Genomic DNA, 48964 nt, shown 5'->3' on the forward strand with positions numbered 1-48964 from the left:
CAGTGTGGCTTTTCGCGCATTCTTTGCGCTGCACAATTCCCTTGAACGTTTCAAAAACAGAAACGGTCTTCATACAAATGCAATCTATGCATTCAATACGATGTTTGAAAATGTTATGCAAAAAGAGCAACCGACGCATGTTCTGGTTGCGTTCGATGCAGGAAAAACGACCTTTCGGACAGAAATGTATGCGGAGTACAAAGGCGGAAGATCTAAAACACCAGGCGAATTCAAAGAACAAATGCCCTATATCCGTGATTTGTTGACGGGATTAGGTGTACAGTATTACGAATTGCCCAATTATGAAGCGGATGATATTATCGGTACTTTGGCAGAAAAAGTAGACAAAGATCAATTTGATGTCGTCGTACTTTCCGGTGATCGGGATTTGACTCAATTAGCTAGTAAAGAAGTAAAAGTGGATATCACTGTAAAAGGTGTCAGCGATATCGAAAGTTATACACCAGAACATGTGGCGGAAAAATATGATGGATTGACACCAAAACAGATTGTTGACATGAAGGGACTAGCCGGAGATGCCTCTGACAATATCCCAGGTGTGACTAAAATCGGTGAAAAAACAGCTATCAAGCTATTGAAACAATATGGCTCAGTCGAAGGAATCTATGAGCATATTGATGAAATGAAGCAAAGCAAAATGAAAGAAAATCTGATAAATGACAAAGAGCAAGCTTTCTTATCGAAGAAATTGGCGACCATCAATACTTCAGCCCCTGTGGAGGTCTCTATCGACTCATTGAAGTATGAAGGGAAAAATCTCGATAAACTCGTTCCATTTTATAAAGAAATGGATTTCAATCAGTTCCTTTCTAAACTGAATATCGTTGAAGAAGAAGTAAAAATGGATGATATTTTATTTGAAGTCGTGCATGAATTTAAAGAGGAAATGTTTCCTACGGATATGGCACTGTACGTGGAAATGATGGGCGACAATTACCATACAGAGGAAATCGTCGGAGTAGCGTGGGGGACAGAAAAGAAAATCTATGTCACGAATGATCTGTCTGTATTCGAAAACCAAGCGTTCCATTCTTGGATCACTGATCCGACCCGATTGAAAAAAGTATATGATGCGAAACGAACTTATGTTGCTTTAAATCGCTATACTGGAAAAACAAAAGGAATCGATTTTGATGTCTTGCTAGGTGCATACCTTCTCGATACGAATGAAAAAAGCACAGATATCGAAGGAATAGCTGCACATTACGGATACAACGATATCCAGTCAGATGAAACTGTATACGGCAAAGGGGCGAAAAAAGGTTTACCAGAAGAAGAACTCTTTTTTGCTCATTTAGCGCGAAAAGTAGCTGCAATCAATGCGTTGACACCAAAATTGAGCCAAGAACTGGCAGATAAAAACCAAGAAGATCTTTTCCGGAAAATGGAATTGCCATTGTCTATCATTTTGGCAGAGATGGAAATAAGCGGGATCAAAGTAGATGCGACTCGCTTACAAGAAATGAAGGGCGAGTTTTCTGCTCGCTTAAGAGAGATCGAACAAAAAATCTACGAAGAAGCCGGCGAAGAATTCAATTTGAATTCACCAAAGCAATTAGGAGTGATCTTATTTGAAAAAATGGGATTACCCGTTATCAAAAAAACAAAAACTGGGTACTCCACAGCCGTAGATGTACTGGAACAGCTTCGTGAACAAGCACCAATCGTAGAGGATATCCTAACCTATCGTCAAATCGCAAAAATTCAATCTACCTATGTCGAGGGACTGCTGAAAGTGATCCAATCAGATGGAAAAGTGCATACCCGTTATGTCCAGACATTGACCCAAACAGGACGATTAAGCTCTGTTGATCCTAATTTGCAGAACATCCCGATTCGATTAGATGAAGGGAGAAAGATACGTCAGGCATTTGTTCCTAGAGAAAAAGACTGGTTGATTTATTCTTCTGACTATTCACAAATCGAGTTACGCGTACTTGCGCATATCTCAAATGATGAACATTTGAAAGCTGCCTTCCTAGAAGGTCAAGATATCCATGCCAGCACAGCGATGCGCGTATTTGGAATCGAAAAAGCAGAGGATGTCACACCAAATATGCGTCGGCAGGCAAAAGCAGTGAATTTTGGTATCGTGTATGGCATCTCTGATTACGGACTTTCACAAAATTTAGGCATCAGCCGAAAAGCAGCACAGCAATACATCGATACGTACTTTGAAAAATACCCAGGTGTCAAAGAATATATGGAAAGAATCGTACGCGAAGCAAAAGACCAAGGCTACGTCGAAACGCTGTATCACCGCCGTCGATATTTGCCAGACATCAATTCAAGAAATTACAATATCCGTTCTTTTGCGGAACGAACAGCTATCAATACACCAATCCAAGGAAGTGCTGCTGATATTTTGAAAATCGCGATGATCGAATTGGATAAACGATTGAAAGAAACAGGTCTTCAAGCTACGATGCTGTTACAAGTTCATGATGAACTTGTCTTCGAGGTACCTGAAAAAGAACTTGAATCATTAGATAAATTGGTGAAGGAAGTTATGGAACAAGCTGTTTCTCTCCATGTACCACTGATCACTGACAGCAGTTGGGGAAAAACGTGGTACGAAGCAAAATAAACATTGTTTAAAACAGAGCAATATAATGAAGGTGAAAAGAAAAAATGCCAGAATTACCAGAAGTAGAAACCGTTCGTAAAGGATTGGAACGGTTAGTAGTAGGAAAAACGATTCAGAAAGTGCAAGTCTTGTGGCCCAAGATCATCGAGCAACCAGAGACACCCATCTTTGAGGCTTCTCTTGTTGGCGAAACCATCCAATCCATTGGACGTAGAGGGAAGTTTTTGATTTTTCATCTCGATCATTATGAACTGATCTCACACTTGCGAATGGAAGGAAAATATCAATTCACGAAAGAAAATACACCAATCGATAAACATACGCATGTACTTTTCTTTTTTGAGGACGGGAGCCAACTTCGCTACAACGATGTACGAAAATTTGGTCGTATGACAATCGTCGAAAAAGGAGCAAGTGCAACTTACCGAGGAATCATGAAATTAGGACCTGAGCCATTGCCTGACAGCTTTTTATTAGCAGATTTTGCAGCTGGATTGAAAAAATCGCACAAAGCAATCAAGCCTTTACTGCTAGATCAGCGTCTAGTAACGGGACTAGGTAATATTTATGTAGACGAAGCATTATGGGAAGCGAAGATTCATCCAGAACAACCGGCGAATACATTACATCCAAAAGAGATAGAACAATTACGTCTATCGATCATTGATGTTTTGAATCGTGCAATAGAAGCCGGAGGTACCACGATTCGCAGCTATTTGAATGCATTAGGAGAATCAGGCGGATTCCAAGTCGCACTGCATGTCTATCAGCAAACTGGCAAACCATGTATACGTTGTGGGACACCGATCGTGAAAACAAAAGTGGCACAAAGGGGGACTCACTATTGTCCGAATTGTCAAAGGCTGAAAATCGAAAAGTAGGCTTTGTTTTAGGTTTGACGGGCGGAATAGCTACTGGCAAAAGTACGGCAGCCAAAGTCTTTCAGTCTCATGGATTTCCTTTGATCGATGGCGACGTGATTGCCAGAGAAACTGTTGAGCCTGGAACGCTTGCTCTGAGGAAGGTTGTGTCCGTGTTTGGTCAAGAGATATTGCAGTCTGATGGTCAGCTAGATCGAGGGAAACTTGGGATGATTGTTTTTCCATCAAAGGAGAAACGGCAAAAACTTGATCAGCTATTAGATCCGTTTATCCGAAAAGCGATAAAAGATCAAATCGCCTCTCTAAGTTCCAATCATCCTTTAGTAATTGTAGATATCCCATTGCTCTACGAAGGTCATTATGACCACTATATGGATGCAGTAGCTGTCGTTTATACCACGCCAGATATTCAACTCAGACGCTTGATGAAACGTAATCAGCTAACACTAGAACAAGCGCAGCAGAGAATTAGCAGTCAACTTCCAATCGAAGAAAAAAAGCAGCGTGCGGATATTTTGTTTGACAACAACGGAACGAAAGAGGAACTTGTGGAACAAATCGAAAATTGGCTTTCAGCTAATCGCTTTCTTTGAGTATCTGTGTCAAGTTTGCTATCCTGAGTATATAGAAAGCGAGGGATAGCGATGGGATCATTTAAAAACCAAAAGGATAAAGTCGTAGGTAACGCAAAAGAAAAAATCGGCGAAATACTCAATAAAGAAAATCTAATCGATGAAGGTCGTACGCAATCAGAAACAGCAGAAGAGAAAGAAAAGCAGTACCAAGCAAGAATCGATGAAATAGAAGACCAGCAGGCAGAAAAAGAAGCGAAACAGCAAGATTTGACTCAAGAACGAAAAAATCCGGCCCCTGATCGTAGTAAGACACCGCTCCCAGAAAGTGAACACATTCCTGATGAACAAAAGATCGAGGAACAACGAATGAAACACTATACAGGAATCGAAGAGAAGTTATAAAATAGTAAGAAATAGAGACGTGACTTGAAGCAGATGATAAGATGTTCATCTGCTTCAAGTTTTTTGTGCTAGTCGACTAAATCAGCTTTTGGGCGAGTCATTTCTCAGCAATCAAGGTCATCAGTACTGGAAAATTGAAATTGGATTAGGACAGGGGACATAATTACGCATGAAAATAGAAAAAATTGTTCTTATATCCGTGTTTTTTTGGGTAGGACAGTCGCGTTTGTGATTTGTTTCGTGTTATAATACAACTAGTTGTAAAGAAAGACACATCCTTTATATAAAAATGCGATGCAAGAGGTGAGACAAAATGAGATGTCCCAGATGTCAACATAATAATTCACGAGTAATCGACAGCCGTCAAGCAGATGATGGACGTGCGATCCGTCGCCGTCGCGAATGTGAGAATTGTTCGTTCCGCTTCACTACTTTTGAACGAATTGAAGCTGCTCCGTTATTAGTCATCAAGAAAAACGGGGAACGCGAAGAATTCAATCGCGATAAAATTTTAAGAGGACTCATCCGCTCAGCAGAAAAAAGACCTGTAGCTATGGAGCAAATGGAACAAATCGTCAACCATGTCGAAAACCGCGTACGCAGTCTTGGGGAAAACGAAGTATCAACGAATCTGATTGGTGAATATGTGATGGAGGATTTAGTCGATTTAGATGAAATCGCGTATATCCGTTTTGCCAGTGTTTATCGCCAGTTCAAAGATATGTCTGTTTTCTTAAAAGAGCTGCAAGATATCGTGGATAAAGCAAAAGAAAATAATAAAGAGAATAATAAAGAAAACAATTAAGAAACAAAAAGGAGGCATTTCCTTGGAAAATGCTTGGAAAGAGCTTCAACCAAAAAATATTTACCAAGGAAGAAAAGCAGCTCCGCTGAGAGAAGACAGCAAGAACGCGTTGCTGTATCTTTATCAGCCACTGATCGGCGGAGAAGCCTTGAGTATCTATTTCACTCTGTTATCAGAGATCTCGCAAGAATCTGGCGAAGGTCCTGAAGGGATGCATGCAGATTTACTTAGTAGTCTAGGCTGCGGGATCCCTCAATTTTATGATGCAAGAAAAAAGCTGGAAGGAATCGGCTTACTGGATGTTTATTTTAAAGAAGATAGCGATCTGGGGCCGCGTTTTATTTATGAGTTGTTAGAGCCACTCGTTCCTAAAGCATTTTTCAAAGATTCTGTTCTGGCATTTCTTCTTTTGGAAAAAGTTGGTGAACGACGATTCCAGAAGCTTACCCAGTTGTTTGAACCTAAAAGGCATACAACAGAGGGATATCAAAAAATCACAAAAAAATTTTTAGATGTTTATCGCTTCAATGAAGCAGTATACGCTGCTAATCAAGAAAACATCGAATCACTGAATAAATCTTTTGAAGAATCTGAGCCAGTAGCATTACTTGAAACAGATTCGACATTCGATTGGCAATTTTTGAATGATTGGTTGGCAAAAAAACATATGACTGTTCTTGATGATTCAATCCTCAAACAAGTCGACATGTATCATCAGCTTTATGGATTCGATGAACTAACTCTTGGTGAACTCATCAGTCAATCTTATGATTTTAGCGAACAAAAAGTATCCATGAAGGAGCTGCAAAAAGCTGTTTTGGCAATGCAGAGACGACCAGTGAAGCAAATAAAGGAAACAGTCGCTGTTGCTGAAAACAGCAATGAATCTCCGACGAACGAACATTTGACAAATGCAGCGCTTCAGTTGATAAAAGAAGCACAGAGCATTCCGCCGATGAAATATCTGGAAGCAATCAAGTCAGAAAAAGGCGGATATGTTTCGAAACAAGAAACTTGGTTACTGCAAGACCTTGTTTCTCAATCAGGTCTTTCCAGCAGTGTGATCAATGTTTTGCTGAATTATGTATTGGTGATCAAAAATAATGCTAGCTTAAATGCTAGTTATGTGAATACAGTGGCAAATGAATGGGCACAAAAGAAAATCGCCACAGCAGAAGAAGCGATTCAGCATATTCGGCAAATAAGCAATCAAGCAAAACAATCAAAACAAAAAAAGCAAACAAATTATCCAAATGGCAAGCGAAATGTTCGGCGAGAAAAGCTTCCTGATTGGGTCAACCAGCCAAAAGATGAAAAACAGATCAGTAGTGAGAAAAAAGCAGAGATTGACCGCCGTTTTAAAGAATACCTGGCGAAAAAGGAGGGTGACATCTAATGGAAGACGTAGGCAAAGAATTGAAGAGGATCATCAGCAAACGTAATTATCAAGAAAAATATGCTGAAATGATTGCTGACGTCCTAAATGATACGGATGTTCAAGCTTTTCTAAGTGCACACCAAGAAGAACTGACACAAGCGGATATTGAAAAAAGCTACGCCAAATTGTATGAGTTCGTGCAGGAAAAGCGTAAATATCAAAAAAACGATCCAACGATGATCGCTCCAGGATACGAGCCGAAGTTGACGTTGAATTTTCATTATGTGGATGTCACTTATGTACCAACAGAAGCATTGTTAGCTCGGCAAAGACAAGAAGAAATCAGAAGCCGAGTAAAAGCAATGGATATGCCAAAAGATATTCAATCAGCATCTTTTGAAAACTTTGAGCGTACAGATGGACGAGGATATGCAAGCTTGGAAGCCCTAGATTTCGTAGAGAAATATACTGCAGATCCAAAAGGGTATCATAAAGGTCTTTATCTGGTAGGGAGTTTTGGTATTGGAAAAACATACTTATTAGGAGCAACAGCGAGAGAACTAGCGATTGCTGGATTTACCACGACATTAGTCCACTTTCCAACGTTTGCCGTTGAGATGAAACAGGCAATCGGAAAAGATCAAGTGGCAGAAAAGCTAGATGCAGTGAAGCGTTCCCCCATTTTAATGATTGATGATATCGGTGCAGACGCGATGAGCAGTTGGATACGGGATGAAGTATTTGGCGTCATCCTTCAATATCGGATGCAGGAACAGCTACCGACATTCTTCTCATCAAATTTCACAATGGATGAATTGGAACAGCATTTGTCCGTCACTCAACGTGGAGATGAAGAGCCGTTGAAAGCGAAACGCATAATGGAACGCATACGTTATTTGACAAAAGAAATCGAAATGACTGGTCGCAACCGCCGCAATGGTTGAACAGTTGATAAGTCCAACTGATATTTGACCAAGGAGTAAAAGCAGGTCAGCGAATCTTTACATGGACAGAAATGACCGGAGACAATCACCGCAACAAGTAATGCAAAAACTTAAACGGAGGATTTTTTATGAGGGCTATTTTTTCTAGTATATCTGTAGTTGGTCTATTTTTTATTTTAGCAGGATGCGGTAGTGCAGACAGCAACACAGGTTCTCTTGATTCGATTGATGCGGGTCAAACAATAAAAACAAGCAGTACAAAAACGGAGGGACAAAGCATATTTGTAGGAACGATTGAAAGCATCACTCAAGTAGAAGCGGAAGAAGAAACGATTCAGCTGAAACTCGTCGATGTCATGGCAAAAGAAGATCCAGCGAATATGGGGACATCATTCAGCAATGACGGAGTGATTTTGAATGCTACTGCTGAAAAAATAAGCGTGGACATAGATGAACTGAAAATCGGTGACAAAGTCCAATTTACATTAGTTGAGATGCCGATCATGACGATGTCTATCCCACCACAAGTGCCTGGAGATTCGATCATTGACGTTTCGTTGAACAAATAATCAACAACATTTTTTCAAAAATAAGAAAATGTTGTTTTATAGAACAAAAAGGTATATTTTTTAAGGAGATCTGGGAATTTTTTTATTCCTAGTCTCCTTATTTTATATGGAAAATGCTATAATTACCTAGAAGGAGTGAAGCTATGAACCATTTAGATTTATCTCAGCGCTTAGCGGCAGTTGGTGAATTTGTCCCTGAATCTGCTCGTTTAGCAGACATCGGATCAGATCACGCATACTTACCTGTTGCATTGATGCTAAAAGGAAAAATCGAATATGCAGTTGCAGGTGAAGTTGTTCAAGGTCCTTATGAATCAGCACGTAAGCAAGTCCAAAAAGATGGATTGGAAGACCGTATCACTGTACGTCTTGCAAATGGTCTAGATGCGATCCAACCGCAAGATGCTATAACGGCTGTCACGATCGCGGGTATGGGAGGTTCGCTGATCCGAGAGATCCTAGAAGCTGGCAAGTTGCATCAACGCCTAAGTGGACAAGAACGTTTGATCCTTCAGCCAAATATCGGAGAGCGTACGTTACGATCTTGGCTGCAAGAAAACCAATACAAAATCCAATCAGAAAAAATACTTGAAGAAAACAAAAAAATATATGAAATCATTGTAGCCGAAAAAGAACAAAAACCAGTTACTTACAATGAAATGGAGCTGATGTTCGGTCCATTTCTGCTTGAAGAGAAAAGTGAGATCTTCAAATCAAAATGGACAAGAGAGCTTCAACAAAGAAAAGCTATCCGTGAACAGCTCAAACAAGCAGCTAATCAAGAGGCACGTCAAAAACAAATCGAACAGGAAATCCAAATGATTGAGGAGGTTTTAGAGATATGACGATCAGCGGACATACCTTCATCCAAAAGTTTGAAAGCTATTGTCCTCAATGGCTAGCTGAAGAAGGAGACCCAGTCGGACTGCATATTGGAACATTAGATAAACCGATTCAACGGGTAATGATGACATTGGATGTTCGCCCAGAAGTGGTCGAAGAAGCAATCGAGAAAAAAATCGATCTGCTGATTGCGAAACATCCCCCAATCTTTCGTCCTGTCAAACGGCTGACTACTGATCAGCCGCAAGAAAAAATGTATGCAGATCTGTTGAAACATGATATTGCCGTTTATGCGGCACACACGAATATGGATATTATTTGGGACGGACTGAATGACTGGTTTTGCGAACTGCTTGGTATTGAAGTGGAGAGTTATTTAGTGAAGACTCATGAAATCCATTATAAAAAACTGGCGGTTTATGTACCTGTGGATCATGCACAAAAAATGCGTGAAGCATTAGCTGCAGCTGGTGCTGGTACGCAAGGCAATTATACCGGTACAAGTTTTACCTCGATTGGACACGGCCGATTTACTCCGAATATTGGTGCACAACCAGCGATTGGGAAAGTAGGGAAGACAGAACAAGTCCAAGAAGCAAAAGTCGAGGTTATTTTGCCCGAAACAATCGAAAAACAAGTGATTGATGCCATGCAATCAGTTCATCCTTATGAAGAACCTGCTTATGATCTTTTCGCAATTGATGCACCAGTCGAAAAGTTTGGGCTAGGCCGAATAGGTGAATTACCGCAAGAAATCCCCTTAGAAATATTTGTGGAACAAGTAAAAAAAGTTTTCCAATTAGAGGGACTGAGAATCGTTCAGCCTCAAAAAACAAAATCATCCATCAAGCGTATTGCGATTTGCGGCGGAAGCGGCGAAAAATTTTATCCGCAAGCAATCGCCCAAAGAGCAGACGTCTATATCACCGGAGACATTTATTATCATACGGCTCATGATATGCAAAGCGCCGGATTGATCGCAATTGATCCCGGACATTATATTGAATCGTTATGCAAGGAACGGTTCATCGAGAAGTTTGAGACTTGGAAACAAGAAGAAAATTGGGCTATTGACTTTTTCGTTTCTGAAACGAATACAAACCCATTTCAATTTAATTAAAGGAGAGAATACTATGTACGAAAATCTTTTGCCACGTTTTTTACGGTATGTCAAAACAGAAACACGCTCCGATGCAACAAGCAAAACGACCCCCTCGACTCAGACACAAGTTGCTTTTGCACAAGAATTGAAAAAAGAATTGGAAGAGTTAGGTTTATCAGATGTTTTCTATAATGAAGACAATGGATTCGTTATGGGAACATTACCAAGCAATGTCGATCATGAAGTGCGTTCTATTGGATTTATTTCCCACATGGATACAGCAGACTTTAATGCAGTAGGAGTCAATCCACAAATCATTGAAAACTATGATGGAGAGTCTACGATCGTACTAGATGGGGAAGAACGTTACACGTTGAATACAAAAGATTTTCCAAATTTGAAAAATTATGAAGGCCACACATTGATCACTACAGATGGCAGTACTTTACTGGGAGCGGATGACAAATCAGGGATTGCGGAAATCATGACTGCAATGGAGATCTTGATCAATAATCCTTCTATCCCTCATGGTACCATCAAAGTAGCTTTTGGCCCTGATGAAGAAATCGGTGTCGGAGCGGATAAATTCGATGTTGAGCAATTCAATGTGGATTTTGCTTATACAGTCGACGGCGGTCCTTTAGGTGAATTGCAGTATGAAACATTCAGCGCTGCTCAAGCAAATATCACGATCCAAGGGAAAAATGTACATCCGGGGACGGCAAAAGATACGATGATCAATGCTTTACAGCTAGCCATTGATTTTCATAATCAGCTTCCAGCCGATGAAGTTCCAGAAAAAACAGAAGGATACGAAGGTTTCTTCCATTTAATGGCATTGAATGGGAATCCTGAAGAAGCTTCTATGAGTTATATCATTCGCGATCATGATCGTGAAAAATTCGAAGCACGCAAAGCACAAATCACACATATCCAAGAAGAAATGAATCAACGATTTGATCAAGAACGAATCAAAGTAGATATGTATGATCAATATTACAACATGAAAGAAATCATCGAAAAAGATATGAGCATCGTGGAATTAGCGAAACAAGCAATGATCGAGCTTGGGATCTCTCCAGTGATCGAACCAGTTCGCGGAGGAACAGATGGTTCAAAAATCTCTTACATGGGGATTCCGACGCCAAATCTATTTGCCGGAGGAGAAAATATGCATGGTCGATTCGAATTCGTTTCTTTACAAGTAATGGAAAAAGCAACAGATGTGATTGTTAAAATTGCAGAATTGAACACAAAGAGTTAAAATCGAAAAAGAACAGCTTATGACAAGGCGTTCGTCCGATGATGGAATGTCATCTGTCTAAGGCTAAAGGGCAGGACAATGGAATGGATTGTCCCGCCCTCTTTTTTGAAGAGTAAATAGGAGGTAAAGAATGGAAAAGCTGCTAGTTTTTTATAACAAAAGTTCAGGGAAAGATGAGGGTGAGAAATTAGCACGCTGGTTTCAAGATTATGTAAAAGAAAAGCAACCAGAATTATTTGTAGATTTAGCTGAAACTGGCCCGTCGATTGACCATGCGGATTTAGTCAAGAAAGCAGAAGCTATAGGAGCCGATACGCTAGTGATCATAGGAGGGGACGGCACGATCCATCATATCGTTCAAGCGTTCCAGCAAACATTATCTCAGTATCATATCGGATTACTTCCAGGTGGAACAGTCAATAATCTCGCACGTGTTCTTGAAATTCCCTTGAAGAAAGAAGAGGCTGCTGATGTGATTCTAGAAGGAAATGTCCGAAAAATAGACTATGGTCAAGTCAATGATGCAGTCATTATCTCTACACTGACAATCGGTATCTTAGCGGATACAGCAGTTTGGATCAGTCAAGAAGAAAAACAGCGTTATGGCTCGTGGATTTTTATCAAGAAATTCTTTAAGTTATTGCTGAAGAAGAAAAAATATCATTTGGATTTAGAAACAGATGAGGAGCATTGGAAAGGAAAATCCCAGTTATTGACAGTCACGATGTCTAACTCCGTAGGCGGCTTTACAAATTTCGACGACTCAGCGACCCCAGATGATGGAAAATTCCATGTAACGATCGTACCTTCCTTAGATATTTTCCGATTTATTTTTTATTTGCCTAGAATCATGAGAGGAAAATTCTATACGATACCTGGCATCACTTATTTCACAGCCAAACGCATGAAAATCAAAGCACAGGAAAAATCTGTTGGCACTCGGACAGATGGAGACACGACAGATGATCTTCCAGTTGAATTATCTGTTGTATCAAAAGGATTAGCAGTTTATTCACCAAAAAAAGAAGAAAAAGATTAGAAATAGTAGTTAATAGAAAGTTGGAAGAATAATGGATGTATTGTTGCACAATCCTTTGTGGTTTTATCTATTCATTGTAAATTTTTATTTATTTTGTCTGATGGGATATGATAAACATCAGGCTCGAACTGGCGGCTGGCGTGTACCTGAAAATAATTTGATATTTGTCAGTCTATTAGGCGGTGGTTTGGGAGGATTGATTTCTCGGAAAGTTTTTCATCATAAAACAAGGAAAAAGAAGTTTACCGTAGGATTCACTGCGGGTGTGCTTGTTGATTTGATTCTCATTTATTTTTTCCATTAAGGAGCGGGAGATGTCATCTAAAGGAACGAAAATTAAAATCATTCTGAATCTGCTTTTGCTGATTGCGATTTTTGCTATTATTTATTATTTAATCAATCAATCATTTGCAGATATCTTTGCCGAATTACTGTCTACTAGTGTTGTCGTTTTAGCAGCCATTGTTATATTAGGGACGGTTTACCAAATCGCTGAAGGGCGCTCGATCAAAGAGATTGCTGAACCTTTCGCGCCGAATTTTACAACGAAAGACGGGTTCCTGACCTCTAGCTATATTGCATTTTATCGAATCGTTTCATTTGGTACAGGAACATTGATCTCGGAGATCTATTTTTATAATAAAAAAGGAATGAAACTGTCTCAGGGAGCAGGGGTGACAGCACTCCATATGATCATGTACAAACTTGCAGTGATTACCTATGCGTTAGCTGGCTTGCTCATCCAATTCTCTCTTTTTTATTCTAATGGTCCGTCAATGATCTGGTTTATTATTGCTGGAATTCTTTTGACAATCGTGATTGTTGCCTTTTTATTGGTAATGTCCATCAGTCTGAATGTCCAAATATTTTTTGTCAGCTTATCGAATAAGTTATTTAAGAGTGAGCGTTTGCGAAAATGGGTGGATACATGTAATCAGCAGATCTACTCTTTAAGGGAAACGGTCCAAACCATTATCCAAGACAGGACTGCGCTATTGCGGATCTATCTATGGAATATGTTGAAACTTGTATTTTGGTATGTACTTCCCTATTTGATTCTGATTGAAAACCATCCTAAAATAGATTTTCTACTGACCATTTCGTTTATCAGCTTTGCAGTAGTGCTTTCAGGAGTTATTCCTACGCCAGCTGGTATCGGATCCTTTGAATTTGTCTACTTGTTATTGTTTAGACCAGTTGTTGGAACAGTTGACGCAGTTTCTTCGCTTTTGTTGTATCGTTTCAGTTCCTTTATCTTGCCATTTCTCTATGGATTTGTGTATGTGATTACTGAACGGCGAAGAGTGATCAAAGAAGAAATAATAGAAGTAAAAAAAGAGAATAAAGAAAATCAAGGGTAGGTCTTTTATAAGATCTACCCTTTTTTTAATAAAAGAAAAACATTAGGAAGCTGCGTCACTTGAACATGTAAAACACATTTTTTCTTGAGGCAACTCTACCAATGCATTTATTCTAGACTGTCTCTTTTTAAAAGAACCATTAAGATACTTGATAGAACAACAAACAAAGCAGAAAAAAATACTCCCTGATAACCATCAATGGAAAAAGTACCTTTACTAAACAATTGGAATACGATACCAAAAAAAGTGATCATAAAGCTTTGACCTAGATTTCTGCAAAGGGTGATGAAACCAGATACCGTACTGATATTTTTATCTGTAGCTAAAGCTTGTGCAGACAAGACACTTGTAGTAACCGTTGTGCCAGTACCAAATCCTGAAAAAGAGGCTAAGATAAGAAGAACGAAATAAGGTGTCATTTGTGGTAGAAATCCTAAAATAAGAAAAACTAAACCATTCACCCCCATACAGAAGGTTAATAAACGTTTCGTTCCAAAATGTTTTCCTAATGGCACAGCAATCATCGATCCAGTAATAAAAAAGACAGAGGAAGGTAAAAGTGCTAAACCACCAAGACTAGGGGATAAAGAAAGTTGCGTCTGAATCCATAACGGAAGATATACTTGAAACCCCATCATTGCTCCATTTATGAGAAAAGTAACGAGGTTGAACAAAAGAAAGTTAGATGATCTCAATGTTTTGACAGGTAAGACTGGTTCCTTTACTTTATTTTCATAGGAAAGCAAAATGAAAGAAACAAGGATGCCAAAAAGGAACACGCCGCCACCAAGTATAAAATGATCTGGTATTATCTGGATACCAACTAGTAAAAGAAATAAACTTGTAACCAGAAAGAGATATTGTCCCAGTTCTTGATAAGAAAAAGAGACAGACGGACGTTTTTCTTCATCATAGAATAAAAGTAAGATCAGAATCGTTATTAAGCCAACAGGAATGTTTATAAAAAACACCCAGTGCCAACTAAAGTTTTCGACCAATAGCCCTCCTAAAAGAGGAGCAGCTAACGAAGCAATCCCCCATGCTGAATTATTCAATCCCATTATTCTTCCGCGAGATTCATAATCAAATAAATCACCAATCAGAGAGAAAGTAATGGGCATGATTCCTCCTGCACCTATTCCTTGAACCAGCCTAAAAAATACCAGAATAAAAAATGATTGGGAAATACCGCAAAGAAAAGTACCTGCCATAAACAAGAGCAATCCAATGATAAAAATCGGTTTCTTTCCATACTGATCCGCCAGACGGCTGAATACAGGTGTTGACAATGCACTGGAGAATAAGTAACTAGAAAACAGTAAGGCAATCGGGATTTCACGACCAAAACTATTAGCAATAGCATTAGCAGCTGTGATGACGATCGTGGATTCGACTGCAGTCATAAATGTAGCAAGATAGATTGCTAGTAAAATCCATCCTTTTTTCGTTTGACTCATCTTTTTTCCTCCTAAAAATCTTTTTAAGCATCCTACAAATTGACAAGTTCAATGATTTGTTTTAGAATATGCTTGCGCACGCAATTATATGCCTTGCGAGAATAGTTTGTCAACTAAAAGGAGGAGAAGAATGGAAAATAAAGGCGAAAGCAATTTGAAGTGGTTAGCCAAATTGACCCGAATTTATCAAAAAGAATTAGACCAAGCACTAGCTCCGCTCAAATTAAATTCAACGAATTATTACTTTATTGTGAAAATCCATGATTATCACCAATTGAAACAAGAAGAATTAATCAAATTGACCGGATTGGATGGAAGCAATGTCACCAGAACAATACAGAAGTTAACGAAGATGGGGTTAGTGACAAAAGAAAAAAATACACAAGATCGAAGAAGTTTTCTTTTAGAATTAACAGAAAAAGGACAAGAACTTCACGCTCAAGTAGTAGAATCTGTAGAAAATGCTCAGAAGAATTTTCTGTCAAAATTGACAGCTGATGAGCAAGGAACATTTGAGTATCTGTTAGGAAAGTTGGCACAAGAAGAGTAGAAGGGTGATCCTCATGGAAAATACATCCAATGTACTAAAGGGACTAGTAGAAATTCCTAATCATTACGAATTAGTCAATGAATTAATAGAACAAAGAAACAAAAAGAAAGTCAACATCATCCGTTATCAAAATCAAGGAATCTATCTTCATAATGGACCAAGAATCATTGAAGTCATAGAAGGAAAGCATTTAGTCAGTTTTAAGAATCTGACCGAAATACCTGAAGGAAAATTGTTATCAATCGAACGTGCCAAAGCTTTAGCTGAAAAGATATTTCATAAGTTCAATCCAACCTATGCGAAAGGGTTGACATTTATGCGCATAGAGCAACAAAAGCGTAGCTTTATAGATGAAAACAGCGTGGAACAAACATTTCCTGTTCAATGGATCAAATTTGCTCATCGAAATGGAAGCTACAACTGGGTTACATTAGGAGCCAACGGCAAACTCATTGAGATGGAAATCGACTCAAGATGGGATTATTTTCACGGACGCCGACAAACGGAAATGTGGGACAATGACGATTGGGTATTAGCTCGTGAAGGAAAAGGGCCTCAGCTTCCAAGTCCGAATGCATTAGCCTAACAAGGAGGGACAGAAATGAACACGAATGGACTATACGATGAATTTGATCTAGAACTTTTAGGAAATCTCAGAAATCGGCTCCAGAGACTAGAAGATACAGACTATATGACTGCCTACTATAAAGTATACAGTGCTAGTGGCATGACACTGGACGAAATAAAAGAAGAAATAGAAGAACTGTCTCACACGATTCGAGAATTAGAAGATCGTATGGAAGAAACGCAGTGGTGAAAAATATAGTTATTAAAAGCAAGTATTTAACGTAAATAATCAATGAAAAAAGAGCCAAGCAGCCAAAATATTATTCTTCTATTGAAAAAGAATGCTTGCCAAATAACCATAATAGGTAAGATGATTTTACGTTTGCTTGGCTCTTTTTTTGTATACATACAATCAAATTTGTTTTTTTAAGATTTATATAAGACGAGAAAAAAAGTCAAAAAACTATGTGTATATTTTGACCAAAATTGACCAAAGCGATATAATAGTTTTTGTAAAGATCAAAGAAATAATTGATCTTACCTTTAATTAGGAGGTATACCTGTATGAATATTGAGAAAATGACTACGACGCTTCAAGAAGCAATTGCTGAAGCTCAACAGATTGCGGTCACTCGAAAACACCAAGATATCGACATTGCCCATGTATGGAAAATCTTTTTACAACCTAATCATTTTGGCCGAAATTTCTATACGGATGCCGGATTGGATGTCGAATCTTTTGAACATGAAATCGATCGTCTACTGGATGAGTATCCAGTTGTTTCTGGTGGAAACGTCCAATATGGACAAAACCTCAGCCAGAACTTCTTTCGATTATTGAATGAAGCAGACCAAATACGCGAAAGCTTCGGCGACGAGTTTCTTTCAACGGAAGTCGTTATTTTAGCGTTGATGAAATTAAAAAATTATCCGTTAACTGTTTATTTGAATAAAAACGGATTATCTGAAAAAGAATTGCGTAAAAACATCGAAGAGATGAGAGGAGGAGAAAGGGTGACCTCGCAAAACCAAGAAGAACAATACAAAGCATTAGAAAAATACGGCGTTGATTTAGTACAGCAAGTCAAAAGTGGAAAAATGGATCCAATCATCGGTCGTGATGAAGAAATCCGTGATGTCATCCGTATTCTTTCACGAAAAACAAAAAATAATCCTGTTCTGATAGGAGAACCCGGTGTAGGGAAAACGGCGATCGTTGAAGGACTTGCTCAACGTATCGTACGCAAAGATGTTCCTGAAAATTTAAAAGATAAAACGATTTTTTCATTAGATATGGGAGCATTGATCGCTGGAGCAAAATTCCGCGGTGAATTTGAAGAAAGACTAAAAGCAGTCTTGAAAGAAGTCAAAAAAAGTGATGGACGTATCATCTTGTTCATCGATGAAATCCACAATATCGTAGGGGCAGGAAAAACAGAAGGAAGCATGGATGCCGGAAATCTGTTGAAACCAATGCTTGCTCGCGGTGAATTACATTTGATCGGTGCCACAACTTTAGATGAGTACCGTCAATATATGGAAAAAGACAAAGCGTTGGAACGTCGTTTTCAAAAGGTATTAGTCAAAGAGCCAACGGTGGAAGATACGATCAGTATTCTGCGTGGATTAAAAGAACGTTTTGAGATCCACCATGGTGTTAACATCCATGACAACGCATTAGTAGCAGCAGCTACTTTATCTGACCGTTATATTACTGATCGGTTCTTACCGGACAAAGCAATCGATTTGATCGATGAAGCCAGTGCAACGATTCGGGTAGAAATGAACTCTATGCCAACGGAATTAGATCAAGTGACCAGACGTTTGATGCAGTTGGAAATCGAAGAAGCTGCACTGAAAAAAGAATCAGATGATGCAAGTAAAAAACGACTGAAAAATTTGCAAGAAGAATTAGCTGAACTTCGTGAAGAAGCAAATGCAATGAAGATGCAGTGGGAAACAGAAAAAGAAGAGGTCAATTCTGTTTCAGCAAAACGTGCTGAAATCGATAAAGCAAAACACGAATTAGAAGATGCAGAAAATAACTATGATTTGGAACGCGCTGCTGTATTGCGTCATGGTACGATACCTCAATTAGAAAAAGAATTGAAGGAATTAGAAGCCAAAGCAAAAGACAGCGAGATTAAGATGGTTCAAGAGTCCGTTACAGAAAATGAGATTGCTCAAGTCGTTGGCAGATTAACGGGTATCCCCGTAACGAAACTTGTAGAAGGCGAACGAGAAAAACTGATTAAATTGAATGAAACACTTCATAAACGAGTGATTGGTCAAGATGAAGCAGTTGATGCGGTCAGTGACGCGGTGATTCGTTCACGTGCTGGATTGCAAGACCCAAATCGTCCTCTAGGTTCTTTCCTTTTCCTAGGACCAACTGGTGTCGGAAAAACCGAATTAGCGAAAGCTTTAGCTGAGAACTTGTTTGACTCAGAAGATCATATGGTACGGATCGATATGAGTGAATATATGGAAAAACATGCTGTGTCTCGTCTAGTCGGAGCTCCTCCAGGCTATGTAGGTTACGAAGAAGGCGGTCAATTAACGGAAGCTGTCAGACGAAATCCTTATACAATCGTCTTGTTGGATGAAATCGAAAAAGCGCATCCCGATGTCTTCAATATCTTGTTACAAGTCCTAGATGACGGACGCCTAACTGATTCAAAAGGGCGAGTCGTTGATTTCAAAAATACGGTTTTAATCATGACCAGCAATATCGGTTCACAGTTACTGTTGGAAGGTGTGACTGCTGATGGAACGATTCCAGAAGCAGTGGCTGAACAAGTCAACACGCTATTACGCGGAAACTTCAAACCAGAATTCTTGAACCGAATCGACGACACGATTTTATTTACACCATTGAGCCTAGACAACGTGAAAGGAATCGTTGATAAAATGGTGGCGCAATTGGCACAACGTCTGGAACATCAAGAAATCCTGTTGACGATCAGTGATGAAGCCAAAACGTGGATTGCTGAAAATGCTTATGAACCAGCATATGGTGCAAGACCATTGAAACGATTTATCACTAAGGAAGTAGAAACACCACTAGCTAAAGAAATCGTTGCAGGACATGTTATGCCTAAATCAAAAGTAACGATTACTTTACTTGATGGACAACTTCATTTCAAAACAGAAGAGCTAGAAGAAATCGTCTAATCTTCCATTGAGACTATAAAAGAAAAAAGGGGTCTGACACAACTAGTGTCAGACCTCCTTTTTTTCAAATAAACAGTGTTCCAGAAGTAGCTTCTTCGAAAAATAAGCCGAAATTTCTTGAAGCTGCCCGCTTCTGTCACAATCTCTTTTATTAGGTATTTTTCACTTTTTCTAATTTATAACTTTCAAAGTAACGCTCATCTTTTTTACTTTGAGACCATGCAAACAATCCCATCAAGGCAGCACCTATCGTATTTGTCAGCAAGTCGCCCATCGTATCCATCAATGCTGCTCGTCCGACAAACAGTGTGCCATCAGAAGCAGCAAAACGTTGAAGATTCATACCTAAGAATTGGTCGCATAAGAATTCCCAGAACTCCCAAAACACGCCGCAAAGTCCAGCAAACGCAAAGCCGAATAAGAGGAACAACCAAGGACTGGTTTTTGATATCTCAGCATCTTTCATCAAGTAACCAATCAATCCATAGCCAAGAGCTGTCAGGACCATCGGACTCACCGCATGTAAGATTTTGTCCCAAAAAGAGATGATACTGATCAAATGCATTCCTGTACCTAAAAAGACAGAGATGAATAAGAAAAACCAGTAAAACAAAACGATTGCTGCTGGAATTTTAAGTTTGAAAACTGTCAAAATGATTTGTGGCATGAAAATCAATGCAATCCCTAATAAAGATTCCACGATAAATGTGATTCCTTGAGAAGTCGAATACTTTTGGGTGATAAATTCATAAAAATTATAGCAGACAACGAATACACCAAAAGCAAGTAAAGCTATTTGAACCTTTTTGATTTCTTTAATCACTGAAAGTCCCTCCATCTAAAAATCTTTTTACTTCTGAAAGCAACTCAGTCTCTGAAGAAACCACTTTTCCGTTCAATTTGATCAGTCCTACTGTATATAAGTTCAGATAGTGAAATTGATTCTCAGCTGTTTCTTGTAGCGCAGCGATTTTTTTCGGGTGGGTTCCGCCTTGCTGCCGAGTATCAGTATACAAGCCAATCACTGGGATACCTTTCGCATAAGCCACACCGATTTCCGATGCTACGCCAGCATCAATCGTCAATCCATCTAATAAAGCAATCATCAAATCGCTTTCCAACACTTTTTCTGTATCGGCAAGAGCAATCATCCGACTGTCTGCATAAGCAGTTTTGTCATTGATTGCTTCATTTTCTTGAGGAAGATAAATTGAAAGTTCAGGAGAGAGCGCTCTGACTTCTTTAACTATCTGCTCGTTATATAACAAATCACTTTTAGCAAACATTGGTGCGGCAAAATAAATTTTCATCTAAACATCATCCTTTTTATTAAAAATAATCGCTAAAGTAAGCTTCCATGTTTGGAATGATACGCTCTAGTGACTTCAGTGTTTCTTCATCTGTTTCTAACCGTTCGATTCTTGCCAAATAAGAAGCACGTCGATAATTCATCATCAAGCAAGTCAATGTTTGGATATTCAATCGAACAGGGTTTCCTATAGGTTCATTCAAGACACGGACTTTTCCTTGTTCATCCCATGTTAAAGCAAAGACGCCATTATTCCAAGGAGCGACAGGATCTTCAATGATGAAATGAAAAGCATCAGCTGTTCCAACAAACGGAAACCGTTGAAGGAATTCTTTTACATCAACGATCCGAGCCATAAAATATGGTTCGATCTGCTCTTTGATCTGACTGTCTTCAATCAAAAAAGCTAAGGGCTCATTTTTGTAAATATCTCCATGTACCCAGTAAATCATGGAAAAATGAGCGGAAATAAAGTTCCATAAGCCATTTCGAGCTTCTTGATCAAGATAGAACATTTCTTTTACGTGAAATATTTCTTCAGCTACCCAGTAGAATAGAACACCTCTTGGTTCATGATTGCTATCGTAGTAGACAGCGGCTGTGCGCTCATCTTCATTTTCGAAACGCCAATATTCTTCCCAATGAAAATCACTGCGGAATAAAGCACCATGGTTTCGTTGGGCAAATTTGTCATAAACGGCAAATACGTCTGGATGATCAACTGATAATCGCTCAACCATACCACTTACTGGGACTTGTTTAGGTAGCTGTGTATCTCTGATTTTAAAGGAAAGTTTATCAGACATGATCTCCCATCCTTTGCGCCGATAATAGGGGATACTGTAAGGATACAAATAAGAGATCCATTGCTTGTTCTTGCGCATATTATCCAATGCAACGATGATTAGATCTTGCATCAATCCATGGTTCGCATATTCTGGATAAGTTCCAACTCCAGTCACGCCCCCCATTTTATAACGTGCACCGTGAATATTGACTTCACAAGGATAGATAGCGATTTGAGAGATCAGTTTGTTTTCATGGAACCACCCGAACACTTTCGATACTTCTAAAATCGGTCTTTTGGAACGGATAAAAGCTCGTTTGTTCTCAAACCCGCTTTCCTCGATATCTGCTTCAGTCACTTGGAACACATAGGAAAGTAATTCGTTGAACTGATCGATATGTTCTTGAGTGACTGGTTTTAATTCAAGATTTTCTCTAAAATCTTTTTGCTCCATTTTTTCATCTCCATTTATTAGCTTGATAACAGTATAGCAAAATTCTACCAAAAAAACTTCTAAAGCTGACTAATTAAAAAGTCTTTAAATTACTGCTTTTCGTTGGTATAATGGAAAGTGCTGATTATATGAAAAGAGGAGACGCTATGGATATAAAGAAAATGAAAGAACGCCAAGAGCAGATTCGTAATTTTTCGATCATTGCTCATATCGACCATGGAAAATCTACATTGGCCGATCGTATTTTAGAAATGACGCACACTGTGACGTCTCGTGAAATGCAAGATCAGCTGTTAGACTCGATGGATTTGGAACGTGAACGTGGAATCACGATTAAATTAAATGCTGTAGAACTCAATTACACAGCGAAAAACGGAGAAACATATATCTTTCACTTGATTGACACTCCAGGGCACGTCGACTTCACCTATGAAGTCTCTCGAAGCCTTGCTGCCTGTGAAGGCGCCGTTTTAGTGGTCGATGCAGCCCAAGGAATCGAAGCCCAAACATTGGCCAATGTTTATTTAGCGTTAGACAATGATTTGGAGATCCTGCCAGTCATCAATAAAATCGACCTACCTGCAGCAGATCCCGAACGTGTCCGTCAAGAAATCGAAGACGTAATCGGAATCGATGCTAGTGAAGCTGTATTAGCCAGTGCCAAATCAGGGATTGGGATCGAAGATATTCTCGAGCAGATCGTGGAATATGTGCCAGCACCAAGTGGAGACTTAGACGCACCGCTAAAAGCTTTGATCTTTGATTCTATTTATGATAGTTACCGCGGTGTTGTTCTAAATGTCCGGATCACGGACGGTATGGTCAAACCAGGAGATAAAATCAAACTGATGAGTAATGGCAAAACATTTGATGTTACAGAGGTTGGGGTCTTCTCGCCAAAAGCAGTTGCTAGAGACTTTTTGATGGTCGGTGATGTCGGTTATATCACAGCAAGTATCAAAACTGTCCAAGATACTCGAGTAGGGGATACAGTAACGTTAGCAGACAATCCTGCCGCTGAAGCTTTACCAGGTTACCGAAAAATGAATCCGATGGTTTATTGTGGTCTTTATCCAATTGATACTTCTCGTTACAACGATTTGCGGGAAGCTTTAGAAAAACTGCAATTGAATGATGCTGCTTTGCAATTCGAACCAGAAACCTCTCAAGCATTAGGATTTGGGTTCCGCTGCGGATTCTTAGGACTTCTTCATATGGATGTCGTCCAAGAACGTTTGGAACGAGAATTCAATCTAGAATTGATCACGACTGCACCATCCGTTATTTACCATGTTAATAAAACAGATGGTACGACTGCTACAGTTGATAACCCGGCAGATTTTCCTGAACCTGTAACGATCCAAGATGTAGAAGAACCATTTGTCAAAGCACAGATTATGGTGCCCAATGATTTTGTCGGTGCAGTCATGGAACTTTCTCAACGAAAACGTGGAGAATTCATTACGATGGATTACTTAGACGATTACCGAGTAAATGTCGTCTATAATATTCCGCTTTCTGAAATCGTCTTTGACTTTTTCGACAAATTGAAATCAAGCACAAAAGGCTATGCCTCATTGGATTATGAAATGTCTGGTTATCAAAAAAGCAAGTTAGTGAAGATGGACATCTTGCTGAATGGAGAAAAAGTCGATGCATTAAGCTTTATCGTTCACCGAGACTTTGCCTATGAACGTGGAAAAGCAATCGTTGAAAAACTGAAAAAACTAATCCCACGCCAACAATTTGAGGTGCCAATCCAAGCAGCTATTGGACAAAAAATCGTTGCCCGTTCAGACATCAAGGCCTTGCGTAAAAACGTCTTGGCTAAATGTTATGGTGGAGATGTTTCTCGTAAACGTAAACTCTTAGAGAAACAAAAAGAAGGGAAGAAGCGGATGAAACAAATCGGCTCCGTCGAAGTTCCGCAAGAAGCCTTCATGGCCGTTCTGAAAATGGATGAAGAAGAAAGTAAGAAGTAGCTTGTTTCAAATTGAAAAGCCTATTAAATCAATTTGATGCTGATGATGTATTTGATTCAGATTACAGCTCAATATATATGTCGAGAAATAGGAAGAAATCTTGGAATGAACAATCTTTTACAATTCAAGCTTCAGGAAGACAAGCACCCCAACACCCTGCCGGAGAGCCAATGATAAAAGTTGGTCCCGATCATTGGGAATTTAGTGGTGATTTTAACCGAAGATTATCTGTTCGTGATACTGCGCGTATTCAAACATTTCCAGACTGGTACGATTTTTCAGATGGTGAAGATGACAGGGTAAAGGTTGTTTCAAAAAATCATAGATTGAATGAACAATATAAACAAATTGGTAATGCCGTTCCAGTATATCTTGCTGAAAAAATAGGTCGTCCAATCATTAGTTTCTTATTGGTTCATCCAGAATTATTAGATTAATAAATGAGAATGTTTAATACAGGTGGTATAAATGTCTCTAAATCGTTCATCTCCATCCTTATGAGAAATGAGAAATCGTAGTCCGGAAGGCTCTGATTTCTCATTTCTTGTGTAATGTACTTCTTATAGACAAATCTTATGCTTGTTATTTAAGAAGAAAAAATGCCACTTAGGAAAAGTGACAGAAATTGTTCCTAAAACTATTTAAATATCAACGGCAGTATTTAAAGAAAGTTAACCATAAAAACTCAAACACTGCTGTTGATAAATAAATATTATTAACAAAAAAGTATTTATTTACTGAACCAATGATTTTCTTCTAATAAGTAATCCAATGACGTTCGAAATGAGGTTAAACAATAAAACTATCATTATTGTTCTTGGAACTATCCAATAGTTTGAGTAGATCGCTACAAAGCTAAGAATTGTTTCAATAATAATGACTTTGATTTTGTAAAATCTAAACAACTTAAATCCTGTATGATGTATTGGGTTGTTAGCATGATCCACTGAAGGTAATACAAGCTGTAAGATTGCAAGTATTATAATAAACATACCTAGAAAGCGGTGAGAATACATTTCTAACCAAGTTTGAAGTAACGAATAGATTACAATGGTTAAAATAGAAAATAAGAAGCAAGAAAGTTCTCCTTTTAAATGAAAACCTCCTGTCGTATTTCTTAATGGAATAAAAAAGATTACAAAAAAAGTAATTCCCAATAGATTATGATTCACAACTCCTAGAAAAGTACAAGCTAATAGGAATATTACATAACGGGTTAATTGACTTAAACCAAAAGTATAAATTTCTTTGTCTTCTGTAGAAATTAAATGAGCCTCAACTAAGCGCAAGACAATATGGTTGGAAAAGTTGTTAATCATATACCGTTACTAGAACTTTCTTAGTTTTTTTATTTTTGAGGGAAGTGTTGGTTGGCCATACATAAAATTACACATAGTATTTGCTTCATAAGTTGCCACTTTCAATGCTGCTTTCTTGATCGCTTTCAAAGCTGGATTTTTCAAATTTTTCATCATTTTCTTTTGTCTCTCCTTCATATATTTTCATCAGAACGACTAACGTATAATAAGTTTCACCCTCGATCCAATGTCTATATAATCCATTCTGTTCATCTACAATATTCTGAACGCTTTTTAATCCAATACCTCCTTTCATTCGCCATCTTCTTGTTTGAATTTCGTTACGATCAAAAGTATTGTCGATGTTTATAATGAGATTATTATTAGATAATTTTAGTGAAATGTTTATTTTCCTTTCGAAGCTTTTCTGTCTAATACATGCATTAAGTGCATTATCAATTAAATTTCCTAAAATCGAAGCGATAATTGAACTTTCTATATGGAAATCAGCTGGAATAAATGCTTTGATTTTCATTTGTATATTATTTTCTCTCGCTTGTTGTGTTTTTTGATTCAATAAATAGTTAAGAATAGGATTATTCGTATAAAATTTGGTTTGCGAATGATCCAGTTTTATGATGGATTTATTTATATAGTTTAAAGCTGTGTCATAATCTTTATCCTCAATATAGCCAGCTAAAATGAGATACTGATTTTTTAAATCATGACGCATCATTCGAATGTTTTTTTCTTTATTTTCCAAGTCAGTAAAATATTGAATTTCTTTTTTTACAACAACTTTACTAGTTTGTTTTTGAGACAACTCGATAATTCGTATTTGTATCAATTTGAACATGAACAGGTTAAATATAGTTATTGCCACAATTCCAAAATCTATTCCTAGAACTCCAATTACCGGTAAAGAAAAGCTACTATGCCACCATAATGTAATCGTACATAAAACAATTATTGACGATATAGGAATGATAGACAGCATCAATACCATTTTATCAGGAAGCTTTGGTATTTGTTCAAGTTGCTTATGAGACAACATCGAAAAGATTATACTAATCAATATTACTCTTAAAACACTTGAAATTAGAGATCCGCTAAAATATTGAGTAATTGATGTGGCAGAAGTAGGAAACCAATGTTGCGCAGAAAAACTTTGTTGAATAAGACCTGCAATGTTCTCAGAAACTAGGGCAATACTCATAAATACACAAGGCCAAAGTATAATACTGCTTTTTTCAACTTCCATTATAATTCCAACAAAAATATAAATAAGTAACGATGAAATTAAGTTAATGGGTTCTCTTAAGCCCAAATTTTCAAGTATAGATATAAATGCTGAGTATCTTAATATTAAGCAAATAAATACTAAAATTATCCATTTATTCGTAGGTTGTGTAAGACCAGATTTTTTATAGATATAAGCCATTAATATACAGTCAATGATAGTGAAAATAATATTAATAAAATAAATTGACATAAATTTTATACTCCTAACATAGCTAGGATTTGTTCTTTGCATTGTTCATTGAATTTTCCACTAATAGGTAATTCTTCAGAACCATTATAAGTTTGAACAACAACGGCTCTTTTTTTTACAGCTCGAATATAATATGAGTTGACGATATATGAAGTATGAATCTGCACAAAGTTGTCACCTAATTTCTCCATAAGTGTTTTTGTATCCATGTAAAAAGATTTCTCGCCAATTTTCCCATGCATAATTACTTTTCGTTTCTGTTTTTCAAAGAAAAAGATGTCATTTGTAGCAGTAATAAAATTAGTTTTTTCACTTAAATAGGAAAATTGATTTGGAAATTCATTCAGATGACGAATAGCTTTTGTCAAAGTTTCCCAAGTTTTCTCTCTATCTAAAGGTTTTAACAGATAATCGAATGGTCGAACTTTAAAAACGCTTTCCATATATTCTTTATGACTAGTAAAAAATATTAAGATGGCATAGTCATCCTTCTCTCTTATTTTTTCTGCTAAAGAAATACCATCTAAGTTAGGCATATCAATGTCTAAGAAGTAAATATCATATTTGTCTTTTTTCAGTTTTTTATACAATTGATTACTGTCTGTGTAAACATCCACGTCGAATTTTAAATTTGGATAACATATAATTTGGCGCTCGGCTTGTTCTAGAAATGAAGGTTCATCGTCGCAAATTGCTATATTTAACATGCGGTCATCTCCCATAACTATTTAGTTCTATTTTACACCAAAAACGTATAATTTTAGTAACTTGTAACGATTTTTCGTTTGAATGTAACTGTTGACAGTTTTATAGATTGGAATTTTATTAATGAAATAAATGTTTATTTTTCGTTACGTGTAAATTTGTTTTTGTTACACATTACGTTCAAACGATTTTTCTTTGATAAACTATTAATGTAATCAATACAACAGATAATTAAAAAATTATATATATGGAGGGGATCAAGTGGAAGGTAACTATTCAATGGGGGATTTACTTTTTTTCACAGATTCGAAATACGATACAGATAATTCTAAATCCTTTTCAGTACCGATCCCTAAAAATTGGGAGGAATTTCGTGAAAGTGAGTGGACATATATAATTCCTCTAAAAAACAATATGCAACGTCAAGGATGGAAAGTCCATATCAGTTCAACTCTTGAATGTACAGATGAGATACTAACGATTGTCTCTGAGTATTGCTATAAAAAAAACGTTGTTTTTAAGCATTTATCAACAGTTAAACGTTTTGTTAATCGCAACGGAAAACAAATGCCTCGAGAGCATGCTGGAAAGTTCATCACTTGTTATCCTGATGAGTCAATATTAGAAGAATTTCTGGACTATTTAGAAGACCAATTACATGATTATCCGGGACCTTATATTTTAAGTGATAAACGTTGGGCAAAAGGACCGATATATTTACGATATGGAATGTTCAAGAAAGGTTCGCCAAATAGTGAAGGAATCTTTAGTGATGAACTTGAAATAGATGGAAAAATGGTCACTGACAAAAGGGAAACTTTCTTTGTGAGGCCTGATGATAGTGTAACCCCTGAGTTTCTAAAGCAGTGGCTAAATGTGAAAGAAGATGCTTCATCAGACTCAATTCCTTTTGAAATAGAAAGACCGATTCGATTTTCAAACTGTGGCGGTATCTATGAAGGATACTATCCTAAATCGGGAAATGAATTAGTTTTTATAAAAGAGGCTCGCCCATACACAGGAATTGATGATACGAAACAAACAGCAGTTGATAAACTTATTACAGAAACAAAAGCATTAAGTCTGTTGCAAGATATTCCACAAGTTCCAAGATTATTGTGGGAGGGGAAAATTTGGGAACACTATTATCTTATCATGGAGAAAATTGAGGGAATAACATTAAACCGATGGATTGCTAAAAATTATCCGATTTATTTAGATGGTAAGCCTAATCTTGCAACGGATTATCTTAATCGAGCCCATAAAATTGTTAAAGAAATAGAAAAAATTTTTGAATCATTTCATGAAAAAAAAGTTTTCCATCAAGACGTTCATCCGAGAAATTTTATTATTGACTCTGATGATTTTCTTCATGTAATTGATTGGGAACAGGCTGTTTTTGATAGTTCTAACAAAAAATATCATACAGTGGCTGCTCCTGGTTTCAGACATTGGGGAGAAAAGACACCTACAGAAATAGATTGGTATGGTGTTTCGCAGATTGCTCACAGTCTTTTCTTTCCAGTCGTTATTCAAAGTGACCTTGTTTATGGTTATTCTGAACAACAAGAGAAATCTGGGAAAGACTTGTTTCTTAGACTTGGTGCAGATGAAAAGATATTGAAGGAACTCTTACTAATACTCCAAAGATTAAGGGAGAAATCAGGAACTGCCCATGTATTAACTGATCAGAAGAATCTACATCCGTATTTAGAATCCAATAATAAGAATAACGATTTTGAGAAACTAGAAAAAGAATTGATTCAAGGTTTTGATAAAACAATAAGAAGGTGGAAATATTCTTATAGAAATTTTCCTGTTCACTATTATGGACTAACTGTTCAACATGGTATATCATTCTCTGATTTGGGTATTTTATGGATCTATCATATTGCTAGTAAAAGAATAGGTGTAACCTTGTCTGATGATTTCAAACTATTGCAAAATAAAATAATTAATAACTTATTTACTGAAATAGATAATAATGAAGTTCTAAATTTTAGTTTTGGTGAGGGAATCTCTGGTACCTTATGGGTAATGTATAAATTAGGTCTATCTCAAAAGGTATCTGAAATTTTTCAAGAAAAATTTGAATATTGGTGGAAACACACTAAGAGTAAGAATATTTATGATGGTCAGGCAGGTATAATGTTGGTAGGATTAGAATTTGCAAGTGCGGGATTATTTAAAAAAGCTTTTGAAGAAAACTTTTTGAATTTAGCAATGAGTTTTGCTGAAGAATATTTATCGGTTCCAGATAATTATTCTCCTATCGGAAAAGGTAAATATGCATCTAATGATCCGCATAAAATTGGTGCTGGCTTACTTTATGGCCATGCTGGAATCGGATGGCTTTTTGCAGAGCTATATAGATATACTAAGAAAGATATTTTCCTTACAGGATTAGATTGTTCTATTAGTAATGAACTTCAAGGATATTATACAGACCAAAAAGGCATGATGCAGTATTCACAAGGGCACCGAGTCTTGCCGTATTTGTCGATGGGAAGTGCTGGGCTAGGTATTCTTATATCAACAAATGCTGATATTATTGCTGATCATCATTTAAAAATACTGGAATCATTGTATAGGGCTGTTGATGCAAATTTCTGTGTATCGCCAGGTTTATATAATGGCTATGCAGGATTAAAACTAGGTCAATATTTTATGAACAAGAACCTACAAAAAGTTTCATGTTTGGAAATAAATAAGTCTACTTGTTCCGGTCTTTCTCAACATTTGATAAAGTTTAGCGATGGGTTATGCTTTGCAGGCGACAATGGTATGCGTATAACTACAGATATTGCTTCAGGTTTTGCTGGTGTAATATTGGCTCTTGAGTCTATTACATCAGATGATTTTATATTGTTACCAAAGTTGATTAAAGAAAGAAGGTGATGAACGATGGCCACAGAAATTTTAAAGTTTCAAGTCCTTGAAATAGAAGATGATGTAATGGATAGAGAATTAGGAGAACGAGATAGTGCTGTTAGTGTTAGTTGGTGTGATAATTCTCCAAGTAATCTAAGTTTGGTTTTCTGTTAATCCAAACAATGGGATATGGATTATGTATACTAAAAAAGACAGAAAAAATTGAATGATTTTCCGTTTAGCACCATATGTAGCTAGAAGTCTATGTACTGTATAGATTTTTACTAACAATCTAATAAATAGAGAGGAATTGAAGAATAATGTCTACAGAAATTTTAAAATTTCAATCACTTGAAATTGATGATAATTTGATGGAAGAAGTTGAGGGTGAACGTGGTAGCACTGCAAGCTGGGGATGGTGTGATACAACACCTAGCCATATTAGTTTAGTAGGTTGCTGAATTACGCCATTTCTAAGGTGAACTAATGATTGATCTACTGCGCTAAGACTTTTGTAAATTTATATTATTAGTAATACTAAGAATTAAGAGTATCCTAATTAGCTTATATTTTTAATAGTATATTAAGTTGGCGTTGTCTTAATTACTGTAATGTAAACTAATTAGGATGATTTGTTTATGAATAAAGTGTTTTTGTAAGTATATCTAAAAATGCATTTCTCTCATCCATTTATTTTGTTATATGTAGTTAATTAGTACATATTCTTTTTTGTGATTAAATTTGTTATTTTCCATAATAATTAGACTTAAGAACGATGGCGATATTTTTCTATTATGGTATTGTGATAGTAATGATATAAAACGTTATAGGAGACAGACCGATGATTAAACTTATTACGAAACAATTCGTGCAATATTGGAAGATATGGTTATCTGTACTACCTGTTTTCTTTGCATCAGGGTTAGTTTTTAACACTTCTTTTACTATAATAAATGGAATGAGGGGAATAAATAGTGTTGATATTAATGATTATAGTGTTTTCATGCAAATGCCTATAATCACTGGCGCTGTTATATTACTTCTATTAACAACCAATACAATGAAACAGTGTATAGATTTTTTTGATGATACAAATGATATACTTCTTCTTTTAGGTGGTTCACCATTACAATTGAGTTTCCTAATGACAAGTCAAATGTTATTGATTGGTATTATTGGTACCTTTATCGGGAGTCTTTTTTCTATACCAGCAGCACAAGCATTTTTTAGTGTTTTACCTTCATTTTCTGCTAGGCAATCTTTTTCTCATTTAACTCTTCATTTGTCTTGGAGCGTCATGTTTATTACTCTTTTGCTTCAAATTTCGATCATTACTATTACCTGTATGCGTTATTGTCTTAAAAACTTCAAAAAAAGAAAAGGAATTCTTTCCTCGTACAGTGCGTCAATCAAAAGAAAATTTATTGGTAGTTTTTTTGGAATACTTGCTTTAATCATCAGTGTAGTGGGAACATTTTATTTATACTTAAAAAATGTTCCAGATCCATCGGTTTTGAAAGAATACACGCAAAGTATGAGTAACTCGATGAATGTATTACTTCTTTTGTGGCTTTCTTTACTTGTCGCTATGAATTTTTTAGTACGACCAATATTTCGAGCAATAGTAAATAGAATTGTTGATCTACCTAAAATATCAAAGTATCCAATGGTTCGTATTGCATTTTACAATATACAATACAATGTAGAAGGTTTGGTTAAATTAATTCGTCCAGTTAGTATCATCACTTTGTTGACGGGAAATTTTATTGCACTATTTCTTAATACAAGGCTATTGATTGATGGTGCTAATAGCGGCTCTTATATATCTGATTTAATACTCAGTCTTGAATTTTTGTTTGGCGCTCCAATAATTATTAGCTTAGCTAATATCTTTGCATCGATTTGTCTGTTTAGAATGAAAACAAGAATTGAATCAAAAAACTATTTTTACACGGGATGTACACCAAATTGGATTTTCAAAACACGAATTATTGAAATTAGTTCAATCTCAATAATTTCTATATTGACTACTTTAGTCGGAACCATCTTGTTTGCGGTTCCTCTTCTTAGAGTCACATACCTAGGAGGAGGCAATATTTTCAAAGCAAATTGGTCGGTTAATATCTTGTTAGCACTTGGGGCTTTTCTTTTGTTCAGTCTTTTCTTTATTTTGATTTATTGGTTTGAATATAAACTGTTAAAAAAATATGTTGAGTAAGCTTTGTAATAAATCTAAAGTGGTTAGATCATTTCAGGTAAATTTATCCATAATAAAAAGCAAGGAAGTAGGTGAACATCAATGATTTATAAAAAAAAAAATTTGCATCGACTATTCAATCTTGCTTACTTGATTATAAAAAAGTTTATAATCATAAGGTCCAAATCAATGATTACATTTACAGCTTTGAAAATTGGAAATTACCGCACTCTGGAAGCATTAGTGTACAACTGAATGATGCAAATAAAGAGCTAATTATAACAGAGTCCGAAAGAATTCATTTAAAAAAATCTAAGCTACTTTTCGATGTTCGCTTATATCCTAATAAACAGGTACTAAAAGTAATTCTTGATCCAGTGCACTTATTTCGAACGATGATTTCTATTTCTGGTAGTAATTATATAATTGAAGTAATGGAGTTGAATTCAGAAAAAGTAATGACTACAGTTCTAACCAGTCTTGATCATTTTCCTGTGTTTGAGTTACACACAGACCGTATTGTTTTTATAGGTCATACCGAAGACGGACGACCAAATAAAATTTTAGAAAAGAATTTCGAACAATTGAAAGAGAAAGTCTGCTATTGCGAAAGCAGGAGTACACATCAATTAAAACTAATTAAAACATCTTTATCAAATCGATCTTTGTTTAAAAATAACGTAGAATACTTACTTTTTTCATCTGAAGAAAAAAATCCTATCCAAGTTATTTGGCCCAAAAAAAGTGAGCGAATTGCTCATGTTATAGGATTTACAAAGTATTCAACAGACTACATATTATTTATATGCAGGAAAGAGAAATCGGTGAATCATAAATTAATTCTCTATAATTGCAATGATAAAAAATATCAAATTATTCCTACAAAAAAAAATATAAGTGTTCTTACTGTTGAAGCGAATCATACCTATATTTTCCTTCGTTACTTTAATGAAAATAAATTGAATTCTGGAATAATATCCATTGAAAATTTAGTAAACACTAAGGTTGATTTTATCGAAGATACTTTCAGCATTCCGTTACAAGGTGAAGTTCACCTTTGTCAAAATACTAATGATGAGAACTTGACATACCTATTTTGTGAAGACGATTGTGTATCTAATATGTTATATTCCTACAATCCTAACCTTTCCGAGAGATTAGCTTTGGTTAAAAGCAACCAAAATATACCCAATCTTAACGTAAAAAAGTTTCATAGCAAAATTTTTTATGTAAGATCTGTTGTTGATGGGATGAAAATACCGTTAACAATATATTGGAAGGGAGACTCAAAACAATTACCCAGAAAACAACCTGGTATCATTTATGTCTACGGATCATATGGTTCGAGAGAACAAAAAGGAAATCTAGATCCCATGATGATAGCGATGATAGAACTTGGTTTTGTTTATTGCATTGCTCATGTTAGAGGGGGCGGATATTTAGGCGAGAAATGGCATCATATGGGGAGAACTTTGAATAAATGGAACTCAATTTACGATTTTTTGGACTGTTGTCACTATTTAATTGACGAGGGAATAGTGGCTTCTGACAGATTGTCTTTAATTTCTTCTAGTGCTGGAGGAATAGTTGCTGGAGCTAGTCTGAATGAAGAACCGAATTTGTTTAAATCTATGTTACTAGCTTCGCCATTTGTTGATCCTTATAATACTATGCTATATAAACGTGATTATTTATCGCATATGGAAGTAGCAGAATGGGGAAATCCTTCTACTGATTTAAAAGTACGAAAATATATTCATTCGTATTCACCAATGCAAAATGTGAAAAAAGCCAAAGGATCAAAGACAAATTTATTTGTGGTTTGCGGAGAAAGTGATAAGCAAATTTCAAATGAGGATGTGAAAAGTTGGCTACAAAAACTTCAAGCGTTAGGGGTCTCTTCACATTTAGAAATTAACCCAAAAGCTAGTCATGGGGGATTACCTCAAGGAGACATTAAAACTTTGACAAAAATTCTAGTTGATTTTTTATATTCCGTTATCAGTTAGTAGGTTTAGTATTATTAAATTTTATGGAGGTTGATTTTGATGAGACAGATAGTTATTTCAATAACAGAATTAAAAAAAGAAATAGAGCTTGCTAAAGGAAATCTTTTACAAGTGCTTGCTGATATTTCTTTTGATGTAGAGCAACAAGAGTTTGTGTCAATTGTAGGACCTTCTGGTTCAGGGAAAACAACGTTGCTTTATTGTATTTCTAGCTTATTACCTCCTACAGATGGAGAGGTGTTAATCGATGGCAAATCACCTTATGGATGGAGTGCAGCGAAATTAGCAAAGTTTCGCCGCAAAAAAATTGGCTTTATTTTTCAAGATTTTCAACTGATTCCTTCATTGTCCGCTTATGATAATATGGTCCTTCCAGGAACTTTAAATGGTCACAAAATAAAAAAGGAAAATGTTTATTCTCTGGCGGAACGATTGGAATTAAAAGCGGATTTACACCAGCCTATTGATGCTCTTTCAGGTGGTGAACAACAAAAGGTTGCAATTGGTCGCACAATATTAGCGGATCCAGATATATTATTTTTAGATGAGCCTACTAGTGCATTGGATACTCACTCACGTGTCCTTATTATGGAAGTATTGAAAGAATTAGTAAGCAAAGGGAAGACAATTGTTATGGTAACTCATGATTTGGAATTAGCCAGTCAATCTTCAAGAGCAATTGTTTTAAAGGATGGACACATTCATAGTAATATAAGTTCACCTACCTTGGAAACATTGGTATTTTAAAAATTATTTCTCTGTTCGTTGTTTATGAATATGAATTATCACGTTCTATTCATAATAAAAAACATTGAAAAGAGGCACATGATGACTATCTTAAAATATGGTTCTAAATTACGTTTAGCAGTATTTCTGATCTCGACAAGTTTATCTAGTTTACAGTATATTTTCCAAGCGTTTATAATAGGAAATTTTATTACTGCAGCTACAAATGCAGACCTGAATTTTTTTGTGAAAAATGTTACTTTTGCTGTTATTGGTATACCTCTATTTGGAATCGTTATGCTGATTAATGTAAGTGCTCGAACAAATTATATTAAGTCTGTCAATATAGAAATAAAAGAACGTGCAATTGAACACTTAATCCAAAAAGATATATATGAAATTGATGTTTCAAGTGATTTGTCGTTTATTATGAATGATCTGAAATTATTAGAAACAAACGGCATAAATGCCGTGCTTTTAATTTCAACAAGTGCGATTACCTTTCTATTTGCTCTTTTTTCTTCACTGAAATACGATATTTGGACTACTGCTGCTTTTTTTATAGGATCGCTTATTCCACTGGTTATTTCGAATGTGACCAAGAAACAGATCCGAGGAAAATCAGAAAAATGGTCGGAAGAAACCTCTAGATTTCTTTCACGGTTAAAAGACTTTTTAACAGCTACACGCACAATAAGAACTTATCAAGTAGAAAAAGAAATGGCAGCACGGGTGTCACATTATGCAAGGGAATCAGAAAATGCTCTTAAAGATATGAATCAGACAGTGGGTTATACAAACGCGGTCGTGACTGTGTTAGCTACACTATGTGCCTTAACACTTCCGTTTGGAATCGGTATATTACGAATTATAAACAGTAGTCTAACATTAGGTGCATTTATTTCTGTAGTACAATTGTCAAATTATTTGAATAAACCACTCTTATCAGTACTTGAGATGCGAAATCAATTACAAACTACGCGAGACATTCAAAAACGTGTTGATCGAGTTTTAAAAGATAGCAAAACAAATCGTTTATTAGAACAGAGTGATTCTAAAAGAGCATCAATATCTATATCTCCATTTTCTAAATTAGAACTACGTGATGTAACTATTCAATTAGGCAATAAAAGAGTGATTAGTCGGCTTAATCTAACCATTAACGCTGGAGAAAAAATGCTAATAATGGCACCTTCGGGATTTGGAAAGTCAACGCTTCTTGGTGTCTTACAAGGGAATGTTCCGATATTAGAAGGAGAATATTTGTATAATGGAATTTCAACTTCAAATTATACTGTTTCTCAATTAAGTGAGCAGTTCTCATTGATTTTGCAAACACCATTTGTGTTTAATGATACGGTTCGTTTTAATGTAACTCTTGATCGTTCATTTTCTGAAGATAGCATTTTTACTGCACTTAATCATGCAGGGATGAAGCAATTTATCTCGGAAAAGGGATTAGACTACATAATAGCTGAAAATGGGCAGAATCTTTCAGGAGGAGAACTACAGCGTATAGAAATAGCAAGAGCTTTTTTGTACAATAGACCGATTATATTGGCGGATGAAGCAACTTCTTCTTTAGATAATATCACAGCAGCACATATCAGAAACACTTTTATCAATAGTCCTAATACGTTGATTGAGGTAGCTCATAAAGTCTCACAAGAAGAACAACTACTTTATGATAAAGTATTAAAACTAGAAGGAAATGAATGATTTAAAATAGTTATTTTCAATAATAAAATAATGTAAACGTTCTCGAATGGATAGGATTTGGTGTCACTAATTGAATAAATTTTACTGACCCCCAGTGTATAGGCAATTTAGTCTGTACACTATTTTCTTCGGAAAAATTTATAAACTTCGAAAAATGGACTCGTTCAGATTGTAGTAGTAGTGGAAAGAGGAAAGCCATATGTTGAAGTCTCTATTTGGTTTTTAAAGGAGGAAATTCAATGGTTCATTCGTTCGATTCACATATTTCTCATACTTTTGATAGCTTTTGTAAAGCAATAGTTCGAAATGAAGCAAGAAACATCAAGAAACAATATGCGCGATTGAGAGAACGTCAAATTTCATTAACTGAACTACCTCGAGAGCTAGAGTCAACATTCCAAGTGGTTGATGCATCTGCAGAAAATAGTGAAATTTTTATTGCTCTTGGAATGGAATTGCTCGTTACCAACCTCACTTTAGCGGAAGCAATTCATCAACTTAATGAAATAAAGCGGAAAATTGTTTTTTTGTACTATTTTGGTGGTTTTAATGATCGTGAAATAGGACAAGTAATCGGAATGAGTGGTGGGGGTGTCTGGTATCAACGAAAAAAAGCTCAATCCGAATTAAGAGATATCTTGGAGGAGAAGTATTATGTGTGAGCTTGACTATTCTGATGCTTTATTATCACCTGAAATAATCAGTGCTGCTTCTTCAGGTGAACCACACGCAATGAGTGAAGTTTTAAATCATTATCAAAACTATATTACTAGCCTTTGCCTAAGAAATAAGTATGAGAACGGTACTATATCCTCAGTTTATATTGATGATTTTCTGCGTAGAAGTCTTGAAAGTAAATTGATTGAAAAAGTCATGAAATTTGATGTAACCCGCTAGTAGCTACTTTCCTCTTTCTGTTTTTCATTCTATGTAAGTTTTATACACAGATCCGAAGTATAAAGTTTTCATAGGCTGAAAAGCTTATATGTTCATTGAAAAGTAAATATAACTCTATCAGTACATTAGTCTTTTGAATAAAAAACACATACTACGCCATGACAAGCATTGACTTGAACGAAAAATAGTTGGTTTTGATTTGAAAGCTAGATAATGATACTTCCGTAACCAAATAGGCCCGCCATTAATGGGGGGAGGTGAAATTCCTATGTGCTTTAGTAAAGCAGCTGATAGATAAAAACATTAAAGTATAGTCTAATTGTTATCTCATTTGAAAGCTTAAAAGAGTGCGACAAATATTAAAGAAGGCGGTATAATGAAGACAGTCACACGACAGGATATAGTCAACTTAGAATCTTCTCAGTACTACGCTGACAAAATTTTCAAGGAATGCAAAATTCTTCTTATAAAAAAGGGCTATTCTTTTTATCGAAATTCTAAGATAAAAAGAATACCTGTCTCAATACTTGAAGAAGTCTTGCATATTTCTTGGGAGGAATAGTACGATGAGAAGAATAGCAAATGTGTACAAAGATGAAAAACGAGGTACTTGGTATTTTTCATTGTCTCTAGGATATGATCGTTTTGGTAAGAGAATTCAGCCTACCAGAAGAGATTTTAAAACTCAGACAGAGGCCAGGCAAGCCATGGAGGAATTGAAAAAGAATTATTCTGATTCTCAAAATATCTATCTGCAAGGAATTACGTTTCGAGATTTTTATAAGAAATACTTCTTTCCTTGGTATAAGCTGGGGACAGTCGAAAAAACCTATGTAAAAACAGATAAGACTTTAAAACGTGCGTTAGCTTATTTTGGAAAATTGCAGATGGAAAAGATCAGACCAATTCATATTCAAGAATTGCAACAGTATCTAGTTGAGAAGTGTTCAGTTAAAAACAGAGATGGTTCAACACGCCCTCTATCAAACAATTACGTTAAACAGATTTTTAACAAGTTACGGATTATTTTTAAGCGTGCGGTAATTTTGGAAGTAATTGAAGAAAATCCAGTAGATACGATTGGAAAGATTCGAACGGAGCGTTCAGTAGTAGAGTTTTGGACAGTTGATGAATTTAAAAAAGTATACAATTGTTCTTATCTCTGCGATTTCCAGGAGACTTTCTACAAAAGGATGATGCGTTTTTTGTTTGTTACGGGTCTCAGGAGTGAAGAGCTTTTTGCTCTACAATGGCCGGATATTGATTTTAAAAAAGGGACTTGCAGCGTGAATAAATCCCTTTATATTCGGACAAGGACGGATTATGAATTTTCCGATACGAAAAACACTTCGAGTATCCGAACTATCACCCTAGATCAACAAACTATTGAAGACTTGAAAGAATGGCAAGAGATTCAAAAGTCAATTGGAGATGACTTAGGTTTTGTCTTTACTTTTGATGGCTTACCGCCTTCACCAAAAACATTTTTAAATCGTATCAAAAAATTGGCAGAAGAAGCAGGGGTAAAGCCTATTCATTTACATGGTCTTCGTCATTCTCATGTTGCTTTTTTAATTGAGCATAATAAAAATGTTTATGCTATTTCAAAACGTTTAGGACATTCATCAATTAAGACCACATTAGATAAATATGGTCATCTTTATCCAGAAACAAACCAAACCCTAGCAGATGAGTTTACTAAATTTTCTGTTTGATTTTTAACGATTTATTGCTGTCATTGGGTTGTCATGAACGATTTTTTCAACTTAGTTATTGATATACCGGTCATTAAAGGTTGGTTGTCGGAATCGAAAATGGATGAAGAAGAAAGTAAGAAGTAGACAGAGGTCTGGCGATTGGAATATACCATTTAATAGCTATCTTCCCACATTTTTTCCACATTAATCAATTGAAGTAATTTTTTAAAAGGCATTGTCGCGTAGCATCTGTTCAAAGATGTCGACAGTGTCTTTTTTCATTTTCTTCGTCACATGAGAATAGGTGTCCATCTAATCATGTTTTGGATGCCATGGAATCAGAGGATTAGTCGGAAACAACTTTGGATTAATCAAAAGAATCCATGTATAAACTGAGTGATGTCGTTTAAGTTAGCGCAAAATTCCTAGCTGTTTTAAAAAATAGTTTGTCTATAATCTCTCAAAAAGTGTATTTATTTAAGTAACTTTTAAAAAAAATAGACTAGAAACAAAAAAAGCCAGCCGTAAGAGATGGAAAACCTAATTTTTTGTATTCAGATAAATTAGTATGCAAATAAAAAATACTATCGAAAATACTAACCCAACTAAATAATTGGATAAAAAAAGGGGATCAACATCTGAATCATCCCAAATCTGAATCATGAAATAGATAAATGGGAGGGATGAGACGATCAGTAAACAATCTTTTTTACGCCATATTTTTAAACAGTGTAGAACAATAATTTTATATGCACAAGTAACCCAGAATAAAATTTTACTAATAAATAACAAAGTTATATCCCCTTTATTTTTTCTCTTTCGCAATATATTTATCTTATCATTATTTATTGATCATGAGAAATAAATGAGATTGAAGGGGGAAGTCGGTAATAAAAGACTTATACAAAAATGAAGGGTTGCTTAGATACGTAGATTACTACAGTATAATAAGAACGATTTCAAGCTATATGATCATTGATACATAAGTTCAGAAAATCGACTTAAAATGTTATTGATTGATGAGAATTGGAAAAACAGCAATGAATAAATCGAGTAAACAAGAATCGAACGTACTGAAGACAACATTTGAAAAAGAATACGGAGTTTCTACAGAAGAAGTATATAAAGCGGCAAGTCAGGGTGTTGCTATTGCAAGTGAGGTTATTCGTAAGCTTGGATTTCTATATAAGATGATGCTCGTCAATGGGAGGGAACGGAATGAAAATAAAAGACAGATGTTACGCTAGTAGTCATGGTATAGACGGTTTAATACTAGATATGCCGATAAAGTACCCTAATTAATTCGGATTGAAAGAATGATGAAATGCGATAGACAGCAACAGAAATAGTAAGAACAAGGAGGTGAATTTCAACTCTTCCTAATTGTTCTTACTATTTTCAACCGTTGCTGTCTATTAATTTATAAACATTGACGTTACGTTTATTTAAAATACATCAATTACTTATTGTCAAAGATAGATATAATACGCATCAGCTTCCGAAGTAGCAGAATTTACCTTATGGAGTCCTTCTAATTTGATGTGGAGTTCTTTGGCAACTTCTTGAATATATTTGTTAAATATACTATTTTCTAATTTTAAATAATTAGCAATCTCTATAGAAATAATTTTTTTACGTTCTTTTCCTATGAACTGAATATTAAACTGTCTTATTACACTGTTTCTATCACTTTCATTAGGAAAGCTACTTATCATCGATACATATTCTTTTATAGACATAAGAGTACTTTTTATCATTTGGAATTCATCCATAATTTCACCTTCTCTAATTATTTTAATTTTAATTTAATTATACATGATGCTTTTGTTTCTATCCATATTTTTGCTGAAGAGAAAATAAGGCAAGGAAAGTTTAGTGACTATCGCTAGGTGAAAAGATAAACAGCTTCTTTTTTATTTTTTAGTTACATAGACATTCAGAAAAAAAGACAATCAACTAGTGATCGTCTTTTAGAAAGTTACCAATCAATTTTATAATATTGCTAGAAAATAAGATAAGAGCAAGACCTAAAATATTTACAAAAAAATGGAAATCTAAAAAAATAGCATTAAGAATAACAAGTATCATTCCGATGTATAAAAATATATTAGTGTTAAGTTTGTTGATAGGTGTCATGTTTCTACCTCCAATCACTTTTAGAAAAGAGTATCTCTTATTCATTTTGTAGTCAATACCTTAATAAAAATGTTGGCAGAAATAAGAAGAATCAAGATGAAATAGATAGATGTCTATTAATAGTACTAGTATAAAGACAAAAACAACAAGTGAAAAAATTTGTAGTTATAAAAGTATAACAATTAATCATTCTTATAAAGATAACGTAAAACAACGATGAAAAGAATAAGGGATAAAAACAACCCAACTACGTAAAAAAATAATGCTGAAAGCGATTGATAAAATGTATATTTCACTATTTTTATGATAAAAATTGCTGTAGGAAGAAAAGAAAGCATTAATATAACTGTTTTTCTAGAACGTTTAGTGAAGTAAAAGAAAGAGCTGATACCAATACAGACTGGAATCCAAAATAAAAGCATGCTAAATGTGACCACCGTATCATCTCCCATATCGTCTTATGTCAATTAGGATAATAGCACTTTATCGACTAATAACCAAATATTAAGGATAATGGTTCCGAATGGACGACAAACATCCCAGAATGAAAAAGTCAGAAAACCAGAACTAACTGCAATAAAAGCAAAGTTTAAAAAATACGGTGTTCCTACAGAAGCAGCGTATAAAGTTGCGAGCAATTGTATTGCCGCTATAATTCTTTTGCCATCATTCGGGTTGAAAACTCAAGTAGTTAACGAAGAATCAACAGAAAGTAGATAGATATGAGATTATTAATCAGAGTTCTCGCTCGTTCATTAACCAATTGTTGTGATTTTCCTGAAATTTTACATCTTTAAACCTTATATCGAGTGATTATCCTTGTGTTAGTATTATATCCGTGTTACAGTAAATAAGTAATCTAATTTGAAACGTAATCTGAGCGATATATTCACACTATAAAAACTCCTTTTACCAAGTAATATTAATTGCAATAAAACACGTATTATATACGTATCAGGAGGAAATATATATGAATAACGGTACAGTAAAATGGTTTAACTCAGATAAAGGTTTTGGTTTCATCACTGGTGAAGATGGAAATGACGTATTCGCTCATTTTTCAGCGATCCAAGGAGAAGGCTTTAAGTCTTTAGATGAAGGCCAAGCAGTTACTTATGATATTGAAGAAGGTCAACGTGGTCTTCAAGCAATAAATATCGTAAAATAATGTTGAACGTTAACCGCCTCATATGAGGTGGTTTTTTTGTTTATGTTGGTAGAAAAAATCCTTCACTGTAGTATTAGGTGAGGGATTTTTTCGTTCATTGATTAAGTTTAACACTATTGTTTGCTTTAGTTTGTTTATTTTCTGTTACTCAGTTTTTACTTGCTTTGATAGTTTTTTCTGAAACCGTCAAATCATAAAGAAGATACTTTTCTGAGCAAAGGAATTTACATATTTTACAAAATACGGTTTAATGGTTTAAACATATAAACCAAAGAGGTGAGCTACAATGATTAGACATGACCGTTTAAAAGCAGAACTAGAATCATTGAGTGGTTTTTTAGCAGCGTTAGGTGACACAAAAAGACAATTGATCTTGATTAGACTATTAAATGAAAAAAGCTGTCATGGTTTGCAAGTAGGAGAACTAACTGACGATACAGGTTTATCAAGACCAGCAGTATCGCACCACTTGAAAATTTTAAAAGACGCCGATTTATTAGAGGTCAGAGAAGAAGGAACTAAAAATTTTTACTATCTAAAACACGAAAATAAAAATATATACAAATTAAGAGATTTTTTGAATGATGTAATAACTGAAATAGAGGAGCTAAAAGACAGTGAAGAAAATTCTGATCGTTGAAACAAACGTCAATCAATATAAAGGAACAAATAAAGCTACTGGGCTTTGGCTAGGAGAAACAGTAGAATTTTTAGCAGAAATCTATAAATATCAGTTTGAAGCTGATTTTGTTAGTCCGTTAGGTGGCTATGTGCCGATTGATCCTAGAAGTATGAAAAATCTAGATCCTGATGTTATGGACATTTATTCTAATGAAATATTTATTGAAAAAGGTTTGAGGAATACGTTGTCTCCTGCAAACGTAAAGAGTGGAGATTATATTGCTATTTACTTTACCGGAGGACATGGTGTGATGTGGGATTTTCCAGAAAATAACGCATTACAAAAAATAGCGAGTGATATTTATGAATCAAATGGCTATGTATTATCTGTGTGCCACGGTATAGCAGGTTTATTGAATATCAGACTTGCTAATAATGACTATTTAATAGCAAATAAAAAATTGACTGGTTTTACTAAAACGGAGGAACGATTAGCGATGAAAAGCAAAGTAGTTCCTTTTGATAATGAAGAGATGACTGTAAGGAGAAAAGGACATTTTATCAAGAAGCGTTTCTTTAAGAGTCATGTGGTAAAGGATGGACATCTGATTACTGGACAAAACCCGTATTCAACAAGAGAACTAGCACGAACATTCATCAAGGAGGTTATCTAAATGCAAACAGTTATTGGCAGTAATGGCCAAATTGGATACGAATTAGCAAAAGAACTCAATCAAACGTACGGGAAACAGCTGCGCTTAGTTAGTCGAAATCCGAAATCAATCAACGATACAGACGAACTAATCTCAGCGGATATTTTAGATCGTGAGGCAACTATTCGTGCTGTAGCAGGAAGTGAGATTGTTTATTTTGCTGCAGGATTACCAATGGACTCCGAACAGTGGAAAACAAAATTTGAAATCATGTTAGAAAATGTCATACAGGCTTGTAAAGAAACAAAGGCGAAATTAGTTTTTTTCGATAACACTTATATGTACGAAAAAAATGACACGGAACAATTTGAGGATAGCAAATTTATTTATGATGGTATCAAATCCACTGTTCGAGCTAAAATGGCAGATCGGCTAGTGACTGAAATGGAGAATCCTGACATCGATGTGATGATTTGTCGCGCTCCTGAATTTTATGGACCTAATAAGACGCAAAGTATTACAAACAGTTTATTGTTTAACCGAGTGAAAGACGATAAGACTGCTTTGGTACCAATTTCTGATCAAACTTTAAGGACCTTGATTTGGACACCTGATGCTAGTAAAGCCATGGCACTTTTAGCAAATCATCCTGACACTTATAACCAAACTTGGCATCTACCTTGTGATGTAAGTCGAACATATGAAGAGATGATAAAGTTGATGGAAGAAAAGTTGTGCAAACCGGTAAAATATAAAGTGATCAAACAATGGATGTTTGATCTTGGTTCTATATTCAATAAAAATATGCAAGAGCTAAAAGAGTTACTACCTAGATATCATTATGATAACAAGTTTAATTCTGATAAATTTAAAAAGAAATTTCCAGATTTTGAAATAACAACATTCTCCAATGCATTAGACGAATTATTCAAATTAGAAAAGTAATGCTACTCGAGAGAAAAAGCGATAGTTGCCATCCACTAAATATGGAAAGTCAACTATCGCTTTTTCGTTTTATCTCATTACTAGAATAACAGTTGCCAAGTAAAGCCAAACTTGTCAGTCACCCAGCAAACTTCCGTATACTTCTCGTAATTTTTTCATGCATCATTACGGTTCCGCTATCTTTTAATGTATGAAATGCCTGATCAAATTCTTCCTGATTATCTACTTCAATCAAAATGGTAGATGCCCAGGTGGAGACAGGTGCAGGGAAATCTTTTGACATATCCAAAAATCCAATTACTTGATTGCCTAATTTAAGTTCGCCTTCAAGGATAAGATCCGATTCCTCTTTATTGGCATCTCCATACCGATTCAACTTGGTGATTTGGGAGTTAGGAAAAGCTTTGTGATACCAATTGATTGCTTCTTCTGCTTGACCATTATATGTCAAAAACGGTAATAGTTGCTTCATCTTTTTCCCTCCTGATTCCTTTTTTGAGATCGATTGCAAAGCGATTGTAACATGGAATGGGTAAAAAAGACTAAAGATAGGAACTAAATCGAAATGGTCATTCATCAGTCTAGTATTTATATAAAAAGGCAGACAGCAAATATAATAGGGCAATATGTGCCGGATAAAAGATATAAAAGAAATATTTCATTCCTTTTCCTTTTTGTCCGTTATATAGCAAGATTGGGATGATTGAAAAGATCATTATCCACTGGGTCGTACCTAAAAAGAAGAATATTCCAGCAACAATCGAAATGATGACACATTGAATGTTACGGTGATTTCTTGCTAAATAAAGCAAAGGAATCAAAAGAACCATAAAATTATTTTCTGCTAAAAGCAGTGCAGGTAAAAATGATGTAATCAGCATAAAAACAACTTTGTTTTGAAGGATAACAGGACTAGAAAATAACAACGGGATAAATAATGAGAGCAAGATTGGTAAAATGAATAAGAAAATACTTGTAACAATCTTTTTCCAACTTCCTGTATTTTTTCCCTCAGTGAAAAGATCGATTGCATACATCATGACCGTACCAATAAACAGATCTCTGAAAATGTTATTCATCAATACCACTTCATCATAATGAACGATATTACCTAAAAAATAAGTAAAGAAGGCCATAAGTACCATTGAGAGATAAAGCCGCTGCATATATTTCTTTTTATCATGTGTATGTGAGAAGCCTACAACGCTTATAAAAAAGAACAAAGTAGCAACTGGTCTACCAAACCAATCCAGCCAGTCGGGGGCACCAAACGGATAAAACATTTGATGAATGTGATCGACAAACATCAATGTAATCCCTAAAATTTTCAAGTCAAAGGTAGAAAGTCCTCTTTTCGAACGAACAGTATTCAAATTTTTCCCTCCTAATAATTAAATAAATGAAACAAGTGACAATCACATTATTAATGAATTGAAGTAAGAAATACAATCGAAAAGTCGAACATTTTTGTCATGTGAATCACTGCAAAAATCAAAACAAAGTAGAAATTATCTTTGGAATATCAGAGAATGAGGGGAGAAAATAGTATGTAACTATAATTAAATGATGTAAACTTATAATTTGCAAATAATTTCTATGCCAATGTATCATGAACCTAAAAGTAATCCAATTTGTCTAAACGTTTATCTATAATAAAAATGTGCGAAATACCGCACTTTTTTATCTTTTTATTTAGTTTTAATGCAAAAAATCAAGTTACAAGATAAATTAGGTGGGATTTTGTTACTATGAATAACATAATAGGATAGAAAAGTGGATTGATTTGAGATCTTTTTATACTTCAAAAAAGATAGCCCCCAACTACCAAAATCATATTTCGGTAGTTGGGAAAAACGTGTTTATACATTATTTTTTATTCAAAAAAAATAGCACAATGGCAAAGATCATAAGCGAGAGCATAAGCCCCAAGGAATGACTAAAAAGAAAAGCAGAATCACATGCCATGTCATCCCAAATTTCTTCCAGAAAATAAATAAGCGGAAAAAAGGGAAGAAATAGCAAAACATCGATCCAACACCATTTTTTTCTCCTTTTGAAATAACATAAAACAATAAACATGAATGTGCAGGGAAGTAAAAACAAAGCTTTACTCATAACTAACAAAATACCAGCTCCTTTTATTTTTTTCTCCCCCACATTCAAAGAGTAACAATGGTATGTACTTAATAATAGAAAAATGGATTAACTTGTATGAATATCAAATGAAAAGATCTATACCAAAATAAAAAACTTCCAGCCAAAATTGGCTGGAAGCTTATTTTTTTCTGAAATATCCTAACACACAAATGAAAAAGATGGCCGAAGCTAATAAACCGATTTCGTAGTAAAACAATGAAATACCAGAGTCATAATAATAAAATCCTCTGATTTTATGGATAAAATAAATCATTGGACAAGCAGATAAAAGTAAGTATTTGTTCGGTTTTTTGAATAAGTAAAAGAAAATACTGGTCATTATGATGAATGGTATCCAAAATAAAAGTTTACTTAAGACAATCAAATGATCAACTCCCATATTTTTTACCAAGAGAGATCATACCATCTTTACCGCCAAAACAAAATATTTTTTTGTACCGTTTGAAATTTTAATTAGGATTATTGAATTAGTTCTGAATAACTATAAATTTCAATTAGAATCACTTTGTTCTTATCAAAAATAAAAATATCGCCTCTCATTCATGGAGAGGCGAAAGTTCCTAGTTTAACTCGATTTTTTTCGTTTCTTTTGGATGATGCGCCGTTTTAGGTAATGCTAATTTCAGTACACCATTTTTAAAGGATCCGGTGATTTTTTCTTCATCAACATCAGGAAGATAGAATGAACGTTTGTAAGAGACCGAATGTCTTTCTTTCCGTACATAGTTGCCATTTTCTTTATCTTCCGTATGGGACTCATGGTTGGCGGAGATCGTCAAAGTGTTGTTTGAATATTCAACTGTCGTGTCTTCTTTGTCACAGCCAGGCATATCAGCTGTTAGTTTGTATTCTTTTTCGTTTTCAACTAAATCTACTTTTGGATAACTTGAAACACCTAAAAAATCATTGAACGCTGGACTAAACACATCATTGAAATCAGGGAACATGTCGCGAATGCTAGGTACATTTGCCATTGTTGATCATCCTTTCAATAGAGTATTTTTTATTTATCCCTATTTATGTAATAACTCTATTTTGAAAAAAATTCAAGTATAACGGTTGTCTTTGTGAATGTTTCATCTAGTGAATTACAAAGGTTATCTTTCTAATTTGAGAAAGGGTTTGCTAGAATAATAGTAAGAAAATAATTTGGAGAGGAGAAAATATGGCAAAAACCACAAATCCCTATTGGCGAGAAGAAAGCAGAATCTATCATTTAGAATTAGAAATCGCTAGGACAAACAATCCACAAAAGAAACGTGAACTCGGCTATCTTTTAGAAAAAGAAAAAACAGCTTTGCAGCAACGAAAATGGCGAGATCGAGAAGCGCGAAATTACCAAATAAAAACGATGCGTAAAACCCGTAGAAGAAAAATCGTCTATTACACATGTTGTATAGCAGGAATCATCATCGTGTCATTTTTTATAATAAGCAAATTCTTTTACCCAAATGTAGAAACATTGGATTTAGAAAACCATCCGGCGACTAATTTTATTACACAACTGACAAAAAGCGAAGTGGATACCACAAATTTAACAAGAGAGCAAGTAGAGAAGTGGGCATACTATCATTTGAAGTTAGAAGATCCAACTATTGTAAGCGCTAACCATTATTGGTTTG

53 protein-coding genes (1 of these 53 cut by a window edge) are annotated in these 48964 nt (G+C 35.5%); 37 read left to right on the top strand and 16 right to left on the bottom strand.

Translation table 11 applies throughout. The annotated features are described in order from the left end of the window. The 14 genes from polA to AB3I00_RS02310 form a co-directional block, all read left to right on the top strand. On the top strand, positions 1-2608 hold the 3' portion of the coding sequence (polA, locus tag AB3I00_RS02245) for a DNA polymerase I (protein ID WP_368024699.1). 35 nt of this gene lie to the left of the window's left edge; only the last 2608 of its 2643 coding nucleotides appear in the window; the start codon falls outside the window, past its left edge; it ends in the stop codon at positions 2606-2608. A 44-nt stretch (positions 2609-2652) separates the two neighbouring features. Next, positions 2653-3489 (top strand): DNA-formamidopyrimidine glycosylase, encoded by an 837-nt coding sequence (mutM, locus tag AB3I00_RS02250; protein WP_002340745.1) that lies wholly within the window; start codon positions 2653-2655, stop codon positions 3487-3489. Further along, a complete protein-coding gene (coaE, locus tag AB3I00_RS02255) occupies positions 3453-4082 on the top strand; it encodes a dephospho-CoA kinase (protein ID WP_086328154.1) in 630 nt (209 codons plus the stop codon). The genes mutM and coaE overlap by 37 nt, the downstream gene beginning before the upstream one ends. Before the next feature lie 51 nt (positions 4083-4133). Continuing rightward, on the top strand, positions 4134-4466 hold the full coding sequence (locus AB3I00_RS02260) for a hypothetical protein (RefSeq protein ID WP_002348395.1): 333 nt from the start codon (positions 4134-4136) through the stop codon (positions 4464-4466). A gap of 313 nt (positions 4467-4779) precedes the next feature. After that, on the top strand, positions 4780-5271 hold the full coding sequence (gene nrdR / locus AB3I00_RS02265) for a transcriptional regulator NrdR (protein WP_002288327.1): 492 nt from the start codon (positions 4780-4782) through the stop codon (positions 5269-5271). Between the two features lie 22 nt (positions 5272-5293). Next, entirely contained in the window at positions 5294-6667 is a 1374-nt protein-coding gene (locus tag AB3I00_RS02270; protein ID WP_002348396.1) for a replication initiation and membrane attachment family protein, read from the top strand. Continuing rightward, entirely contained in the window at positions 6667-7593 is a 927-nt protein-coding gene (gene dnaI, locus AB3I00_RS02275) for a primosomal protein DnaI (RefSeq protein WP_002306563.1), read from the top strand. Before AB3I00_RS02270 ends, dnaI begins: the two co-directional genes overlap by 1 nt. Before the next feature lie 128 nt (positions 7594-7721). After that, positions 7722-8162 (top strand): hypothetical protein, encoded by a 441-nt coding sequence (locus tag AB3I00_RS02280; RefSeq protein ID WP_002340741.1) that lies wholly within the window; start codon positions 7722-7724, stop codon positions 8160-8162. Between the two features lie 143 nt (positions 8163-8305). Beyond that, positions 8306-9007 (top strand): tRNA (adenine(22)-N(1))-methyltransferase TrmK, encoded by a 702-nt coding sequence (locus AB3I00_RS02285; protein WP_002348397.1) that lies wholly within the window; start codon positions 8306-8308, stop codon positions 9005-9007. After that, complete coding sequence (locus AB3I00_RS02290) at positions 9004-10125, top strand: Nif3-like dinuclear metal center hexameric protein (protein ID WP_368024700.1); 1122 nt, start codon at positions 9004-9006, stop codon at positions 10123-10125. Before AB3I00_RS02285 ends, AB3I00_RS02290 begins: the two co-directional genes overlap by 4 nt. A 13-nt stretch (positions 10126-10138) precedes the next feature. Further along, positions 10139-11371 carry a peptidase T gene (pepT, locus tag AB3I00_RS02295; protein WP_070770228.1) on the top strand — a complete coding sequence of 411 codons (1233 nt, stop codon included), beginning with the start codon at positions 10139-10141 and terminating at the stop codon, positions 11369-11371. A 130-nt stretch (positions 11372-11501) separates the two neighbouring features. Further along, positions 11502-12410 (top strand): diacylglycerol kinase family protein, encoded by a 909-nt coding sequence (locus AB3I00_RS02300; protein WP_002340737.1) that lies wholly within the window; start codon positions 11502-11504, stop codon positions 12408-12410. A 31-nt stretch (positions 12411-12441) separates the two neighbouring features. Then, positions 12442-12714: a DUF1294 domain-containing protein gene (locus tag AB3I00_RS02305; protein ID WP_002340736.1), complete on the top strand. Its 273-nt coding sequence runs from the start codon at positions 12442-12444 to the stop codon at positions 12712-12714. A gap of 10 nt (positions 12715-12724) precedes the next feature. Beyond that, positions 12725-13771 (top strand): lysylphosphatidylglycerol synthase transmembrane domain-containing protein, encoded by a 1047-nt coding sequence (locus tag AB3I00_RS02310; RefSeq protein ID WP_024635066.1) that lies wholly within the window; start codon positions 12725-12727, stop codon positions 13769-13771. Between the two features lie 107 nt (positions 13772-13878). Here the strand turns inward: AB3I00_RS02310 and AB3I00_RS02315 are convergent, their stop codons facing one another. After that, entirely contained in the window at positions 13879-15228 is a 1350-nt protein-coding gene (locus AB3I00_RS02315; protein WP_368024701.1) for an MFS transporter, read from the bottom strand. A 130-nt stretch (positions 15229-15358) separates the two neighbouring features. On the opposite strand from AB3I00_RS02315, the gene AB3I00_RS02320 reads away from it, so the two are divergent. The 4 genes from AB3I00_RS02320 to clpB all read left to right on the top strand — a co-directional run bounded on the left by AB3I00_RS02320 (position 15359) and on the right by clpB (position 19519). Further along, complete coding sequence (locus tag AB3I00_RS02320) at positions 15359-15778, top strand: MarR family winged helix-turn-helix transcriptional regulator (RefSeq protein WP_002374569.1); 420 nt, start codon at positions 15359-15361, stop codon at positions 15776-15778. A gap of 13 nt (positions 15779-15791) precedes the next feature. Beyond that, entirely contained in the window at positions 15792-16364 is a 573-nt protein-coding gene (locus AB3I00_RS02325; RefSeq protein ID WP_172891607.1) for a YcdB/YcdC domain-containing protein, read from the top strand. 15 nt (positions 16365-16379) lie between these two features. After that, on the top strand, positions 16380-16595 hold the full coding sequence (locus AB3I00_RS02330; RefSeq protein ID WP_368024702.1) for a hypothetical protein: 216 nt from the start codon (positions 16380-16382) through the stop codon (positions 16593-16595). 314 nt (positions 16596-16909) lie between these two features. Further along, on the top strand, positions 16910-19519 hold the full coding sequence (clpB, locus tag AB3I00_RS02335; RefSeq protein WP_002340730.1) for an ATP-dependent chaperone ClpB: 2610 nt from the start codon (positions 16910-16912) through the stop codon (positions 19517-19519). Between the two features lie 151 nt (positions 19520-19670). Here clpB and AB3I00_RS02340 read toward each other — a convergent pair whose 3' ends face one another. Genes AB3I00_RS02340 through eis form a run of 3 tightly spaced genes read right to left on the bottom strand, consistent with a single transcriptional unit; the run spans position 19671 to position 22069 of the window. Beyond that, on the bottom strand, positions 19671-20357 hold the full coding sequence (locus tag AB3I00_RS02340; protein WP_179189351.1) for a hypothetical protein: 687 nt from the start codon (positions 20355-20357) through the stop codon (positions 19671-19673). Beyond that, a complete protein-coding gene (locus AB3I00_RS02345) occupies positions 20335-20829 on the bottom strand; it encodes a nucleoside 2-deoxyribosyltransferase (RefSeq protein WP_002348405.1) in 495 nt (164 codons plus the stop codon). Before AB3I00_RS02345 ends, AB3I00_RS02340 begins: the two co-directional genes overlap by 23 nt. Positions 20830-20848: 19 nt before the next feature. Next, positions 20849-22069: an enhanced intracellular survival protein Eis gene (eis, locus tag AB3I00_RS02350; RefSeq protein ID WP_368024703.1), complete on the bottom strand. Its 1221-nt coding sequence runs from the start codon at positions 22067-22069 to the stop codon at positions 20849-20851. A gap of 146 nt (positions 22070-22215) precedes the next feature. Here eis and lepA point away from each other — a divergent pair, with 146 nt between their 5' ends. After that, positions 22216-24051, top strand: coding sequence for a translation elongation factor 4 (gene lepA, locus AB3I00_RS02355; protein ID WP_002317740.1), 1836 nt, complete (start codon positions 22216-22218; stop codon positions 24049-24051). A gap of 11 nt (positions 24052-24062) precedes the next feature. Next, complete coding sequence (locus tag AB3I00_RS02360; RefSeq protein WP_368024704.1) at positions 24063-24488, top strand: DNA cytosine methyltransferase; 426 nt, start codon at positions 24063-24065, stop codon at positions 24486-24488. Positions 24489-24785: 297 nt separating this feature from the next. Here the strand turns inward: AB3I00_RS02360 and AB3I00_RS02365 are convergent, their stop codons facing one another. Genes AB3I00_RS02365 through AB3I00_RS02380 form a run of 4 tightly spaced genes read right to left on the bottom strand, consistent with a single transcriptional unit; the run spans position 24786 to position 27548 of the window. Beyond that, positions 24786-25370, bottom strand: coding sequence for an accessory gene regulator B family protein (locus tag AB3I00_RS02365; RefSeq protein ID WP_368024705.1), 585 nt, complete (start codon positions 25368-25370; stop codon positions 24786-24788). A 9-nt stretch (positions 25371-25379) separates the two neighbouring features. Then, complete coding sequence (locus tag AB3I00_RS02370; protein ID WP_368024706.1) at positions 25380-25526, bottom strand: cyclic lactone autoinducer peptide; 147 nt, start codon at positions 25524-25526, stop codon at positions 25380-25382. Next, complete coding sequence (locus AB3I00_RS02375) at positions 25456-26841, bottom strand: sensor histidine kinase (protein ID WP_368024707.1); 1386 nt, start codon at positions 26839-26841, stop codon at positions 25456-25458. Before AB3I00_RS02375 ends, AB3I00_RS02370 begins: the two co-directional genes overlap by 71 nt. Before the next feature lie 5 nt (positions 26842-26846). Next, positions 26847-27548, bottom strand: coding sequence for a LytR/AlgR family response regulator transcription factor (locus AB3I00_RS02380; protein ID WP_368024708.1), 702 nt, complete (start codon positions 27546-27548; stop codon positions 26847-26849). Between the two features lie 259 nt (positions 27549-27807). On the opposite strand from AB3I00_RS02380, the gene lanKC reads away from it, so the two are divergent. From lanKC to AB3I00_RS02440, 12 genes are all read left to right on the top strand, one after another. Beyond that, the gene (lanKC, locus tag AB3I00_RS02385) at positions 27808-30444 is read left to right on the top strand and encodes a class III lanthionine synthetase LanKC (RefSeq protein ID WP_368024709.1); all 2637 of its coding nucleotides are present in this window, start codon (positions 27808-27810) and stop codon (positions 30442-30444) included. Between the two features lie 6 nt (positions 30445-30450). After that, complete coding sequence (locus AB3I00_RS02390; RefSeq protein ID WP_368024710.1) at positions 30451-30591, top strand: hypothetical protein; 141 nt, start codon at positions 30451-30453, stop codon at positions 30589-30591. Between the two features lie 146 nt (positions 30592-30737). Then, positions 30738-30878 (top strand): hypothetical protein, encoded by a 141-nt coding sequence (locus tag AB3I00_RS02395; RefSeq protein WP_368024711.1) that lies wholly within the window; start codon positions 30738-30740, stop codon positions 30876-30878. A gap of 380 nt (positions 30879-31258) precedes the next feature. Beyond that, positions 31259-32635 carry a hypothetical protein gene (locus tag AB3I00_RS02400; RefSeq protein ID WP_368024712.1) on the top strand — a complete coding sequence of 459 codons (1377 nt, stop codon included), beginning with the start codon at positions 31259-31261 and terminating at the stop codon, positions 32633-32635. A 419-nt stretch (positions 32636-33054) separates the two neighbouring features. Continuing rightward, on the top strand, positions 33055-34623 hold the full coding sequence (locus AB3I00_RS02405) for a prolyl oligopeptidase family serine peptidase (RefSeq protein ID WP_368024713.1): 1569 nt from the start codon (positions 33055-33057) through the stop codon (positions 34621-34623). Positions 34624-34662: 39 nt separating this feature from the next. Continuing rightward, positions 34663-35370: an ABC transporter ATP-binding protein gene (locus AB3I00_RS02410; RefSeq protein ID WP_077453291.1), complete on the top strand. Its 708-nt coding sequence runs from the start codon at positions 34663-34665 to the stop codon at positions 35368-35370. A gap of 81 nt (positions 35371-35451) precedes the next feature. Beyond that, positions 35452-37068 carry an ATP-binding cassette domain-containing protein gene (locus AB3I00_RS02415; protein ID WP_368024714.1) on the top strand — a complete coding sequence of 539 codons (1617 nt, stop codon included), beginning with the start codon at positions 35452-35454 and terminating at the stop codon, positions 37066-37068. A 239-nt stretch (positions 37069-37307) separates the two neighbouring features. Beyond that, positions 37308-37730, top strand: coding sequence for an RNA polymerase sigma factor (locus AB3I00_RS02420; RefSeq protein WP_368024715.1), 423 nt, complete (start codon positions 37308-37310; stop codon positions 37728-37730). Next, complete coding sequence (locus tag AB3I00_RS02425; protein ID WP_368024716.1) at positions 37723-37965, top strand: helix-turn-helix domain-containing protein; 243 nt, start codon at positions 37723-37725, stop codon at positions 37963-37965. The genes AB3I00_RS02420 and AB3I00_RS02425 overlap by 8 nt, the downstream gene beginning before the upstream one ends. A 376-nt stretch (positions 37966-38341) precedes the next feature. Continuing rightward, a complete protein-coding gene (locus AB3I00_RS02430; protein ID WP_368024717.1) occupies positions 38342-38527 on the top strand; it encodes a DUF3173 family protein in 186 nt (61 codons plus the stop codon). A 4-nt stretch (positions 38528-38531) separates the two neighbouring features. Next, positions 38532-39680 (top strand): tyrosine-type recombinase/integrase, encoded by a 1149-nt coding sequence (locus AB3I00_RS02435; protein ID WP_368024718.1) that lies wholly within the window; start codon positions 38532-38534, stop codon positions 39678-39680. A 1001-nt stretch (positions 39681-40681) separates the two neighbouring features. Beyond that, positions 40682-40909 (top strand): hypothetical protein, encoded by a 228-nt coding sequence (locus AB3I00_RS02440; RefSeq protein WP_368024719.1) that lies wholly within the window; start codon positions 40682-40684, stop codon positions 40907-40909. 222 nt (positions 40910-41131) lie between these two features. Here the strand turns inward: AB3I00_RS02440 and AB3I00_RS02445 are convergent, their stop codons facing one another. The 3 genes from AB3I00_RS02445 to AB3I00_RS02455 all read right to left on the bottom strand — a co-directional run bounded on the left by AB3I00_RS02445 (position 41132) and on the right by AB3I00_RS02455 (position 42235). Then, complete coding sequence (locus AB3I00_RS02445) at positions 41132-41434, bottom strand: hypothetical protein (RefSeq protein WP_002340703.1); 303 nt, start codon at positions 41432-41434, stop codon at positions 41132-41134. Between the two features lie 184 nt (positions 41435-41618). Then, entirely contained in the window at positions 41619-41798 is a 180-nt protein-coding gene (locus AB3I00_RS02450; protein ID WP_002340702.1) for a hypothetical protein, read from the bottom strand. Between the two features lie 182 nt (positions 41799-41980). Beyond that, positions 41981-42235 (bottom strand): hypothetical protein, encoded by a 255-nt coding sequence (locus AB3I00_RS02455; protein WP_024635284.1) that lies wholly within the window; start codon positions 42233-42235, stop codon positions 41981-41983. A gap of 533 nt (positions 42236-42768) precedes the next feature. Between AB3I00_RS02455 and AB3I00_RS02460 the strand changes: the two genes are divergently transcribed. The 4 genes from AB3I00_RS02460 (at position 42769) to AB3I00_RS02475 (ending at position 45185) form a co-directional block, all read left to right on the top strand. Beyond that, positions 42769-42966 carry a cold-shock protein gene (locus AB3I00_RS02460; RefSeq protein ID WP_368024720.1) on the top strand — a complete coding sequence of 66 codons (198 nt, stop codon included), beginning with the start codon at positions 42769-42771 and terminating at the stop codon, positions 42964-42966. A 286-nt stretch (positions 42967-43252) separates the two neighbouring features. Next, a complete protein-coding gene (locus AB3I00_RS02465; RefSeq protein WP_002340701.1) occupies positions 43253-43606 on the top strand; it encodes a helix-turn-helix transcriptional regulator in 354 nt (117 codons plus the stop codon). Then, positions 43584-44261, top strand: coding sequence for a type 1 glutamine amidotransferase domain-containing protein (locus AB3I00_RS02470; protein WP_002348412.1), 678 nt, complete (start codon positions 43584-43586; stop codon positions 44259-44261). The genes AB3I00_RS02465 and AB3I00_RS02470 overlap by 23 nt, the downstream gene beginning before the upstream one ends. Beyond that, entirely contained in the window at positions 44262-45185 is a 924-nt protein-coding gene (locus AB3I00_RS02475; RefSeq protein WP_002291928.1) for an NAD-dependent epimerase/dehydratase family protein, read from the top strand. A gap of 118 nt (positions 45186-45303) precedes the next feature. Here AB3I00_RS02475 and AB3I00_RS02480 read toward each other — a convergent pair whose 3' ends face one another. From AB3I00_RS02480 to AB3I00_RS02500, 5 genes are all read right to left on the bottom strand, one after another. Next, positions 45304-45657: a VOC family protein gene (locus AB3I00_RS02480; RefSeq protein ID WP_368024721.1), complete on the bottom strand. Its 354-nt coding sequence runs from the start codon at positions 45655-45657 to the stop codon at positions 45304-45306. 109 nt (positions 45658-45766) lie between these two features. Further along, positions 45767-46558 (bottom strand): TraX family protein, encoded by a 792-nt coding sequence (locus AB3I00_RS02485; protein WP_024635280.1) that lies wholly within the window; start codon positions 46556-46558, stop codon positions 45767-45769. A gap of 493 nt (positions 46559-47051) precedes the next feature. Continuing rightward, positions 47052-47342, bottom strand: coding sequence for a hypothetical protein (locus AB3I00_RS02490; RefSeq protein ID WP_002348415.1), 291 nt, complete (start codon positions 47340-47342; stop codon positions 47052-47054). Positions 47343-47460: 118 nt separating this feature from the next. Next, positions 47461-47721, bottom strand: coding sequence for a hypothetical protein (locus tag AB3I00_RS02495; RefSeq protein WP_033606565.1), 261 nt, complete (start codon positions 47719-47721; stop codon positions 47461-47463). 181 nt (positions 47722-47902) lie between these two features. Beyond that, positions 47903-48316: an Hsp20/alpha crystallin family protein gene (locus tag AB3I00_RS02500; protein WP_002340696.1), complete on the bottom strand. Its 414-nt coding sequence runs from the start codon at positions 48314-48316 to the stop codon at positions 47903-47905. A gap of 191 nt (positions 48317-48507) precedes the next feature. On the opposite strand from AB3I00_RS02500, the gene AB3I00_RS02505 reads away from it, so the two are divergent. Continuing rightward, a partial coding sequence (locus tag AB3I00_RS02505; protein ID WP_368024722.1) for a hypothetical protein occupies positions 48508-48964 on the top strand: 457 nt, incomplete at its 3' end.

It is taken from the genome of Enterococcus sp. C76, from assembly GCF_040886985.1.
Lineage (GTDB): Bacteria > Bacillota > Bacilli > Lactobacillales > Enterococcaceae > Enterococcus_B > Enterococcus_B lactis.

Bases quoted from the DNA above. Each gene is read 5' to 3' on its own strand.
- mutM (WP_002340745.1), top strand. From the start codon at position 2,653: ATGCCAGAATTACCAGAAGTAGAAACCGTTCGTAAAGGATTGGAACGG.
- AB3I00_RS02260 (WP_002348395.1), top strand. From the start codon at position 4,134: ATGGGATCATTTAAAAACCAAAAGGATAAAGTCGTAGGTAACGCAAAA.
- nrdR (WP_002288327.1), top strand. From the start codon at position 4,780: ATGAGATGTCCCAGATGTCAACATAATAATTCACGAGTAATCGACAGC.
- dnaI (WP_002306563.1), top strand. From the start codon at position 6,667: ATGGAAGACGTAGGCAAAGAATTGAAGAGGATCATCAGCAAACGTAAT.
- AB3I00_RS02280 (WP_002340741.1), top strand. From the start codon at position 7,722: ATGAGGGCTATTTTTTCTAGTATATCTGTAGTTGGTCTATTTTTTATT.
- AB3I00_RS02285 (WP_002348397.1), top strand. From the start codon at position 8,306: ATGAACCATTTAGATTTATCTCAGCGCTTAGCGGCAGTTGGTGAATTT.
- AB3I00_RS02290 (WP_368024700.1), top strand. From the start codon at position 9,004: ATGACGATCAGCGGACATACCTTCATCCAAAAGTTTGAAAGCTATTGT.
- pepT (WP_070770228.1), top strand. From the start codon at position 10,139: ATGTACGAAAATCTTTTGCCACGTTTTTTACGGTATGTCAAAACAGAA.
- AB3I00_RS02300 (WP_002340737.1), top strand. From the start codon at position 11,502: ATGGAAAAGCTGCTAGTTTTTTATAACAAAAGTTCAGGGAAAGATGAG.
- AB3I00_RS02305 (WP_002340736.1), top strand. From the start codon at position 12,442: ATGGATGTATTGTTGCACAATCCTTTGTGGTTTTATCTATTCATTGTA.
- AB3I00_RS02310 (WP_024635066.1), top strand. From the start codon at position 12,725: ATGTCATCTAAAGGAACGAAAATTAAAATCATTCTGAATCTGCTTTTG.
- AB3I00_RS02315 (WP_368024701.1), bottom strand. From the start codon at position 15,228: ATGAGTCAAACGAAAAAAGGATGGATTTTACTAGCAATCTATCTTGCT.
- AB3I00_RS02320 (WP_002374569.1), top strand. From the start codon at position 15,359: ATGGAAAATAAAGGCGAAAGCAATTTGAAGTGGTTAGCCAAATTGACC.
- AB3I00_RS02325 (WP_172891607.1), top strand. From the start codon at position 15,792: ATGGAAAATACATCCAATGTACTAAAGGGACTAGTAGAAATTCCTAAT.
- AB3I00_RS02330 (WP_368024702.1), top strand. From the start codon at position 16,380: ATGAACACGAATGGACTATACGATGAATTTGATCTAGAACTTTTAGGA.
- clpB (WP_002340730.1), top strand. From the start codon at position 16,910: ATGAATATTGAGAAAATGACTACGACGCTTCAAGAAGCAATTGCTGAA.
- AB3I00_RS02340 (WP_179189351.1), bottom strand. From the start codon at position 20,357: ATGGAGGGACTTTCAGTGATTAAAGAAATCAAAAAGGTTCAAATAGCT.
- AB3I00_RS02345 (WP_002348405.1), bottom strand. From the start codon at position 20,829: ATGAAAATTTATTTTGCCGCACCAATGTTTGCTAAAAGTGATTTGTTA.
- eis (WP_368024703.1), bottom strand. From the start codon at position 22,069: ATGGAGCAAAAAGATTTTAGAGAAAATCTTGAATTAAAACCAGTCACT.
- lepA (WP_002317740.1), top strand. From the start codon at position 22,216: ATGGATATAAAGAAAATGAAAGAACGCCAAGAGCAGATTCGTAATTTT.
- AB3I00_RS02365 (WP_368024705.1), bottom strand. From the start codon at position 25,370: ATGATTAACAACTTTTCCAACCATATTGTCTTGCGCTTAGTTGAGGCT.
- AB3I00_RS02370 (WP_368024706.1), bottom strand. From the start codon at position 25,526: ATGATGAAAAATTTGAAAAATCCAGCTTTGAAAGCGATCAAGAAAGCA.
- AB3I00_RS02375 (WP_368024707.1), bottom strand. From the start codon at position 26,841: ATGTCAATTTATTTTATTAATATTATTTTCACTATCATTGACTGTATA.
- AB3I00_RS02380 (WP_368024708.1), bottom strand. From the start codon at position 27,548: ATGTTAAATATAGCAATTTGCGACGATGAACCTTCATTTCTAGAACAA.
- AB3I00_RS02390 (WP_368024710.1), top strand. From the start codon at position 30,451: ATGGCCACAGAAATTTTAAAGTTTCAAGTCCTTGAAATAGAAGATGAT.
- AB3I00_RS02395 (WP_368024711.1), top strand. From the start codon at position 30,738: ATGTCTACAGAAATTTTAAAATTTCAATCACTTGAAATTGATGATAAT.
- AB3I00_RS02400 (WP_368024712.1), top strand. From the start codon at position 31,259: ATGATTAAACTTATTACGAAACAATTCGTGCAATATTGGAAGATATGG.
- AB3I00_RS02410 (WP_077453291.1), top strand. From the start codon at position 34,663: ATGAGACAGATAGTTATTTCAATAACAGAATTAAAAAAAGAAATAGAG.
- AB3I00_RS02415 (WP_368024714.1), top strand. From the start codon at position 35,452: ATGACTATCTTAAAATATGGTTCTAAATTACGTTTAGCAGTATTTCTG.
- AB3I00_RS02420 (WP_368024715.1), top strand. From the start codon at position 37,308: ATGGTTCATTCGTTCGATTCACATATTTCTCATACTTTTGATAGCTTT.
- AB3I00_RS02425 (WP_368024716.1), top strand. From the start codon at position 37,723: ATGTGTGAGCTTGACTATTCTGATGCTTTATTATCACCTGAAATAATC.
- AB3I00_RS02430 (WP_368024717.1), top strand. From the start codon at position 38,342: ATGAAGACAGTCACACGACAGGATATAGTCAACTTAGAATCTTCTCAG.
- AB3I00_RS02435 (WP_368024718.1), top strand. From the start codon at position 38,532: ATGAGAAGAATAGCAAATGTGTACAAAGATGAAAAACGAGGTACTTGG.
- AB3I00_RS02440 (WP_368024719.1), top strand. From the start codon at position 40,682: ATGAGAATTGGAAAAACAGCAATGAATAAATCGAGTAAACAAGAATCG.
- AB3I00_RS02445 (WP_002340703.1), bottom strand. From the start codon at position 41,434: ATGGATGAATTCCAAATGATAAAAAGTACTCTTATGTCTATAAAAGAA.
- AB3I00_RS02450 (WP_002340702.1), bottom strand. From the start codon at position 41,798: ATGACACCTATCAACAAACTTAACACTAATATATTTTTATACATCGGA.
- AB3I00_RS02460 (WP_368024720.1), top strand. From the start codon at position 42,769: ATGAATAACGGTACAGTAAAATGGTTTAACTCAGATAAAGGTTTTGGT.
- AB3I00_RS02465 (WP_002340701.1), top strand. From the start codon at position 43,253: ATGATTAGACATGACCGTTTAAAAGCAGAACTAGAATCATTGAGTGGT.
- AB3I00_RS02475 (WP_002291928.1), top strand. From the start codon at position 44,262: ATGCAAACAGTTATTGGCAGTAATGGCCAAATTGGATACGAATTAGCA.
- AB3I00_RS02480 (WP_368024721.1), bottom strand. From the start codon at position 45,657: ATGAAGCAACTATTACCGTTTTTGACATATAATGGTCAAGCAGAAGAA.
- AB3I00_RS02495 (WP_033606565.1), bottom strand. From the start codon at position 47,721: ATGGGAGTTGATCATTTGATTGTCTTAAGTAAACTTTTATTTTGGATA.
- AB3I00_RS02500 (WP_002340696.1), bottom strand. From the start codon at position 48,316: ATGGCAAATGTACCTAGCATTCGCGACATGTTCCCTGATTTCAATGAT.